Genomic DNA, 57,671 nt, shown 5'->3' on the forward strand with positions numbered 1-57,671 from the left:
GATTGAGATCCGCGACCGGTCCGGTGCGTATGTCATGCCCAATCAGAACGACGACATTTCACTTCTGCAGGCGATCAAAAGTACGCCGGGTCCTTATGAAGTTCTGCAAATGCGCAGGCTTATCGAGGGCGAGGCCTGTTTTCTTGTAGCCTTGAATGCTTCCGAACAAAGTCTGTCGCGTATTGTGGAGGCCAACCAGGCCAACGCTGATGTCCCCCCGGACGATACACCGGAGTTCCATCAGGCAACACGTGCCTTTCACATGAGTATTGCACATGCTTCGGAAAACAGCTTGTTCCCCGAATTGCTCGACTATCTCTGGGAGCAAAAGAGCGGCAAATTGTGGGAAGGGTGGTATCGCGGAACAAGGTCCCACAAGAACCGCCTGAAGGTCGTCGACAACAATCAGGAGATCACCGACGCGCTTACATCGCGGCGGCCGCAGGCGGCGCGCACGGCGATGCAGCATCACATCGACTGGATGATCGCCAGATTCCTGAGCTATTGACCGCGCCCCGGTCAGAGATCGTCTTCGAATTCTGACAGAAGCAGTTTCAAACGGGCGAGTTTGCTGTCTCTTCGTCTGAACAGCTCCTGCGCGTCCGTATCGCCATAGTCATAAAAACCGCTGCCGGCCATGACACCGCTGCTTCCGCGCGCCAGTCTTTCATCCAGAACCGGTGTCCCTGTCGGTTTGCGCGGCGGTGTATATAGCCCCGTTGCGTGAATGTCGCGAACAACCTGCAGTCCGGTGTAGTCAATCTTTTTGAACTGTCCCATGAGACTGAGGCGCTGCGACAGGCCAAAGCGCAAGGCATCATCAATATCGCTGATTTCGGCGACACCTTCATCCAGCAGCCGGAACACTTCGCTTTCAATCGCCATCTGGATGTTGTTGGCAATATAGCCTGGAACGAATTTCTTGAGTAACACCGGTTTTTTCCCGATGTCACGCAAGAATCCAACCATCTTGTTCGCGACCTCCTGACCGGCCTCGGGCGAAGGCACAACGTCAACAAGATCGATCAGGTAGGGCGGCGTGTACCAATGCACGATGAGGGAACGAGGGCGCAGGGAACGGGGCACAAGCGGGAAGACATCCAGGAACGACGTATTGCTGGCGAGCACGGCGCCCTCGTGAAGCATGGGTTCTAGATCTGAGTAGAGGCGCTGCTTGGCTTCCGCATCTTCAATGATTGCTTCGACCACGAGATCCGCATCCGCAACTGCTTCGCGAAGGTCTGCGTTCGTGCCGATGCGGGAAAGCGCGGCCTCTGCCGTTTCGGTTTCAACCAGGCCGTATGCGACAAGGTCGTCCAGCAGGGCAGGCAAGCGATTTTTCGCCCATGCCAGGCGCTCCTCTGAGATGTCCTGCAATACGACGTTGCATCCGCCGAGAGCGTGCACAAGCCCGAGTGCGTGACCAAGAAGGCCTGCGCCGACGATCGTTACCTTGTCATAAGCTGTCATGTCATACCTTCCAGGCCGGTTCCGGATTGCTGTCGGGGTCCGTGACAACATCGATGATTGCCGGGCGACGATTTGCCAGGGCGGCTTTGACACTTTCGGCAATGTCTTCCGCCTTCTCAACGCGATATCCGTCAATGCCGAAAACCTTTGCGAGGTCGGCAAAATTGGTTGGATGGAATTCAACCAGATCCCCCATCGAGCCATCCAGGTTCTCGTAGAGCTTCTTCACACTTCGCAGGCCTTGTCCGAGTGCCGAGTTGTTGTTGATGACCGTGACAAGCGGAAGGTTCCAGCGTTTCAGGGTCTCCAACTCGCCCATGTGATAGTAGAATGCACCATCGCCCGAAAAACACACAACCGGGCGGTCCAGCGCGCCGCATTGTGCGCCAATCGCAGCCGGAAACGCCCACCCCAAGGATCCTGCGGCGCGCAGATAGGTCTGGCCCGGGTGTGCAAATTCGGTTAGCTGCGCCGTCCATGTAGCTGAAAACCCGGTGTCGGCAACCAGAATGCCATTGTCCGGAAGCGCCCTGCCAACTTCGTGGGCGAGGCGTTCAGCAGGGATAAGTCCGGTCAGCTCCTTGCTGCGGATGATCGCGTTTTCCAGCCAGGTGCGTGCCGCATCTGTACAGGTCTTCAGCCAGATCTTGCGGTCATGGGTGATCCTGCTTTCCTTGGCCAGGGCAAGACAGTTGAGGGTAAGGTCACCGGCCAATCCGCAGGTGTTTGGATGTCCGCGTCCAAGCTCGACCGGATCGGCATCGATCTGAATAACCTGCGTCTCAGGACCGGGGATGGTCCAGTCGGAACTGATCTGGTCACCGCCGTGACAGCCGAGATAAATGACAAGATCCGCTTCGTTCAGCAGACGATTGGCGTATGGCGCCGAATATGTACCGACGACGCCGAAATGGTTCGGATGGCTCGTTTCAATCACCGAGCGGCCGCCGACGGATGTGGCGACCGGCATCGAGTGCTTTTCGGCCAAGACCTTGATCGCATCGCCAGCACGCTCGTAGAGACTGGTAACCCCGCAGACCAGCATGGGCCTTTTCGCTGCTTCCAGCAACGACGCCGCTCTGGTCACATCTTCCGGATGAGCCGCATTGTTCAAAGTGGCACCGGAGCTGGAAAAGGCGACATCCCCCGGGCGGCCGTCATAGGGTGCTTCTTCAACCCGGTCGCCCTTTAGACCATCAAGGTCGAGATGAACAGGCCGCCTGGTTCCGGTCTTGGTAGCACGTAGCGTATGGCCGAGAAGTCGAGGAAGCTGATCAACGGTGCGCACCTCACCGGAGAACTTGGTCACCGACCGGTAGAGCGGTGCGTGCGCCACTTCCTGATACGCATTTCGGTGCTGATGCGTATCCGCCTTGCGCCCAGTCATGGCGACAACCGGTACCCGGTCGAGATAGGCGTCCTGCAAGCCGGCGGCAAGGTTGGCGGCACCGACGGCCTGTGCCAAGCAAAATCCCGTTTTCCCGCTGGCTCGCGCGTAGCCATCTGCCATATAGGCTGCTGCTTTTTCACTGTGCGCCAGGATACGTTTCACACCGCGTCTTTCGAGTTCGATCAACGTGTGCCGAAGGACCGCATCGACAAAGAAAACGTGATCCACACCCTCCTGAACGTCAATTACGTCCGCAATGATATCTGCGCCTGTCCTTTGCATTGTTCGTTCCGATCCGTTGAGTGATTGTCACCATAGCGGTGAAATTGGTCGGTCCATTATACATACTTCATAAAATTGGTCTAACCAAATTATCATTTCTGATTATCTGGTCCTGATGGGAACGATCGATCGGTATCGTTAGCCAGGAGCCCCTGCCGCTTCATGTGCCAGACACACATCTCAAGTCGGTCCTGTCCAAAAAACGTCTCTCCGGCAACGTGGATCAATGGTGTCCCCCAGTGTCCGAGCGATTTTTGAAGCTCGGCATTTCGGTTGAGATCCAGATCCAACTCATCTGGAGCACGTTGCACCAGTTGCTCCAGCATTGAATGGTCAAGCCCAGCCCGGGAGACCGCCTCAGCCAGATGGTTGCCCGTGTGCCATCCGGCAAAGCCGGAAAAAAGCAAGGACGACAGGCTGCGATAGAGGTTAAAGCCAGCTCCGCTTCTGCAGGCGGCCGCGCATAAGCGCGTCAACTGAAAGATATGCGGCTGGTGCCGCGCGATCTCGCCGGTTTCCAGGTCCTGCACTATGGGATCGGGGTCGGGCCATGCGAACGGGATTTCATTCATGGCCGCTACTCTTTCCGCGTCGCGACGCAGAAAGCGAAGTAATCCAGGGTTCCCTTTGCTGAAAAACTCCGGAGCCCGGACCGCAAGCGGGTAGACGGGACGAAAATCGAGGACGATGCTGCTTTTTTCAACGATCCTGGCGAGCCGCTCGGTCGCAAGATAGGAATAGGGCGATCTGAGCGTCGCGAAGAAGGTCAGTGTTTGGGGCACTTTCGATTGTCCCCTACGCCGGTGCCACCCGCTCAGGACCTGCCGGAATGGTGCCCATCATGCGATCAAGGTGTCGGGCGAGCAAATCCGACTTCAGGGCCGCGAAGGCCGGATCTTTCCATCTGCAGATAAATTCGTGCGGATCTTCATGAAGGTCGAAAAGCTCACCGAGGCCCGGGTGTGAGTGGTAAACCGCCAGCTTGTAACGACCGTCGCAAGTCATGCTTGCCTGCGTATAGTGTGTGACAGCACTATTTCCGAGCGAGTCGTTGAAATCGGTTGCCACGCATTCCTTGTGAGCGTCCGAAGTGGATTTGCCTGTCAAAATCGGGCTGAGCGTCTTGCCCTGAACAGCCGGCGGGATGTCCACTCCCGCCAGTTCGAGTAACGTTGGCGCGATGTCGATCGTTTCGACCATCGCCTTGGATCGGTGCCCCTTGCGCACCCCCTTGCCGGCGATGATGAGAGGAACGCGAACGAGACCTTCGAAGAAACGGCACCCTTTATAAATGAGCCCGTGGTCACCGAGCATTTCGCCATGATCGCTCGTGAAGATGATGACCGTATTGTCAATTGCCCCGGTCTTTTCCAGGTGCTCCAGAATGCGCCCGAATGCGGCATCCAGGTTTTCAATCATGGCGTAGTAGGCAGCTTTCACTCTCTTGCCGTCAAATCGTTCGGGTGGCTTGGATCCGCGAATGTCGCCTTCCTCGATGTCCAATGATCTCTTTTCCTCGGCGGTGAGGATCGGGTTCACGGCAACGCGCTTTTGTGTTCTGACATCGAAAAAGCGCGCCTGATGTTCAATGTCTGATTGGCGGAAGAGCGGGGGTGAAAGACGTTCTCCGTCGCCGTAGCGGTCAAGGTACTTTTGCGGCGGATCGAACGGCGGATGGGGGTCGAACGGGTTCAGGCTCAAAAGCCAGGGGCAGCTCCGTTCTTCGTCAATGAATGAGATTGCCCGTTCTGCCATCCAGCTTGCCTGATGCAGCTCCGGCCTAGGCCCGGCGCGCAGGTATTGCCTGGCATCGGCGAACAGCCTGGCGGGATCGACCCCCTTGTTTCTCAGCCAGTTCCAGTATGCGTTGCTTTGAGGCACGCGTTCCCAGCTAGGATTCTGGCACCATTCGAAATGCCTGTAGCCGTCATCAGGTCTCACTTCCAGATGGGCGGCTGTCGACAGATGCAGTTTACCGACAAGTCCGCAATCGTAACCTTCTTCAGCAAAGGTCCTGGTGATCAGCTTTTCACTTGCGGGAAAATGTTTGTTGCCGTTTCGGTAGACCTGATGGGCTGCCGGATAGCGGCCTGTCAGAAAACTTGCCCGGCTGGGGGTGCAGATCTGGTTCTGGACATAGCAGTTTTCGAAGGCGGTTCCGCTTGCCACAAGCCTGTCGATGTTCGGCGTGCTGATTTCGCGGTTCCCGAGCGATGCGATCGTATCGTATCGCATCTGATCGGCACAGAACCAGAGTATGTTGGGTTTTGTCGCCATGTCACGCGGCCCGCTTTTCCTATTCAACGTCGATACCGGTTATGCCGAGGCAACTTTGCGGCGCTTGAGCCAGGCCTGAATCAGTGGCCAGCATAGCGAAAGAACCGAAATGGCAAGAAACGCAGCCGCAAACGGTCGCGTGAACAGGGGCTCGATACTGCCTCCCGTTGACATCAGGCCGGACCGCAACTGCTCTTCGGCGATAGGTGCGAGCACGAAGCCAATCACGAAGGGACCAAGCGGCATTTTTGCACGCTCCATTACGAAGCCGACAACGCCTAGGGCCAGCATGATCCACACATCGAAGAAGCTGTTGGCGACGGCAAATATGCCAATCACGCAGAACAGGAGTATCGACGCCAGCAGATAAGACCTGGGCACGTATAGCATCTTGGCAATGTGCACGACCGCGAACATCATGATGGCGAACATGATCAGGTTTCCAACCAGGTAGGCGGTTATCACCCCGTAGGCGATTTCGGGGTTTGAAATGAACAGGAGCGGACCAGGTTCCAGATTGTGCATGATCAGAGCGCCGATCAGAATGGCGTCTACCACAGATCCCGGGATGCCAAGCGTGATGAGCGGGATCAATGCGCCGCCCACGGATGCGTTGTTTGCGGTTTCCGCGGCAATCACACCGGGTTCGTGTCCCGTGCCGAATTTTTCGGGCTCTTTGGACGCGCTCCGCGCCATGGAATAAGACAGCATCGACGCAATGTTTGCGCCGATGCCGGGGAGGATCCCCACCCAAGTGCCTACAAGGCTTGAGCGGAGAAAATTCGGTGCGAAACGAGTCCAGTCACCGAATGAGAGCAACATGCCCTGGCGGCCGAGCTTGGCGCGCGGCGGACGCATGTCGATGTTTATGATGTCCTTGAAAATCTGACTGACCGCGAACGCTCCGATCAGAACGGGCAACAGACTGAGACCGCTTTCAAGCGATTCAAAACCAAAAGTTAGCCGGGTAATTCCAGCAGACGGATCGATGCCCGGCATGTGAATGAGCATCCCGAAACAAGCGGCGATCAGTCCTTTCAGCAGGGACCCCTGGCTCAGGCTGGACAGCATCACCAATGCCATGAGCACCATGGTGAAGTACTCCCAGGGACCGAAGGTCACTGCGAGCCGAGAAAAGGGAGGCGCAAGCACAGCCAGGAACAGAAACGAGACTATGCCGCCGACAAAGGACGCGGTAATGCCGAGACCTAGCGCGCGTTCGGCACGCCCCTTCAGCGTCAGCGGATAGCCATCGAAGGTTGTCATGATCGATGATGGCGTTCCCGGCATGCGCAGCAGAGTCGCGGAAATCTGACTTCCCGAAATGCCGCCGACATACATGCCGATCAGCAAAATGATGGCATTCACACTGTCCATGAAGAAGGTCAGAGGCAGCGTGAGCGTGATAAGCATCGTTGTCGTCAGTCCGGGAATTGCGCCGACGACGATACCCAACGCAACTCCCAGGAACACAAGTGCAAACGGCAGTGGCTGCACCAGATACAACAGGGAATCCAAAAAGGGCTGCATACCTGCGTTCCTCTCTCTTACGGCAAGTCGATAAAGAAGAACCGGGTGAAGACCCAGTAACTGGAGAGAACCAGCACGGCGGAAAACGCAACGAAAACGGGAATGCGCTTCACGTTCATGTCGTTCATCAAGAAAAGGATGAACGACATGTAGGCAACGCCCGCAGGTGCGAACGACAGCAGTTTCAGATCCATGACGGCGACAAAACACACTGTCGAGAGGAAGACCGCCGCCGACAGGTATGGTCTTTGCGGCGGTAAACCGCGCTCCTCGGTGTCGTTTGCGGGAAGGCCACCAATCGGCGTGACCGGCTCGCGGAGCGAGCGCACACCACGCAACATCATGATGAGGCAAAGTGCGGCCATGATGACCGCCAAAATCCGGGGCAGGGCAGCGGAACCGAGCGGCTCAAAGTTTGGCGGTGGAAGATTGCCCGCAGCGGAAAAGATTGCAGTGCCGAATAGTATGAGGGCGCCGCCCACGAAGATTTCCATCTTCGCCGTTTGTCTGGCCGACATAGCTTTGTTCCTCCGCAAGACCCGCCCGCGGCTCCAAAAGGCGCCACGGGCAAAGACCTGTGCCTATTTCTTGATGTTGTTGTCTTCTGCGACCTTTTTCAGGGTCGTCAGAACGGCGAGGGACTGATCCGTCGCTTCGGCTCCGCCGGTCCAGTAGGGGTCAAGGGAGTTTTCCGAGAACCACGCCTTCATCTCGTCGCTTTCGATGGCGGTCCTGATCGCGGCGGAGAGTTTTTCAGCCGCTTGCGGGTCCATGTCCTTTGGACCGAGCCACCAGGCCGGGTTCGCCCAGACAACGTCATAGCCGAGTTCCTTTGCGGTAGGCACATCCGGCAGGTTGTCGAGACGCTCAGCACCGAAAAAGACAACTGCATTGACGCCGTTAGGCTGGAACTTTTTGTATTCCTGTGCGGAAAACAGGGCGATGTCCGCATTGCCCCCAATCAGTCTGGCCAACCTGTCAGCACCACCAGGGGCTCCAATCAGGCGCGTTTTGAACCCGGCAGCATCGGCAAGCCATGCACCGATCAGATGCGGTACGGTGCCAATTCCCACAGCTTCAACCAGGCTCTCCGGTTCTTCCTTGAGTGTTGCGACCAAATCGTTGAGTGACTTGATGTCAGAATCGCTCCTGACGGCCCAAACAGGACTGCCGCCACCAGAAAACCCGAGGGATGTGAAATCTTCCGGATGTATCTCGTTGACGCCCAGTGCATTTGAAATCAGCATGCCATGGGACCAGTGCATGATGGTGTGACCATCCTTGTCGGCCCCCAGGACCTCCCGCGCAGCGTTTGCTGACGCAGCGCCCGGCTTGTTGACGATCACCATGGGCTGAGCAAGCAGCTCATTGTCATTGATATACTGCGATATCTTGCGGGCGATGGTGTCGGTGCGGCCGCCGGGTTTGAAACCGACATATACCTTGATCGGCTTTTCAGGAAATTCGGCCGCCGCTTCCGAAGTTGCGAAAGCGAGCCAGCCGGGAGTTGCCGCCGTGGCAACAGCCAAGCCCAGAAGTACCCTGCGCGTTATATTCAAAAGTGACATCTTCTCCTCCCAAAGTTTAGTCCAGTTAGCTTTCTGTTGCGTGTGACTGACTTCCTCCCGCTTCGCTATCGGGCTGCCACGAACCTGTCGCGTGTCCTGTGATTGCTCGCGATCAACCAGTTCAAAATGTCCTCTTTCATTTTGGTTCTGATTTCAGCGTGAGCGTCGCAATCCCAGAGATTGACCATTTCATCCGGGTCTGCCTGAAGGTCGAAAAGCTGGCCCTCTTGTGAACCCATGAGGTGCACCAGCTTGTAACGGTCGTCCCGTACCATGGTGATGAAGTCAGCGCCCGTAAGGGCAATATCGCCGGCCTGTTCGCAATAAACGCGTTCTCGCGGTGTCCAGCCGTCACCTTTCAGCGCCGGCAACAGACTTTGAGCCTCATAGTCTTCGGGGACGGGAAGTCCGGCCAGTTCAAGAATGGTTGGACCAAAATCAAATAGCTGGCAGAGCCCGTCCAATGTGCGCGCGCCTTCGAAGCGTCCGGGTGCCCAGACGATCGCAGGAACTTTGGTGACAACGTCATACATGGACCATTTCTGGGAAACGCCATGGTCTCCCAGGCAATCTCCATGGTCGGAAACGAATATGATCACCGTGTTGTCGATGTAGCCATTTTCCTCCAGCGACTGCATCAACTTGCCGATGCTCTCGTCGATCATCGTGACGTTGGCGTAGTAATACGCACGCATCCGGCGAACGTCCTCATCCGAGCGGGCAGGGTTCCAAAGGATTGAATCGTGATCCACTTCCGCGTCGTGCGTACGTTTGTGTTCCAGATAGGATGGCTGCCCGGCAAGGTCCGCGTCGCTTATCTTGGCGGCCGGAATGTTGTTCTTGCCCATGTACTTTTCGGCAAATTCGGGCGTGGGATCGTAAGGCGGATGCGGTCCTGGAAACCCGATCTGCATGAACAAAGGCTCTGCCTTCGGTTTCGTGTCCAGCCACCATCTCGCAAAGTTGCCGACAAAAACATCGGAATGCAGCTCTTCAGGCAGTTCCCACTCAAAAGCGCCTAGCGCCTGTCCGTAGTCCTCGCGTTCGCGGTATTTCTCGCGCTGCTGCTTCACCAGGCCATGCGCCGCAAGCGCTTTGTCCCACTCGTCCAGAAACCAGCGTCCCTGCAGGTATCGATCCTTGTTTTCGACTATGTAGCGTTCACTGAAACCGGCATCCGCATTGAACGGATTGGTGTGCATCTTGCCGACATTGACACATGTATAGCCGGCGTCCCGCAGTTTCTCGACCCAGGTATGTTGCCAGAGTTGCTCGTTCTCCAGGACCCCGTTCACATGCGGGTAATACCCGGTGAACAGGCTCGCCCGGCACGGAACGCAGCTGGCGGCGGTTATGTGGCAGTTGGAAAACGAAACGCCTTCTTCGGCAAGGCGATCGAGGTTCGGTGTTTCCATATGTTCATGGCCATGGGCCGCAATCGTATCAAATCGCTGTTGATCAGTAATTATAAAGACAATGTTCGGCCGAATTTCTTCAGGCGCGCTCTCTTTATCTTTTTGGTTGCTGGTTGGGCCAAGACTCATGCCTGCCAAATCTCCTCCATTGGCCTGATGAACATAAAATATTCATTTTGTTGCATTCAAGGTTGAATTGGTTGGTCCAAAATGTCAAATTATTTTTTTTGGTTTGTTTGAGGAGTTTGCGCGATGGGCTCGAGGGAGATCAGCTTGGAAGTCAAATCGAGAGAAGACCGGTCTTGCTGTGCAAAACGCCAGAGCGATGAGCCGCCCGGTGAGACCCAGGCCTGGGATGTTCCCGTGAACGCTGAAGATCGCGGCAAACGAAGCGTTGCACGGCTTCGGGCTTCAAAGGCTATGATCGGAACGAATTTTCCGATCGTTGCATCTGATTGCGAGGGACCGTTGCGGGTCGCCAATGTCAAATCATTTGCGGTAGACACAATTGCCGTCACTACGGGACGATTTGCGCGATTTGTTGAGGCCACCGGCTACCGTACCGACGCAGAGCGCATCGGCTGGTCTTTTGTCTTTCATCATCAGTTGCCGGATGATTTTCCACCCACCCAAGCTGTCGCCAATACGCCCTGGTGGCGCGTTGTGGAGGGGGCTAGCTGGCAGCGTATTTTTGGCACGGCGGATACAAGAAGCACCCTGGCAGACCATCCTGTCGTACATGTTTCGAAAAACGATGCACTTGCCTTTGCGCGTTGGGCCGGAGGGCGCTTGCCAACGGAGCTTGAGTGGGAGCACGCGGCGCGCGGTGGTCTGGGCGACGTGCGCTATCCGTGGGGCAACAGGGATCCGGACGACAGCTTTTTGCCATGCAATATCTGGCAAGGTGAATTTCCGAACTTCAATTCCGCCAAAGACGGGCATGAAGCAACGGCACCGTCCGACAGTTTTGATGCCAATGGCTTCGGCCTGAAGAACATGGTTGGCAACGTGTGGGAGTGGGTATCGGAACCTTTCGTCAATGCGCCTATGCGGCACACGCACACAAATAACACGCTTTCGGCGCTGAAGGGCATGGCGCTTCTCAAGGGCGGTTCGTTTCTTTGCCACCAAAGCTATTGTTTCCGGTATCGCATTGCCGCGCGCACTGCCAACACACCGGATTCAACTTCCACCCACATGGGCTTCCGGCTGGTCTACGACGAGAACCGGAGCTGTTGATGCCGACCACGAAGCCTTGGGCCCGTATCGTTGTAATGGAGGTTGCCAGGTGAGTGAGGCAACAGAGAACGCTGTCTATGTGGACTGGGGAACAAGCAGCTTCCGGGCCTACCTTGTGGATGCCGCCGGCACCTGCCTGGCGCGCAAGGCGTCGGATCAGGGCGTCAAGAAGATCGCGCCAGGAACTTGCAAGTCGGTCTTGCAGGAAAACATCGGAGAGTGGGTTGAGGAAGCAGGCGTCACAAGGGTCCTGATGGCCGGCATGGTGGGAAGTGATCTGGGCTGGTGCGCCGTACCTCTGCTGAATGCCCCATGTGATGCGGCCGCAATCTCCGACAATCTCTTTCAGGCCCGGCTGACCGGCGCCACAAGTGTTCAAATCGTTCCGGGACTGGCCTCATTTGATGGTTCGGGACGCGTCGCATCGATCATGCGCGGTGAAGAGGTTCAGATATTGGGCAGCATTGCCTTGCAAAACAAAAGCGATGCGTTGATTTGCCTGCCCGGCTCTCACAGCAAATGGGTTGGCATTAACGCTGGCAGCATCACGGCAATCCGCACATTCATGACCGGAGAACTCTTCGACCTTGTGTGCACTCGAAGCGTTCTCAAAGATTGTATTCAAGGCGCAGATGCGGAACTGGACGTTGCGGCATTTCTTTCCGGCGTGGATCGCGTGCGGTCCAGGGACGTCCTGTTGGAAGCGCTCTTTGGCGTTCGGGCAGAATTTGTCGCCGATCCGCACAGAACAGCCGCGGAGCGAAAATCATTCGTATCCGGCGTCATGATCGGTTCGGAAATAGATGCCGCGTTGGCAAACGCACCGGTATCGCAATCCGGGGACCTGATCGTCGCCGGATCAAAAAAGCTGCTCGAGGCCTACCGTTTGGCTTTTGCCCGACACGATTGCCGCGCGACGTGCGTCGACGGCGAGGAGGCATTTATCGCGGGCTGCCATTTGTTGCTCGCCTGACTGCCGCTTGCAGGCAATTTTCCAGACATCAGTTGGTTCGCGGACTTTCCTTCGGATCAGCAATAAAAACAATCAGATAAAGCCTTTGTTGTTGCGCCCTTTATTGAGCGGCAGCGCCCACACCTTGGCACAGCCTGGTGCCACTCGAAGCGCGGGCAACAAACACGCAGGCGTTCCATTAGGACAACGTGTTGCCGAAGCACTCAAGAACGCGTCTTTCATTCGGGAATTCGCGGATTTTTTGAGACTGTGCGGTTGCTCCCACAAACGAACGGGCGTTTCGGCTGTCCGATGTTGAGCGGAGCGTCTGTTTCCCCTCTTTGCCGGGCATATTGAATAAACTCCACCATAGTAAAAGTGGGATATTTATGTAAAAAATTTCAAATAAACGAACAATTAAAGTTTTAAGTAAATATATTTTTGAATGAATGGTGCCTATTAGGAAGGATTTTCATCATGATTTCTGTATTTAGAAATATTAATTCTGAAAAAGTGTCACATAATTTTACAATTCGAAGTAAAAATTACAATTCAGAAGAAAAAATGTCACAAAATTTTACAGAATTGTGGAATCTTTTGAGCCGGCACAGCGGTGTAGGGCTTTGGGATGCGGTGTTGATCAATGGCGATCCAATGGCGCCTGACAGCAGGTGGCGGTGGTCACACGAATTCAGGCGCTTGCTTGGGTTCGACCCTGAAGACATAACCGGGTTCCCGGATGTTGTCGGGTCCTGGGCGGATCGTCTTCATGAAGAGGACGTTGACAAGACCTTTGAGGCATTCAGCGCCTGCCTGAATGATCGTACCGGAAAGATCGGCTATGACGTCGAGTATCGACTGCAAATGAAAGACGGAGCTTTCCGCTGGTTTCGCGCCATTGGAGGTGTCGCACGCGGTTCGAACGGCGTTGCCGAGCGCGCGTGCGGGGCATTGATTGACGTCGATGCCGAGAAGAACGCAGCAGAGCGGGCCAAACTCCTTGATATTTATTCAGGGGTGGGCTTGTGGGACGCGGTGCTGGCCGAGGGTGACCCGATGTCGGCGGAAAGCGTCTGGCAATGGTCACCCGAATTTCGGCACCTTTTGGGTTTTGCCCCTGACGACAAGGCCGGATTTCCGGATCAAGTCACCTCTTGGTCCGATCGGCTGCATCCGGACGATGCTGAGCACACGTTTAACGCCTTTGGTGCCTGCCTTACGGATCGTACCGGTAACACGGGATACGATGTAGCCTATCGGTTGAAGATGAAAGACGGATCGTTCCGCTGGTTTCGCGCCATTGGTGGCGTGGCTCGCGGCCCATCGGGCGTTGCCGAAAGAGCTTGTGGTTCATTGATTGACATTCATGAGCAAAAAACGACGGCTATGGAGACCGAACGCCAGATGAAACTGCATGAAAATGTCGGTGAACTGTCAAGGTCGTTGTCGGAGGAAGTCGGGATATCGGCAGCAAATGCCGCGCAGGACGTCCAGACGATCGCGTCCTCAACGGAGGAACTTGCAACATCGATTGCCGATATCAGCGAACGGGTGAAACAATCGGCAGAGGCTTCGGCCCAGGCGTCGAAAAACGCAAGCGTTACTGCAGAAATCGTGGAAGCGTTGGGCACCTCAGTCGAGCGAATTGGTGAAGTATTGAAGTTGATTGACGGCATTGCCGATCAAACGAACCTTCTCGCCTTGAACGCAACGATCGAGGCCGCGAGGGCCGGTGAGGCGGGCAAGGGTTTTGCGGTCGTTGCAAGCGAAGTCAAGCAGCTTGCCAGTCAATCCGCTCAGGCGACGAAAGAGATTTCAGGTCAGATCAACGAAATTCAAGGCGAGGCGGGCCGCGCCGTCGAAGCTATCCGCAACATCACCGAAGTGACTGACCTGGCACAAGAGCTTGCTGCCAATATTGCTGATGCGATCAGCCAGCAAAATAAAGCGACGCAGGAGATAGCCCAAAGCGCACAGGCAGTCTCAGAGCAGACGAATTCGGTTGCTGGCGTCATTCAGAGAACCACGACTGACATCCAGGAAAACCTCAATCAGCTGGAAAGCTCGGCCATTTGATTTTTTGTGGATTGGCGCAGCCGGTGTTGCTGGAGTCCCCGGGCTTCAGCTTGCTGGCGATCTTTCCTGCCTCCCTGGCGAAACTGGATGCGCTGTCGAACTCTGAACTGTTGCCGGTCATTTCATTGTTTCTGGAGCCAATAACGGCTCGCGTGTTGCGCCAACAATGACCGGCCGTGCGTCAGGCCGCAGATCTCTGTTTTGTTTCGCATCGAATGGTGCAGACGCGACCGGATAAGGAGCTGGGGACAGTCGAGTTTGGTTTCTGAAATCGGCCGCCGCGTCCCCCTGGGACAAAAAATGTAATGTTTTGTTACAAGGAGAAGGAAGTATTGTAAATAAAAATTACGGTATTTATTTTGTTATATTTATTTTATCATATTTTTTGCTTTTAGAGACTGCGTATTATACTTTTTAATTCTGTAAAAGTTAAGAAGTCGACTCCGGCAAGGTTGGTGCGTCCGGAAGAGGATCAGGCCGCGGATACAGAAGGATGGGTGGAGCGATACAAATCACTCCCCTCAAGACATAACCATGAAAGTGAAAATCAGTCCCCGGCGACGCCCAATTGCGCAACATCGGACGAGCGACTTGACCCTAGTTGGGCTGGTCGTCCGACGCATTTGGAAGATGCGACCAGATTGCGGAAATATCTTCTCGCATATGCTTGTGAACCGCGCTCATGAGCGCATCGCAGGTCTCCTCCGGAAGGGCGGAGATTGCGTTCTGAATTTCCTCGACAGTACAAGCGTCGGGAGCAGGACCGGCAGAGTTTATCCTGGACAGCAACGCGTGATCGTCTCCCAGGATCTCGCTGCCGACACTGGCAAGTGCAGTTATGAACTGTTTGGTCGCCGTGTATTGCATCTTTCTCGCCTCCCGAGCCGATTTCTTACGCAACTCAGGATGTAGGAGACGCAGATGCCGGGTCAATTGCAGGAAATTACTGATCTCCTCCGACAGCGTCTGTCTGTCGTTCAGCAACTGGCAGCTGCTAACGCCGAACACCATCGGCTTTTGCAGTTTTCCGGTGGCGCGGACTTTCTGACCCTGCACGCATCGGACGAGCGGGACGAGGACAAACCGCAAAATCCGGCAGCTCCGGCTCTGGATGCCAATGCTGCCTTGTTGGATGACCTCAACGCGAAGCTCGAGCAAATCGACAAGCTAATCGAAAAAGCAAATACGAAGGGGAAGCGTCATGAATGAGCAAACCTCCAAGGGGCTCTCGGCTTTTGATCTGTTGTCCATGTCCTGGTCGCTGAAGGATAAACCAGTTCATTCGATTTTTTGTCGTGACGGCAACTTCGCCGCATTCCTGTTGGCGTCCGGCAAGCTTGCAATTGTGCGGACCTCGGACGCGGAATCGCCCGGCAAAAGGACGTCTATTGACGAGGCAACCGGCAGAACCACGATCCGTCCGCGAAACGTGGATCCAATTCCGCCGACCGTGTTGGACACGGCTGCACTCGCAGATCTTCCCATCGCACGCTTTGGTTCACAGGGTTTTGCGGTTGCCTGCAAAGATGGAACCGTGCGCCAGGCAACGCCGCGCGGGCTTGTCATCGAACGGGTACCGTCGGGTAGCGGTCCGATCACCGCGTTCAACGGAGACAAGACCGGCAGCCGCGTTGTGTTCGCGCGCGGGAACGAGGTTTTCGTGACGGGAACCGAAGGTGACGCGCCGTTGGCATCTGTGAAACTGGATCACCTTGTGTCTTGTCTTTCCGGTTTTGCCGGCAACGGAAAACTCGCGGCCTGGGGCAATGGCACGATCTCGATATTGGAGTTTTCGAACGATCTGCAAAATCTGTGGAGCCTGGAATGTGCCGGTGAAGTCGTGTCGATGAACTGGAATTCGAACTCGACGCAATTGGCTTGCGGGTGCGCGGACAAAGCCGTGCTGACGATCGACTGTCTTGCGAAATCGACGCACCGTATCGAAAATTTCCCTTCAGAAGTCCGGACAGCCGAATTCAACGAAGCGGGTGCAGCGCTTGTCGCCTCGGGAGCCTTCCGTCTTGTGGGCTGGAAAGAAAACGATCTGCCCAAAAGCGGAAGTCCGGGAACGCCCTTGTCTTCGGGCAAAGCCGGTTTCGTGTTGCTTGAATCCATCGCATCGCATCCAGCGAAGGGCATGGTTGCCGCCGGTTTTGAAAACGGCGTTATCGCGCTCACCGGCATAGGTGAACCGGAAGAACTCCTTCTGAAAAATGCATCAAACACCGCAATCATCACAATGAGCTGGTCGCCGGATGGCGAAAATCTGGCCGTTGGCAACGCAGCAGGCGAATGCAGCATTGTCAATTTCCCGGAGCAAATGTTCAAATAAAATCAAGGAGGAAGAAATGCAGGACGTAAAAAAAGAGCTGACACCCGAAGAAGAAAGCAAGGACGAATTCTTCAAACGGGTCTCGGAGATATCCGAGGAAATGATCGAAGCGCACGGCAAGGACTTTGCCATGGGGACTTTGGTGATGGCGGCACAATGGATCGCCCGTGGCGAGACCAAAGGCAGTGCGGAAAGCCGGCACTAGAGCGGTTCCAGCTAAGGTTGAACCACTCTAGCCATCCTTGGCGAGGGAAAGGTCGAAGGGCTCTTTTGTGACCGTTCGTCGCCAGTGCTCGACCGTAATATCGCCGATGGCAGCGGCTGAAGAAGCCAGTGAATGATTTCGATGCGACTGCGGCTGTTGTCGGCTGAGCCCCTTCAGATCCTTAGACAGCCGCTCCTGCAAAACGCTTGAATAAGCGCACATCTCCTGAATGCGCAGGGTTACGAATTCGAGGCAGTCGAGCGTATCGCGGAACAGGCCGTAGCCGTTTTCGGGGTCTTCCGCTCTCGAATGCCTGACAAACGAGGTATGCGTCGCGGTTCCCAATATAGCCAGGGTGTTGCGGCGCCAATCGGAATAATCGCCCTGCTGCCCGAAATCCAGACCCACGTCATATAGACGGTCCGCGACGAGCCGGAAGGCGCGCCCCCCAGAAATATGGCGTCGCCAGAACTCGTTGGCTTCCTCTGTCGTTCGGCAGGTCGTGAAGCGCTGAGCCAGCCGGCGTCGGACCAGGAACGCCAACGCCATATCGGCATCTTCGGAAATTGACCGCGCGATCTGCATGGAGGGGATCAGGAGATCCGCCAGAAACAGCATTCGAATGGCGTCAAGTTGCTCCATAAGCCGAAAGGTGACGGCTTGCAGACTGGACCACTGCGCCCGATCAAGCCGGGGTTCGGGTAACGATGCCGCACAATTTGCCGCGGCGTTCAGCGTTGCGACCCAGATTACAGATTGATCAAAAAGAAGAAACGCATCCATCGGTGCGCTGCTTTCATCTTCTTCCGGAAAATCTGCAACGTGAAACCCTCTCAGTGAGCCGATGGTCTGAAGCCATATGCGTTCAAGATCCAACCCCCTGGCGGACCACATTTGCTGTGTGCGGGCAATCAGTTGAGGCGACGCTCCCGGATAACAGCTCACAAATGAAATTTTCTCGGGTCTCATGGCGTTCAGATCTGGCGCCGATGCATTTGAAAGTCTGTGCACGGCGAACCGGTCAACTCACTTTATCGAATTGGAGGTCAACTATTTCTACGTTGTTCTGCCGGGAAGACAATCAATATTCAGTTGTCTGGCTGAAGTTTTTTCGATCGAAAAAAGTAGAGTGTCAGTTGGCGCGGACAAACATGTAAAGGAGCGTAAAGTTATTAAACACTTTTACGCATTTGAATTTTGAGTTCCAAAAAATTTCGAAGAAGTTTTTTGTGAAAACATGTTTTTTTGCGAAATAATTTATTCCTGTAAATCAAACCTTTACCCGAAAATACCTTCGAGTTCTTTCAAGAAAATCTCCTCCTTCTCCTAAACTGGAATCATCCTTGCAATTCCTAACGCACAAAACAGCGCTCCTGTTCAACAGGGCGCACAAAGAACGAAGGAATAGGGAGGTTAAGCGCCAAAGGGCCAGCAGCCGGCACTTTTGGCGTGTTTCCATGGGGACGCGCGGTTCCGCGTGAATCTACTCAACCTTTGCCGTCATCAGTCTGATCCCATGCGGTCGGGGCGCGTTATCCCCGGCGTTTGCATGTTTCGGATCGGGCAGTCAGGCAGCTGTCTGCTGCCATCCACGGACCGGTTTTCCGGTAAGAGCTTAGGAGGCTCCAGGAATGGCAATTACGTTGAACAAGATTACGTCTCAGCGGGGAATCTCGGTGGGCGAAGCCACCAAAAAGATTTCTGACCTTGGTTGGAATCCCACTTATGTGCAGGAAGCTGCAACGTTTCCGACTGACTACAAGATCACCAAGGCGCCGCGCGATCCGATGAAGCAAGTGCTTCGGTCCTATTTTCCCATGGAAGAGGAAAAGGACAATCGTGTTTACGGCGCTCTGGATGCCGCACTTCGCGGTGACATGTTCCGCAATGTGGAGCCGCGCTGGATCGAGTGGATGAAGCTTTTCCTTGCGATCATTCCCTTCCCGGAAATTTCGGCAGCACGGTCCATGGCCATGGTGGCACGCCTTGCGCCCGGTGAGGACCTGCGCACCGGCTTCACCATGCAGATGGTCGATGAGTTCCGTCACTCCACGATCCAGATGAACCTGAAAAAGTGGTACATGGAAAACTATATCGATCCGGCCGGGTTCGATATTACCGAAGAAGCCTTCGGCAAGTGTTACGCAACAACGATCGGACGCCAGTTCGGTGAAGGCTTCATCACAGGCGACACCATGACCGCCGCCTGCATGTATCTGACGGTTGTCGCTGAAACTGCGTTCACAAACACCCTGTTTGTGGCCATGCCGTCCGAGGCTGCCAGAAACGGTGACTACGCTCTGCCGACGGTCTTCTTGTCCGTGCAGTCAGACGAGAGCCGTCACATCGGAAACGGCCACTCTCTGTTGATGGCAGCTCTCAAGGAGCCGGAAAATCACCTGCTTCTGGAGCGCGACCTGCGGTATGCGTTCTGGCAGAACCATGCCATCGTCGACGCGGCAATCGGAACATTCATCGAATACGGCACAACCAACCGCGACAAGGAAAAGGAATCCTACGCGGAAATGTGGCACCGCTGGATTTTCGAGGACTACTACCGGACCTACATGCTGCCGCTTGAGAAGTACGGCGTGAAGATCCACCATGATGATGTTCAGGAAGCCTGGAAACGGATCACCGACAAGAAATATGTCCACAAGGTCGCACAGTTCTTCGCTGTCGGCTGGCCGGTCAATTTCTGGCGGATCGAAGCCCAGACGGAAAAGGACTTCGAGTGGTTCGAGCACAAGTATCCTGGCTGGTATGCTGAATTCGGTGACTTCTGGAAATGGTACGACAAGCTCAGCAAGCCGGGTGAAAAGGTCATCACCTTCAACGAAGAGACCGGATATGTCTATCCGCATCGTTGCTGGTCCTGCCTCGTGCCTTGCCTCATCCGTGAAGACATGGTGATCGATCAGATCGACGGCAAATGGCACACGTTCGCACACGAACTGGACCGCTGGACCGCTGTCGAAGCCTTCTCTGACGAGTACCAGGGCCGTCCGACACCGGCGATGGGCAAATTCTCCGGCAAGCGCGAATGGGAAACCGTTTACGACGGATGGGATCTGGCAGACGCCATCAAGGACCTCAACTTCGTTCGCGAAGACGGCGAAACACTGGTGCCGCAGCCGCACCTGCGTTTCGACGACAAGGAGCAGTGGAAGCTTGAGCACGTCCGTGGTCATCAGCTTGCTTCGCCGCTGAATGCATTGCGCGCAATGTCGGATGTCGAGCGTGACGCACACGTGGCCGAGTACCGCAAGGGCTTCACCATCAATCCCTGCAACTAAGACAACTGCGGAGGCCAGAAATGGCCTTCGCTCTCCTTCGCGCGCGAGCAACTCGCGGCATTCAGGAATATGGAGACTGAACTGATGTCAGAAACCTACAATGTCCGACTGGAACCGGTAGGTGTGGAATTCGAAGTCGAAGAGAGTGAGACCATTCTCGATGCTGCGTTTCGTCAGGGAATAGCGCTGCCGCATGGTTGCAAGGAAGGTCAGTGCTCTGCCTGCAAATGCGTGCAGCTCGACGGCGAAAGCGAGATGCTCAAGTACTCGACTTTTGCGCTGAATGACATGGAGCGTGACAGCGGACATGTATTGATGTGCCGCACGTTGGCCTACAGCGACATTGAGATTGAACTGCTGAACTACGACGAAGAAGTTCTGTCAAAGTCGATACCCGTCAAAGAGTATTCAGGCGAAATCGTCGATTTCCAAAAACTGACGCATGATATCCGCGGCGTCCAGATCAAACTGCATGCGCCGCTCAAGTTCTGGGCCGGGCAGTATGTCGACATCACGGTCACCACGGAAGCGGGGGAGACGATTACACGCTCGTTCTCCATGGCAAATCCGCCGAGCGAAACCGAAAACCTCTCGTTCATCATCAAAAAATATCCAGACGGAAAGTTCTCCAACGAACTGGACGAAGGCAGAATCAAAGCCGGAGCCAGAGTCAAGATCACAGGACCCTACGGGATGTGTTTCCGCAGAGAAGGACGAGACGGACCGCTTGTCCTAGTCGGAGCCGGATCCGGCATGTCCCCGGTCTGGTCGATCCTCAACGATCATCTGGCCAGCGGCGAAGATCGTCCGGTTTATTTCTTCTATGGGGCGCGTACCAGGAACGATCTCTTCAAGCTCGAGGATATCTCGAAAATCACGGATGCAAATCCTTCGGTCAGCTTCATTCCGGTTCTCAGTCATGCCGATGACGACGCTACCTGGACTGGCGAACGGGGTTTCGTTCACGAGTGTGTTGACCGTCATCTGAAGGAGCTGGGTATCGACGGTGAAGGCGACGTCTATGCCTGTGGCCCGCCGCCAATGATCGATGCGCTGACCCCAGTTCTCTTCATGCTCGACTTCGAAACCGATCGAATTTTCTTCGACAAGTTCACTCCAACTTCCGGTTCATCGGCCCACTGATCTTCAGGGCCGGTCGTTAGTTGAAGGACCAATCAAGGGAGGAATACTTCGATGGTTGCAATATCAAGTTCAGTCGGATCCGGAGCCGCAGGCGCGGCGACATTCGTGGGTTCCAACAGCAGAAAGTACAACTATTTCGAGCCGCGCGGCAAACGGGCCACACATTATGAAGACGTCACGGTCGATGTGCAGCCCGATCCGGAGCGGTACCTGATCCAGGACTGGATCATCGAGTTTGAAGGGGGCAAGGGCGGCGGTGCCTACCAGAAGGACAACACCGCAGCGCTCAGTTCCAACTGGCATGCATTCAGGGCGCCTGACCAGGAATGGGAACGCACTCACTATCAGCGCCAGTCCAAGATCGTGACGATGGTTCAAAACGTCATTTCGAACGCGCGCAAAGCAGGGGCGCCTGCAGCGTTCGACCAGACCTGGATCCGTGTCCTGCAAGCGCACCTTGGTGCCTGGAAACACGCTGAATTCGGCCTCGGCACGTCCCTGATGCAGGCGCAGCGTTATGGCTACACCCAGATGATCAACAACGCGACGCTGACCAACTCGAGCTACAAGCTGCGCCTCGCTCAGGACATCACCTTGTATCTTGCCGAGATCGGCATGGATATCGACGGTTGGGACGACGAGCTCGGCAAAAAATCCTGGCTTGAAGATCCGATCTGGCAGCCGACCCGTGAAGCGATCGAAGCCATTATGGGATGCGAGGACTACCTGGAGCAGTACTTCGCGATCAACATCATCTTTGAACCTCTTGTCGGTGAACTTGTCCGCTCCGGCTTTTTCATGCAGGTGGCGGCCGCCAACAACGATTTCATCACACCTCCGGTCATTTCTGCGGCAGAAGCGGACTACGAGCGCAATCTCGCGAACGCGATCGACCTGATGTTCCTGCTCGCCAATGACGAGAAACATGCCGGACACAACAGGAAACTGTTCCAGTCCTGGACCGCCAAACACGGCGCTCTTGCCGACAAGGCCGTGCAGAACCTGCAGCCGATCTGGTCGCAACCCCACTCAAAACCGGTCGCGTTTGAAGACGTGAGAGCCGTTTCGCACGAGCGCATCGATCAGATCCTCGGTGAACTCGGTCTCAGCCGCTAATCAAAGGAGTTTTCACTATGTCGAATATTGCCCGTGACGCGTCCAAGCAGAACATTTTCAAGTCGATGGACGAAATCAAGTTCGAGCAGACGATTTCGCATCAGTGCGGCGTCACGATGAACGATAGCGTGGAAGCACGTGCCATTGCCGAATTCATGGGCGAAGACCCCAAGGTCACCGTGACTTACAACCCGGCAACGATCCGCATCGACGGTGAAGGCAAGCTGATCTTCAAGATGGATGAAATCGGCGAATTTCTCGGCCGTGAAATGACCGCCGAGATCTTCGAGGTCAACACCTCTACCCACTACGGCCGCATGGTCCGGGTCGACGACAACACGGTGGTCCTGTTCGGGAACATGGACGAGGTCTTCGAATACATCGAGTGACGCAGCTGCCGTGCGCTGTGGTTCAGCACCGCTGCGCGCGGCCCCCATTGTGTCTTGAAACAAAGCAAATTGACGGAGGAGCATGATGTATAAGACCAAAGACGGGAAAGAGATTTTCATTCTCGACGGCCACACCCACTTTTGGGACGGAAGTCCTGAAAACCAGGCCAATGTTCACGGCAAGCAATTCATCGATTGCTTCTATGCCTATCACACGAACCTGAGCCCCGCCGAAGAACTCTGGGAGAAGGGCAAGTTCGAAAAATATTCGGCTGACGATGTCTACCGCGATCTCTTCATAGAGGGGCCGGACGACATGGCGATCATCCAGTCGACTTACCTGAGCGATTTTTACAAGAACGGGTTTTCCAGCATTGAGCGCAGTTCCGAGATGGCGTCCCGCCACCCGGAGCGGTTTATCGTCAATGGTACCTTCGACCCGCGCGATGGTGAAAAGGCGCTGGAATACATCCACTACATGAAGGAGAACTTCGATATTCAGGGTGTGAAAATGTACACCGCTGAATGGAACGGAGACAGCAAGGGCTGGGCACTGAATGATCCGGCTGCTTACAAGTGCTTCGAACTTTGCGACAAGCTCGGGATCCGCAACATCCACGTTCACAAGGGACCGACAATCATTCCGCTGAACAAGGATGCATTTGACGTTCACGATGTCGACTACGCTGCGACCGATTTCCAGAATCTGAACTGGATCATCGAGCATTGCGGGCTGCCGAGGCTGGATGATTTCTGCTGGATCGCGACCCAGGAAACGAATGTCTATGCGGGTCTCGCAGTGGCGTTGCCGTTCATCCATTCCCGCCCGCGATACTTCGGCGAGGTCATGGCCGAGCTGCTGTGGTGGGTCGGTGAAGACAAGCTCCTGTTCGGGTCCGACTATGCCATCTGGACGCCAGCCTGGCTCGTTGACCAGTTCTGGAATTACCAGATCCCGGAAGACATTTCAGCAGAGCGCGGCGGCGTCCAGCTTACGGACGACGTCAAGGAGAAGATCCTTGGTTTGAATGCTGCGAAGCTCTACGGCATCGACGTTGCAGCCAAACTCCAGCAACTGAGTGCCTCGCCGATCCAAGTAGCGGCGGAGTGAAGCAATGCTGAACGAAATCCAACAATCCGAATTGGCGACGGCGGTCTGGGAACAGCTTGAAAACGTCTCCGATCCGGAACTCGATGAACCCATTACGGATATGGGCTTCGTCGAGCGCGTTGAGGTCTTCGCTTCGGAAAAGGTGGAAGTCGACTTTCGGCTTCCTACCTACTGGTGCTCTCCGAATTTCGCCTTCCTGATGGCATTCGGTATTCGTCAGGAAGTTGAAAAACTGAGCTGGGTACGTGAGGTCACGGTCACGCTCATGGATCACTGTTTCGACGCGCAAGTGAATGCAGGTGTCAACGGAAGCTGTAGTTTCGACGAGGTCTTTTCGGCGTACTCCAGTGGTGAGGAGCTTGAAAACGTCAAGCTAAAGTTCCTTGAAAAGGCTTTCATTCGCAGGCAGGAAACCGTTTTGCTTGCCTTGCAGCAGGCCGGATATTCCGCCGAGAAGATTGTCACGATGAAGCTTGGGGAATTCGATCGCATCGACTTCAAGGGCGAGGAAGAATCCAGGCAGAAACCGCGATACCGAACCTTGCTGATTTCTCGGAATCTGGCATCCGTTTCGGAAGACCTTGCGTTTGTGACCTGGGCCGGCGAACCGATCGAACCACGCAATTTGCGCCAGCACCTAAGCGAACTGCGATCCGTCCGGATCAACATGGAGTTCAACGGTGCGCTTTGCCGCGGTCTGAGCAACACCCGATACAAGGAAGTCGAGATCGGTGCCGACGGGCCAACCCTCGTCGATTTCATCCAAGGACGAGTTCCCCCCAGAAATGTTGAGTCTGTCTGAAACCAGGCGAAGCGGAACGCGCCGCTTGCGGCGTCAATAAATCGAGGAGAGAGATGATGGCAAAGCTACTCATCCACAATGGAAGTGCGCGCGCTGCTTTGGCAAAAGGCGTGGCGAAACTGGCCGCTGCAGTTGAACCAACGCTTGGTCCCAAGGGATTAAACGCGATGATTGACCGTCCGGTCGGAACGCCAATCGTGTCCAGGGACGGTGTGACGATCGCGTCTGAAATCGAGCTGACCGACAGGTTCGAAAACATGGGCGCCCAGGTGGTTCGCGAAGTGTCCATGCAAACGAACGAAGTCGCCGGCGACGGTACGACGACCGCAATCGTGCTGGCGAACGCGTTGATCCAGAAAGGCGTTGAAATCACCTCCAACGGTGTCAAGCCTGTCGACCTTTGCAAGGGAATTGAACGCGCCGTTTCCAAGATCATCGACGGGCTCGACGAATCGTCCAGATCCTGTGACGAGAACCCGGAATACCTGAAGGCCGTTGCGCGGGTCTCGGCATCCGATCCCGAGCTGGGAGCCCTGGTTGCGGAGGCATTTGAGCGCGTTGGAAACAACGGCATCATCACGGCCGATTTCGGCGTGACCATTGATACCACGCTGGAGATAATCGAAGGGATATCCTTCGATCGTGGCTACATTTCGCATCATATGGTGACTGATCAGGAACAGATGGAAGCTGTTCTGGAGAACCCGTTGATATTGATGACGGATCACAAGATCCCGACGCCGGATGTGTTGTTTGAGGTGCGGGAAATTGCCAAGACGGAGGGGCGGCCGCTTCTCATCATCGCAGAGGAGATCGCACCGGAAGTCGTTATCAGCCTGCTGGATGACGGCGGCCCGGGGGCATACCTGATCGTGCACCCGCCGGAATACGGCCACTGGCGCACGGCGATGATGGACGATCTTGCCATCCTTACCGGCGGGGAAGTGATTTCAAAGGGTCTCGGCAAAAAGATTGAGGACACATCGCTCAAGCAGCTTGGTGGAGCGAAGAAAGTGAAAGTGTCCGCGTCACTCACCAGCATCATCCAGGGTGAGGGAGACCCGGATCTTGTCACTGCTCGCAGGACACAGGTTCAAAGGCAGATCGACGTCGCACCGCCCAATATCGAGCAGGACAAGCTGCGTGAACGCCTGTCCAAACTGACCGGCGGAACGGCGGTGATCTACGCAGGCGGCTTCACGCCGGTTGAGCAAAAGCGGAAAATACAGCTGATTGATGATGCCTTGTCTGCGGTGAGAGCAGCTTCGGAAGACGGTGTCGTTGCCGGTGGCGGCACAGCACTGGCTCAAATCGACTGGGTTTTGAAAGACCTGGCTTCGGAAAACGAAGCCGATATCCGGGCCGGCGTGGAACTTGTCCGCTCCGTGTTGACGCGGCCCGCTGCAAGGATTGCCAGCAACGCCGGTGCGGATCCCGATTCTGTCGTGGCATCTGTTACCTCGGCAGCTCCCGGGCATGGGTTCAATGCGGCGGTCGGAGAGTTCCAGGACATGTTCGACGCAGGAGTCATTGATCCTGTGCGCGTAACGGCAAGTGCTCTCGTGAACGCGACCTCGGTCGCAACCCTGATCCTGACCACCGAAACCCTGATCGGCGACCTGAACGAAGGTGAAGCCGATCCCACCGCCGGCCCGGCCTTGGGCGGCGGAGCAGAACATCTCGGACGCGCCTAGCAGATATCGAGCGCAGTTCCAGTCTGCGCTTGCCGACCTCCTGCCTGAGAAAGGAACCCGTCATGAAAGCTGCCAGGCTTTATGATTACGACCCGGCGATGAATGTCGAACTCAAGATTGAAGACGTTGCACCACCAACCATAAATGCACCGGATGAGGTTGTTGTGAAAGTGGGAGCCGCTGGCCTTTGCCGTACGGATCTCCACATTATCGAGGGTGTCTGGAAAGACATCATGGATGTCGAGGGAAATCTCCTGCCATACATCATGGGCCACGAGAATGCCGGCTGGGTGGAGGACGTCGGCAGCAATGTAAAGTCCGTCAAACCTGGGGACGCGGTGATTGTTCACCCCCACAGGAGTTGCGGCATTTGTCTGAATTGCCGGTATGGCCATGACATGTATTGTGATCACGGACAGTTCCCCGGACTGGGGCTGGATGGGGGGTTCGCCGAGTATTTCCTCACTAATGAAAGTTCTCTGATCAAACTGAATACAAATGTCACGCCCCTGGATGTTGCTCCGATGGCAGACGCCGGTATCACTGCGTACAGGGCAGCGAAGCGTGCTGCCGGATTGGTGTATCCCGGAGCTTACGTCACCGTTCTGGGTGTCGGTGGCCTCGGACATATCGCAATTCAGTGCCTGAAGCATCTTTGCGGCGCTCGCGTCATAGCGGTGGATCGTGAGCCAGGCGCGCAGGCGCTTGCCCGGGATCTGGGTGCTGACTTCGTACTTGACGGAGGCCCCGATCTGATTGAGCAAATCAAGGACATTACCGGTGGCGGCAGTCAGGTTGTGATCGATTTTGTCGGCGAACTGGGTGTAGAGAACATTTGCTGGAAACTACTGCGCCAGGGCGGCGAACTGATCGTTGTCGGGTATGGGGGGCAGATCGAAGTCCCGACAGTCGAACTTGTAGTCAACGAGATCAAGATCGGCGGCAGCCTTGTCGGTGACTATACCGAGCTGGTTGAATTGATGGAATTGAACGCCGATGGTCTGGTGAAAATGCACTACACCGAGTATTCGCTGGACAATATCAACACAGCCATTGACGATTTCAAAAATCGAAAATTTACAGGGCGCGGTGTGATCGTTCCATAAGGAAAAACCAAATTGAAAGGCGGAGCGATGATTTAATCGCGCCGCCTTTTTTCTTTATTCATTTTCATATTGCGAGAGTTTTATCCGAAAGCGTCTGTTACTTTCCCCGATCAAGGCCATAAAGCTTTATTTTTCGGTACAGCGTTGGCCGGGAAATACCCAGCGAGGCAGCAACCTTGGAAAGATTTCCGTTTTCGAGTTCGATCGCCCGTTGAATTGCGATGGATTCAATGTCGTCGAGATTAAGTTGGTCTGCGGGAACCGCTGCCCTGCCGCCGGGCAGGATCAGATCATCGTCCGGCGATGTAATGTCCGAGGGAAGGTCCCACATTGAAATCCGTTCGCTTGTCGACAAAAGACAAAGCCGCTCGATGGTGTTTCGAAGTTCACGAACGTTTCCCGGCCAGCGATAAGTGCTCAGGGCAGTTCTTGCACTGTCGTCGAAAACAAGCGGGGAGCGTCCGAACTTTCGGGACAAAGTCCTGTTGAACTGGTCGATGAGCAGGAAAATGTCATCCCCCCTTTCGCGAAGAGGTGGAACCTCGATGACAATTGCACTTATCCTGTAAAACAGGTCCCGGCGGAAGTTTCCTTCTTCTATGTCATGGCGCAGGTTCCGATTGGTCATCGCGACCAGCTGGACATCAATCGCTCTGCGGGTGTTGCAGCCGATGCGATAGACCGCGCGCTGTTCCAGCGTTCGCAGAAGATAAGATTGCAGCTCAAGCGGCATGTCACCAATCTCATCAAGGCAAATCACGCCGCCATTGGCCAGCTCGAACTTGCCGACTTTACCTTCACGCAGGGCACCGGTGAAAGCGCCGGCCACATGTCCAAACAGTTCGCCGCCAATCAAATCATTTGAAATAGCCGCGCAATTCACCGCGACATAAGGGGCATTTTTCTTTTTGTGATGACTGTGAATCAGGCGTGCGAACAGCTCCTTGCCGACACCGGTTTCACCCTGGACGAGAACCGTCACATTGGCTTCAGCCGCGCGGCGTGCAAAGTCGATCGCTTCAAGCATCTTCGGGCAGTTGCCGACAATCTCGATTTCATCTTCTTCGACGCCCGTCCTCGGGGCAATCTTGATGCTCCGGTGCTTTGTCAAAGGTTCACGGGAGGCTGACTGACCCGGCAGAATGACAACAGCTCCGCGGGTTTCACCCCCTGACTTCAGGAGCTCGACCCCCTTGATCGTCAATTCTCTGGGTATTGCCTGGGCAAGCTGGCCACCGGTCATTTCAGGGTTCATGGCCAACAGTTTCCGGCCAATCATAAATTCCTGCTTCCGCCTTGAAGGTATCCGATCCGTGTTCCGATTGTAGACAATCCGTCCGGCCCGATTGAGAAGCACGATCCCGTCAGTGCTGCTGTGGGTTGCTGACGAGTCAATGAGCGCTTCGAGCAGGATTGTTCTTTCTTCACGCAATCCTTCGGCCAGCGCAATTTCGATCTCTCGCGCGGCCGCCACGACAAGAGCGAGATTGTGAGGCCGGAAAATCGCCGGTGGCCCCGACAGATCCAGAACCCCCGCGATGCTTTTGTCGAGGGGGTCGAATATGGGGGCTGCGGCACAGGTCCATGCCTTGATACCCAGGCAGAAATGTTCCGACGCATGAACATAAGCCGGCGTGCCCGTGCTGAGGGCCGTGCCGATCCCATTCGTGCCGATGACGCCTTCCGCCCATACGCCCCCGATTTCCAGTTTGATGTCGCGGCCTGCATCGATCGTCTGAGGATCTCCGATCGCTTCTATGATCGTGCCGTTTTTGTCTGTGAGAATGAGAATGGCGCCGGATTCCGCCAGATGAGGTGAAAGGCGCGCAAATGCGGACTTGGCTGCCGTCACAAGTGTCTGGTTCTTCTGCGTCAACGAGTTGATGTTTTCGGCAGTGAGTTTTTTTGGAGAACCTTGGGACAGAGCACTGATACCCAGTCCCTTGCTGCGGTCCCAGGATTTCAGAATCTCCGGCCTAACCCCTGCGAGGCCGCGTTCGATATCGTTGGTATCCAGTCTGCCTTCAACATATTGCTCCCAGGAGCGCATGGTCTGGCGTTCAGCGCCGATTGAACTAATCCGGCGTTTTCTGAAACTGGCCTGGTTCTGAGTTGTGAAATAGCTCGTTGGCATGTTGTCTCGCGTCCCTGACAAGTAGCAATTCTGAGCGTGATTTTTAGTTGTTACATCTCAGACTGTGCGTTAGGGAACCTGAAGCCTGTCGCGGATCACCCCGAGAATTTTGTCTTCGATCTCCGGGGTTGCGATGACGATCCCGTCGAGCTCGGCCAACATGTCTTCGACGGCTTCGTCGACGGGAGAGATGAACCCGTTTTGCTTGGTCGCAAGGGCGAAATAGCGAACTGAGCCACGTTCTCTGATCTCTCCCAGAAACAGCATTTGTTTTCCGGTTTTTGTATCCATGACAAAAACCCGGCCGTTGGGGCTTCTGCGCAACCGAGGTTCAGGCTCTACCTGCGTTGGGGAGTTGTCCATGAAATGGAAAACGAGACCATCCGGCTTCGGCGCTTCTCGCGATTGGTTCAACAGTTTGCGTGAACGGCTAAAGCCGCCGTTGCTGATTTGATCGGCAAGCCGGTGTATGGTTGTTCTGTTTTCGTTGATCAGGCGTTTCGCTGCGACATCCTCGCGCCTGGGCCCTTCTTTCTTGGAGATTATCTCAACCAACTTATTCTCTCCCTAGTTATCCTTAGTGCCGGATTTGCAGGCCGATGTTCGCTACTAAGGACGTTGCTGCCGCAAGGCAGCTTTTTGTTCCGGTCTGACACCAAATTTCAGCGCGGAAACGCAAATGAGAATTCGGTGAGACGGATAATTTTTCGGATAGGTTATGTGAGATGGTTCCGCAATGCGGTGTCAAATTGACGTATCGCTCTCCCTGTTCAACGACCGCTGACCGGCAACTGCCGCGAGTATTAAACATACTTTGCTGCAGACATCATCTTGATTGCTCTCCATTTTACTTTTAAAATATGTACGTGTCCATTATTTGTTCCAAAAAGCACTTAATTTTTTTTATTTTTTTTATTTTGGAACAAAAAGAAATATACTACTTGTGGGTTTCAGTGAAAGTATATTCATAGTCCGAGTATTATTGCCAAATTTTCTTTAGTATATTGTTTTTGAAGGATAATTTCAAAAATTGCGTTGGAGGGCAGAGCAATTCGTGTTCTGGAGCGTGCAAGTAGTGATTGAAGAAGTGTCACAAAATTTTACAGTTTTTCCGGAATCTGTTGAAATTGTTCTGAGCAGCGGCCTGCTTCGTCTAAGGCCGCCGCGCCTCCAAGATGGTGAGGCGATCTCCAAAGTGCTTTCAGACGAACGGGTATCTCGGTACCTCGCCGCATTGCCTTGTCCGCTGGATGACCGGTCGTTGCGGGATTACCTGGATTTTCTGACTGGCCCCGATCAGGTTTCAAAGGTGTTGGAATTTGATGGCAAATTCGCCGGACTGGTCTCGCTGTCCACCCAGCTGACATTCTGGGTAGCCCACAAATATTGGCGAATGGGGCTGGCAAGTAGCGCGGTGAGGTGGGTTGTCGAGCACCATCTCGGTAGCTGCGCAAGCCGACCTCTCATCGCCGAAGTTCATTCTGCAAATCAAAGCTCAATCAGTCTGCTGGAAAAGCTGGGCTTTGAAAAGACCGGCCAAATGAAACGTAGATTTTCGTTTATATCTGAGACAACGGAAGACTTCGTAATCTACGAGCTCAAGAATACTTCTGCTTGAATGGCTATTTGACGTTGACTCTGGACTTCGGACTCAAATCCGGCAACAGACTATTGCGGCAAGTCAGGGTGCTGACTGGCAGCTTTTGGCAGTAAAGTCGTAGCTTGGGCAACCTGCAGGTCTCCCTGAACATACAGAAAATCCACGTCTGATCCAAACACTCCAGCCTGTCTCAGGAGCGTGAGGGGTAGCACCTCAATCAACCGAAGGACGCCGCGCTAAACCGGATGAGGAACGAGTCGCAGGTCATGGCCCTGAACCATGCCTCAGAGGATGCTGTTTGTGACCAGCATCATTTCTACGGTTTCAACCTTGTTTGTCGTCATCACCATTCAAGACCTTCCGTCTTTCTAATCACGGCGGCGTACCTCTCAGGCGAGCCGGAGTTTGCTCATGGGAAACATTGTCTGACATAATGTTTACATTGTCAGACAAAGTGATATGGTTCGATCAGACAACGGAAAGGTCGACACCAGTCCATGGCTGAAAAAGCTTCGACAAAGAAACCCGCTCCTGAAGAACGCGATGCTGAAGGGCCTCGAGATGTGCCGCATGCACTCATCAAGCTGATCGAAGACGAGGGGCTTCAGGTCGGGGACCGGTTGCCGCCGGAACTGGAGTTGGTGCGGCGCCTCGGGTTCGGCAGGTCAACCATCCGCGAGACCCTGAAAACCTGGGAAAGCATGGGTGTTGTAAGCCGAAACAAGGGCGCGGGTACCAGGCTGATTGGCGAAATGTCCCGGAATACCCTGCGGGTCGCGCTGACGATCAAGCATGAGGCTGAAAGCCTGATCAGGATGCAGCAGGTCCGCCGGCCGCTTGAGATTGAGGCCGTTCGTCTGGCAACGCGGCTTGCGACGCCAGACCAGCGCCGCGTCATCAATGCACGTGCGGCTGAACTCATTGCTGTTTACGAGGCGGGCGAGGACTGGCGCCCCGCCGACCATCGCTTTCACAAGGCGATCCATGCGGCCACCGGAAACCCGCTCTTTGAACAAATCATCGATCAGATCCTGAAGTGCTTTCACGGCATCTACGAAACGCCCTTCGGAAAACCGCACCTGGGTCAGGATTCAATCCCGCTGCACAGGCCGCTGGCAGATGCGGTCGTTGCCGGGGACGAGGGCAGGGCGGTCGAGTTCACTGAGCGCATCATCGACATGGTCTGCGCCGAAACGCTTCAGATCGCCGAGAATTGCAATGACTGAGCGACACCCCGACGATTTTTCGATCGAGACCTTGCTCGCCTCTGTCGCTGAAGGTGCAGGTGGAGCGGTGGTTCCGCCGATCGTGCAATCGTCCCTGTTCGCGTTCGACAATTACAAGGCGTTCGAAGATCGGATGGCGGGGCGTTCGGACGATCCACTTTACAGCCGTGTTCAGAACCCGACTGTTGCCGCATTTGAGACCCTGGTTGCCAAAGCCGAGGAAGGTGAGGCGGCTGTCGGTTTTGCCTCCGGCATGGCGGCCATTTCATCCACCATTTTCGCATTTGTGAGACCGGGCGACCGAATTGCCTGCGTCGAGCATGTCTATCCGGACGCCTACAGGTTTTTCGAGCGCTTGCTGAGACCCTTGGGGATAGAGATTTCGTATCATTCGCTCGCCGAATTCGAGAATAATCCGGATCTGCTTGCAGGGGTGAAGCTCGCCTATCTTGAGAGCCCGAACACGGTCGTGTTTCAGGCGATGGATTTGCCGAGAGTGGCTGCCCACGCCAAGCGTCACGGCACACTCACGGTTATCGACAATTCCTGGGCCACACCAGTCTTTCAGCGTCCGCTCACTCTTGGGATCGACATCGTTCTTCACTCGGCCTCGAAGTATCTGTCGGGGCATTCCGATACGGTCGCCGGAGTTGTTGTTTCCACCGGGGATCTGATTTACCGGATCCGCGATCTGTCACTTTCATTGCTCGGCGGCAAGCTTGCACCGTTCGAAGCATTTTTGTTGACCCGTGGCCTGCGGACACTCGGTGCACGCATGCGGCAGCATCACGCGACAGCAGACCGCTTCGTGGACAACCTTTCCAGGCACCCGCTTGTCACGAAAGTACTGTCTCCCGGGCCCAATACGGTTCCTGGGCTGACCGGGCGGTCCGGGCTGCTCTCCGTCGAATTGGATGAGAGTGTCAGCATCCCGGACTTCGCAGATGGATTGAAGCTGTTCCGGCTCGGGGTGAGTTGGGGTGGTTTCGAGAGCCTCCTTCTGCCGACGCAAATCGCACTCAACCAGTCCGGCGAAGAGAACTCGCTGCAGCGGTTCGGCGTTTCGGGCCGGATCGTCCGGTTGAGCCTCGGATTGGAAGATCCCATCGACCTTTGGGCTGACTTTGATGCGGCTCTCAATCTAAGCGCCAAACGAAAATAAGGCGTGCCAAACAACTGAACTCAAAAGAGGTGGAGATATGAAAAGACTGTTCGGCGCACTCAGTGCGTTAGCTGTTCTGGCGGCAACGTCCGCTCATGCTGAAACATTGAAGCTGGTGGAAGTGATCACCAGTCCGGAACGTACGGAAGTCCTGCAGGGACTGGTTGATGAATTCGAAGCGGCGAACCCCGGTACGGAAGTGGAAATCGTCTCTTTGCCCTGGGGGCAGGCGTTCGAAAAATTCGCGACCATGGTTGCCGGTGGTGACATTCCCGACATTGTTGAAATGCCTGATCGCTGGGCAGGCATCTACAAGGACAGGTTGGTCGATCTGAACGACAAGATTGCCGGTTGGGAGCACGGCAACACGCTGACCCAGAAGACCATCGATATGGGCCGGCAGACCGACGGCAAGACCGTGCGGATGATCCCGTACGGCTTCTATCTGCGCGCCCTGTTCTACAACAAGAAGCTGCTTGAGGAAGCCGGTGTCGAAGGACCGCCCAAGACCATGGAAGAATTCATGGCGGCGTCCAAGGCGGTCTCCGAACTCGACGGCAAATACGGCTATTGCCTGCGAGGCGGTCCGGGCGGTCTTAACGGCTGGATCATGATGGCGGCGACGATGAATGGCGACAACACCTTCTTCGACGAGAACGGCAAGAGCACACTTAACCAACCGGGTTCGGTCGAGGGCATCCAGTTCCTGATCGACCTCTACCAGAACGGTTACGCGCCGAAGGACGCGGTGAGCTGGGGCTTCAACGAGATCGTTGCCGGTTTCTATTCCGGTACCTGTGCGTTCCTTGATCAGGATCCGGATGCGCTGATCGCCGTGGCCGAACGCATGGATGCAGAGGATTTCGCGGTCGTTCCGATGCCTGTCGGTCCAGGTGGCAAGGCGTTTCCGACCATCGGCTTTGCCGGATGGGCGATGTTCGACACCACGAAGGACGAAGACCTTTCCTGGAAACTGATCGCGCATCTTTCCGCTCCGGAAGCCAACAAGACCTGGGCGAAGCGTGTCGGTGTCATTCCGATCCACGAAGGGGCGGAACAGGACCCGCACTTCAAGACGGAGCAGTTCGCCGGCTGGTTCGAAACGCTGAATGGCGAGCAGTATATTCCAACTGTCATGCCGACTTATCTGGAACAATTCGGCTATTTCGCAGATTCCATCGCACTGGAAACCAGCCAGGAAGCCCTGCTTGGTCAGCTCAGTGCACAGGAAGTTGCCGACCAGTGGGCTGAATTCCTGACTGAGGAATACGGCCGTTGGAAAGAAGCTCAATGACAGCTGAGGCTGACAACGCGCCCGGATCTCACCGGGCGCGCGGTTCCTATTACTTCCGCTATATGGTGGAGCCCTATCTCTACCTGTCGCCGGCAGTGATCGTGATCGCGCTTGTGATGCTGGTTCCGCTGGCCATAGGCATTTCCTATGCCTTTCAGGCGGTCAATCTGCTCCGGCCGTTCGAGACCGGATGGGTCGGGTTCGAGAATTTCCACGCATTGTGGAGCGACAGAAAGTTCTGGCTGGCCCTGACCAACACATTCTGGTGGACGCTTGGCTCCATCGTCTTCCAGTTTTTTCTGGGTCTTGGGTTGGCACTCTTGCTGAACACCCGTTTCTACGGCAAGCGGCTTGTCCAGGCGCTGGTGTTCCTGCCCTGGGCAGTCCCGACATTTTTGTCTGCTCTTACCTGGGCGTGGCTGTTCAATCCGACAATCGGTCCGTTGCCGCATTGGCTGGCAGCGCTCGGCATTCTGTCTGAGCCGTTCAACATTCTCGGTGATCCCAATCTGGCCATGTGGGGTCCGATTACTGCGAATGTCTGGTTCGGTATCCCGTTTTTTGCCATCACACTTCTGGCAGCCCTGCAATCGATACCCGGCGAACTTTATGAAGCCGCTGAAATAGACGGCGCGTCCACCTGGCAGAAATTCACCAAGATTACCCTGCCGTTTCTCGCGCCGATGATTGCCATTACCGTAATGCTGCGCACGATCTGGATCGCAAACTTCGCGGACTTGATCTTCGTGATGACGGGCGGCGGACCGGCAAATTCAACGCAGATCCTGTCCACATACATCTTCACGACCGCGTTCAGAAAGCTTGATTTCGGCTACGCTTCCGCCATCGCAGTTGCATTGCTTGGTCTGTTGCTGATCTACGCAGCCGTCCTGCTCGTTCTCCGCCGCAAGCTCGTCAAGATCTGAGGTTCACCATGAATGCTCTGCGTCAGACATCGCCATGGGTGGTAACCGGAAAATACCTTGCTCTGGCATTTTACATCGCTTTTGCGCTCTTTCCGCTCTATTGGCTCACCAAGATTGCGGTCACGCCCGACAAGCTTATTTTCAGCGAAGGTACGGCGCTTGTGCCGAGCAGGTTCACACTTGAAAACTTTCAGACGGTTCTGTTGCAGACGGATTTCCTTGCCTATTTCCGCAACAGCCTGATCGTTTCGCTGGGGACCGCCGCGATCACGACGATGATAGCCGCGGCGGCAGGCTATGCTTTTTCCAGATTCGATTTTCGCGGGAAGCGTCTGATCATCGCACTTATGCTGATCACACAGATGTTTCCGCTGCTGATGATCATTGCACCGATCTACAAGATCGTCGCAACGCTCGGGCTGCTCAACTCCCTGACGAGCCTCATCATCGTTTACACGGCCTTCAATATCCCGTTCGCAACCTTCCTGATGCAATCTTTCTTTGACGGCATTCCGAAGGAACTGGAGGATGCGGGAATGATCGATGGCTGCACGCGGTTCGAAGCCTTGCGAAAGATCGTCCTGCCGCTGACGCTTCCTGGGCTCGGCGCGACACTCGGCTTCATCTTTACCGCGGCCTGGAGTGAACTCCTGTTCGCCCTGATGCTGATCAACTCTAACGACGCAATGACATTCCCCGTGGGGCTGTTGACCTTTGTGTCCAAGTTCTCCGTGGATTGGGGGCAGATGATGGCCGCGGGTGTGCTCGCTCTTGTGCCGTCGTGTCTCTTCTTCATCTTTATCCAACGATACCTGGTTCAGGGCCTGACATCAGGAGCTGTGAAGGGCTGAGCCCCAGGGAGGACGATGTGGCACGTATCGAACTGAATAATGTCGCCAAATCCTATGGTTCCGTCGAGGTTCTCAGGGACATTAATCTGTCAGTCGAGGACGGAGAGTTCATCGTTCTGGTCGGACCGTCCGGCTGCGGGAAGTCGACACTCTTGCGTATGATTGCCGGGCTTGAACCGATCTCCGGGGGAGAGTTTCTGGTCGACGGCGGACGTATGAACGAAGTGCCGCCGCGCGACCGGGATATGGCGATGGTGTTCCAGTCCTACGCGCTTTATCCGCATATGGACGTTTCGCGCAACATGGGCTTCTCGCTTGAAATCCGGAAAGCGCAAAAAGAAGAACGCAGCCGGAAGGTCGCCGATGCCGCAAAGACACTCGGCCTCACGTCTCTGACCGAACGCCTTCCCAGAGCACTTTCAGGCGGCCAGCGCCAGAGGGTCGCTATGGGGCGGGCGATCGTCCGGGATCCTAGCGCGTTCCTGTTCGATGAGCCTTTGTCCAATCTTGATGCGGCGCTGCGGGTCGAAATGCGCCTGGAAATCGCGCGTCTCCACCAGCGGCTGAGCGCGACTATGATCTACGTGACACATGACCAGGTCGAAGCCCTGACGCTGGCAGATCGGATCGTTGTTCTGAATGCCGGAGATATTCAGCAGGTGGGAACACCTCTTGAACTTTACGAGCGACCTTCCAACAAGTTCGTGGCTCAATTCATCGGTTCGCCAACCATGAATATTCTCGGTGTCGATCGGGCGGAAAACGGTGTGAAGCTTAAGGACGGAACCACTCTGCAGATCGGATCTGACTCAGCGCATTGGCAGGCGCATGAGCTTGGCGTACGTCCGGAACACCTTGATATCGTCACAGAAGAGGCCGCACATATGAAAGGCGTTGCCGAACTTGTCGAGCATTTGGGATCGGACACAAATATCCACGCTAATGTGCCCGGCGTCGGCCCGGTTCTCGTGCGTCAGCACGGACATTTTCCGCTCAAGACCGGGGATGCTGTCAATATCGCTGTCGACCTCGAAAAGTCGCATCTGTTCGGGTTTGAAGGTAGACGACTGGAAATTTGAGTATCGGAAAGTTGCCTGGCAGAAGCCGGCCCGTCCCTTATTTTGAACCGCCGCCAATCATTCAAAAAACCGCAGTTATGGAGTGGTCAGCCCTCTTTGCACGCTGATATACGTTGTTCGCAGCCACTAAGTCTTCCATGGCGATCCCCATCGCTTTGTAGATCGTAATTTCGGTGTCGCTGAGCCTTAGTCGATCTGCTTTTAGCAATTCCTTGCCTATTACAAGTCCGCTCGCAGGGGCGATGCCGACCAATTCTGCACAACCAACGGGCGGCGGTTCAAAAGCACAAAGGTCCTCGACAAAAAGCCGGCCACGAGCAATCAGTTCAACAGATAGCTCTCCATTCGGCGGTGCGTAGCCAACCGACGAAACATGAGTTCCGTCTTGCACCCAGCTGGATTCGATTACCGGTTGATAGGAATGGGTTGCCAGACACACAACATCCGACTGCCTTATCGCCGCTTCCAAATCGTCTGTCGCTTCGGCGATCGAGCACATGTCGGCCAGCCGAACGGCATCCTCGTGGACTAGCGACGACACGTATATCTTTTCGAAGTCTTTGACCAACGGAAGAAGTCGCAGGTGTTCCCGTCCCTGCACGCCGGCGCCGACGACAGTGGCGACCTTTGCTTGAGCGCGAGCCAAAACCTTAACTGATACGACAGCGCTTGCAGCGGTTCGTATGCCGGTAACGTATGTACCGTCCATTACACACAAGGTATTGCCCGTGTCTTGATCGAAGAGAACAATGGTTGCGAGGTGATTTGGTAGATCAATCAGGTTGTTACCCTCGAAAACATTCACCATCTTCACCATGATGGGCCCGCCGGGAAGCCACGCTGGCATGGAAAGCATGAAACCCTTTCCCGGTATGTTGATCTCTGGTCGCGGCGGTATTTGCATTTCTCCTCTGGCGACTTGTCTGAAACCCTCGAGCAAACCACCAATCAGCTCTTTTGGTTCGGTAAATCGCTCAACGTCCGCTTCGCTGAGGATCATTACAGGCCGTTCGCCCTTACGAATTTCGGCAGCACTTTTTTGTCCTCTCATCGACTTCCCGGCTCCTGAACTGGCTATCGCAATGTCTTTTCAGCCTTCACATCATGGCGCCGTTCGGCAAATATAATTCCCACTGTCATTCATGACTGGAGATCATATGTCTCGATTTTCGATGAGTGTGCTCAGGGCGTTTGACGCCGTTGGCCGAAATAGCAGCTTCTCAAAGGCGGCGGTTGAACTGGGCATTAGTCAGTCGGCTATCAGCCGACATGTTGCATCGCTTGAGCTGGATCTGAATTGCCGTCTTCTGGAGCGAACAACGCGGCAGTGTTCACTTACGTCCGAAGGACGCACGTTGTTCCTGGAGCTTTCGGAAGGACTCCGGCAGATCGACAGTGCGATCGCAAATGCGCGGCGCCGCACGGTTGACGATGTGTTGAATGTCTCGGTTTCACCATTTCTTTCAGTAGCTTGGTTCACGCCAAGACTATTGAACTTTATTAAAGACAACCCGGACCTGGACATAAGGTTAACTCATTCGTACGAGCCGCCAATGTTTGACGAGGGAAAGATCGATGTTGGAGTGAACTGGAGCCTTGAGCCGAACCATAGTCGAACTCTCGCAGAACTTATAATATCTGGCGCCTTGGTTCCGGTCTGCAGTCCGCGATATGCGCGTGAACATCTTCCAACCTCCGATGTTCATAACCTTCTTCGTTGCAATCTGTTTCACGAATTCAAGATCAAGGATTGGTGGGATTGGTTTGCAGCCTACGGGGTGTCTAAGGAGCGCATCAAAAGCCAACAAATCAGCGACACGAGCGCTCTTCGTCAAACCGCGCTTTCCGATGGAGGTGTGTGTCTTCTCTTTGAAGCTTTGATCCAGGATGACATCTCGAGTGGCCGCTTGGTCTCACCGTTCGCCTCAACCGTTCATAGCGGTGAGGACTACTGGCTCACTTATCCGGTTGAGCACGCAAGCCGTCCCGCATTAAAACGTTTCGTCCGGTGGCTACGTGGACAGTCAACGAAAACTGCCAATATCGTCCAGCATCGCATTGAAAACAATTGATTTTGTACAGCTCGGCGGCGTGGGTTCTGGCAAGCGATATGCCGGGTTACAGCCTTATGTCGAACGCAGCAATTGAGAAACCAGAAGTCTTGCCGACGGCATCAAACGCCCTGAATACACTCATTGAAAATCGAAATATATGATCCTTAGTCATAAATGATGCGCGAATTGATATTTGTCGAATGTTGCCAGAGCGTGGAGTCTTTGAAGGTAATGCGCCGCCTAATTCAGGAGTTCTAGGTTCGATGACCCGAAGCAAGAGCCTTGCCGAAATTTGCAAGGACAAAGAACCCACCAGGATCCCGAGGGAAGTGGACGTTTAGTCGGCTTAGTGAACCAGAAGAGCTGATTAGCGGTTTGCTCGAGGGTTTCAGGCAAGTCGCAGAGGGGAACAGCAAATGGCCCCGCGACCAGAGGTCATGATACCAAAAGCATCCGATTTGCACCAGAGGGCACAATAAAATGTTCAATCAATCAGTATCTTACGGGTTTTCAGTTTGGTGATTTGATGAAGCTGAACTGGGACGACATCCGTATTTTGCTTGCGCTTGTGCGCTCTGGGTCGTTCACCCGTGCTTCGCTGGTGCTGGAAATGGACCAAAGCACCGTCGGACGGCGACTTTCATCACTTGAACGCTCTCTTGGCGCCATTCTTTTCGTTCGATCAAAATCCGGACTAATTCCTACGGATGCGGGTGAGCGTATTATCGCAGATGCTATGGAAATCGAGCGACGTACAGAGAGGATTCAACAAGCAGCGGCAGCGCGTGACAATGAACCGATTGGAGAATTATGTTTGATGGGAGATCATTGGGTTCTTCAGCATCTCGCGACACATTTTCTGCCCTCCCTGATCACTTCATACCCCAAATTGTCCGTCCGCCTGGTTTCCAAAACTGATGATGTTGCCTCCCGCACGGCGGCAACTGTGTCATTGCGATTCGAGGATCCTCCTCAATTGGGCGAGTTTGCTATCAAACTCGTAGACGTCGCATTCGCGCTTTATGCAGACAAGCGTAGCAATGAGGCTCCTGACCGATGGGTATCAATTCGAGACAGTTTTGCGTCCCGCCGTGCACCCGTCGCACTAACCGACAAGCTGCGAAAGAGGAATGAACCAGTGCTCGTTCTTGCAGATGATCCCGGACTTTTACAGGTACCCATTGAATGCGGGATCGGGAAGGGCTTGCTACCGGTTTGCATAGCTCAAGGAAACGCCGCACTACAGCGAATCGGGGACGAGAAAACAGAGCTCTTGCGAAGATTACATCTGCATGCCCATCCCGACACAGTCCAATCGCATCGGGTTCAGACTGTCATTCGACGTCTGCGCGAGGATGCCGAGGAGCTTTTCGCGGGGCAATTGGCACCTGCTTGAAGTCTTTCCTGCTTTATTGCCGGCACTCTTTCAGGTCGATCAGCCCGTACGCCTGGTCTTGATGCCGCTTCTGAGTGTGAGGAAGAGGTATTCAGGAAAAGACTGCCGTATGAGCTTACCGCAACGATTTTTCTGGTTAGAAAGGTGAAGAGTCGATAGCTGCATTTGGCAAAAATTTGCCGGAGATCTTACCGCGATTCCGGACAATCAACACGCAGATGACCAACACTGTTGCCGAGTTCAGTTTCAAGTGCGAAGCACAGCCATACTATCGCTATCCCATCCAATCCAGACCGGCTCAGAGCCGACCGAGCGACCGACATCGGCGTCTACGAAGGCTCGAAGTCTTGCGCCCTGTGCGTCTTCGACCATCAGATCGACAGACATACGGCTACCCAGAAAAGTCTTGCCGACAACGGTTCCCCTTACTGCATTTGAGTGCTCCGGGCGTTCTGTATGGAAGGCGAGTTTTTCCAGCCGGACCGATGCGGTGATGGTGTCGCCGACCTGTGGAACGTGTCCATGGGACTGGCCATTGAGTGTCTGGCCAAACCAGTCCAGCACGATCGCATCACCATCCTGGCCGCGCATTTTGCAAGTCAGAAGGTTTGTCTCCCCAATGAATTCGGCGACGAACCTGGTTGCGGGATGGAAGTAAAGCTCTTCGGGCGTGCCGTCCTGTTCGACGCGACCATGGTTCATAACCACGATCCGGTCTGACATCGTCAGGGCTTCTTCCTGATCGTGAGTCACGAAAAAGAAGGTCTTGTGAGTGCGGCGCTGAATCGCCTTGAGCTCCTGCTGAACCTGGCCGCGGAGTTTCGCATCGAGCGCTGCAAGCGGCTCGTCGAGCAACAGGAGGGCCGGATCGGGGGCAAGCGCGCGCGCCAACGCCACCCGTTGACGCTGTCCGCCCGACAGTTGACCTGGATACCGGGCTCCATAGTTTTCCAGCTCCAGAAACGACATGATTTCGTCCTGTCGGTTGCGAATGTCGGCCTTGTTCATGCCCTTCAGCTCCAGACCGAAAGAAATGTTCTGGCGCACGGTCATATGAGGAAACAGGGCATAGTCCTGGAACACCATATTCACATGACGTTTTTCCGGTGGCTGGCGTGTGACGTCCACTTCATCCAGGATGACGCGGCCCGACGTCGGGCGCTCAAAACCCCCGAGAATTCTGAGCGTCGTGGACTTGCCGCAACCGGACGGTCCCAGGAAGGTAACGAATTCACCCCGGGCGATATCAAGCGTGAGATTGTCCAAGGCGACCGTTTCACCGAATTTCTTGGTCACGCCCTCGATGCGAACAAGGGGATTTGTATCAGTCATTCCGGGACTCCTTGTTCATCCGGCGGGTGAAACGTTCGGCCCATATGCCGATTGCTGCCGTCAGGATCAGGGCGACCGTCGCAATGGCATTGATTTCTGGTGACATGCCGGATCTGAGTTTGGCAAAAATCAGAACGGGCAATGTCGGCTCGTAACCTCCCAGGAAGAACGAACGGACGAAATCGTCGAAGCTGAGCAGCAGGCAGAAGATACTTGCACCCAGGATTGCGGGAACAAGGTAGGGCAGTGTGATCCGTAAAAAGGCGATGATCGGGTCGGCGCCAAGGTCACGCGCTGCTTCAATCTGGCTCTTCGGCAAAGTAGACAACCGGGCCATGACCACCAGGGCTACAAAGGGCACGTTGTGAACTGCGTGCGCCCAGACAATAGCGCCCATTCCCGGTTCGATACCCAGCCATCTGGCATAGATCCGGAAGGCGATGGCGGAAATGATTCCTGGAACAAGTGCGGGCAGCACGGTCAGGCCGAACATCGCGGTCCGGCCCAAAAACTTCCTGCCTTCCAGGAGGACGGCAATCCATGTTCCGACGATTACGGAGATGACTGTTGCAAGGACTGCAATCACCACCGAATAGATAAAGGCTGATGGCACGGCCGCGTCGTCGAAAACACCGGTATACCAGTCGAGTGTCCACGAGCGGATCGGAAAGCCGATAAACTTGCTGTCCTTGAAGCCCATCAGGATCATCAGGACCAGCGGAACAAAGACGTAAAGAACAAAGGCCCAGTAGACGCAAGAGAGCAGGATGCGGTTACCCCGGTTCAATTCCTGTCTCCTTTTCGCAAGGAATTCATCAGCTTCTGGAAGGCACCGGTCAGGACGATCGCGGCAAGAAACATGATCGTCGCAAAGGCTGCGCCGGTCGGCCATTCATCCCCGGCAACATGGAAGAAGCCGGCAATCGTTTCGGCAAAAACGGTCGTGGAAGGACCGCCAAGCAGAACCGGGGTTGCATAAAAGCCGGTTGATATCAGGAACACCAATGTGCATCCCGACGAGATACCTTCCAGCGTGAGTGGAAGGGTGACCCGGCGAAAGCGTGTCCAGGCAGAAGCGCCAAGGTCGGCGGCTGCCTCGTTGTAGCTTTTGGGAAGTTTCTCCAGGGCGGAATAAAGCGGCAAAAGCATGTAGAGCGCCGTCAGGTAGACGATCCCGACACCCATGGAAAAGCTGGTGTACATGAACGGGATCGGCCGGTCGATCAGGCTCAGCGACTTGAGCAACTGGTTCACCGCTCCGGTGTTTCCAAGAAGGATCATGATTGCATAAGTGCGAACGATTTCGCCGACCCAGAAGGGGATCAGCAACAAGAGAAGCATCAGCATCTGGTTCTTGCGGCTGACGTGACGCGCCAAGAAATAGGCGACAGGATAGGTCAGGATCAACGTGCAGAAGGTGAAGACACCGGCGAAGGTGAGTGTCCGGAAAAACGGCTGCCAGAAAATGTAATCACCGAAAAAGCGGGCATAGTTGTCCAGGGTGAAATGCTGTTCGACCCCCGGTGCCACCGGATAGGCGTCAGTAAAACTCACCCGCAGCATCTGCAGCATGGGTCCAAGGTGCTGGGTGAGCACCCATAACAGCGGAAATGCCGCGAGAATAAGAAACTGGCGGCGTGGTGATGCAGTCGCAAGCCCGACCACCACGCGATAAGGCGTCCAGCTTGATAATGCACCCCAGAACGTCAGACGTTTTCTGTCTGCGGTGTCAGGGCCTCGGCCAGTGCGTGGAGCGACCTCATCGCTCATGCCAGTTTCCCCCAATTTGACTTGAATGCCTTGCCCGCCTCATGTGCGGGCAAGGTCTTTTCTGCTTGTCAGGGCGACGGATCAGGCTGCCTTGATGGCTTCAACGGCCGGATCGACAAGTCCGTATTTCATCTCGTTCGCCTCGGCGCGGAAGAACTGCAGGTTTTCAAGTTCGTCATCCGAGAACGAAGTCGATTTCTTTTCAAGATCCGTCAGGTAGTTCGACGCATCCTTGTAAGTGGAGATGAAGCCGGATGCCTTGGTCATCGACGCACCGATTTCCGGGGAGGCCAGGATGGCATCCAGGAACGTGTAGGCGTTGTCCGCATTAGGGGCGTTGTTGGCAATATTGTAAGTGTAGACAAAGCCGTAGGACCCTTCCTGCGGAATGGTCATGGCCAGCGGGAAGCCATCGTTGATCAGCGCCGCCGCCGGACCGTTCCAGCTGTGGCCGAGGGCGATATCCTGGTTGATGAACATCTGCTGTACTTCGGCACCGCTGTCATAGTATTTCCTCACAAGCGGTTTCTTCTCGATCAGGAACGCCTTGGCTTCCTCGACAATCGCAGCTGCTTTTTCCGGATCATCGAGATAGGCGACCATATTGCCGTCGTAACCCATCTTGAGCATGACGATCGACATCATGTCCTGGATGATATAGGCGGTCTGGCCTTTGTACTTTTCCGAAAACAGGACGTCCCAGCTTCTGGCTTCCTCGGGGGTGACGAGCTCGGTGTTGTAGGAAAGAACTTCCATGCCGGACAGGATCGGCGCACCCCACTTGTGCCCGTTGATGGTTGACCAGTCGCTTTCGGAGAACGTGGGATTGATGTTCCCCCAATTGCTGAGCCGTCCGGTGTCGAGCGGAGCAAGCAACTCGCTGTCGATGAACTGAAGGAAACGGTGACCTGCCACGGTCATGATGTCCACCGTGGGATTGGGTGCTTCGGCAGCGAGCAGGTTGAACTGCTTGCCCTGATCGTCAACCAGGCGAATATTCACCTTGATCCCGGTATCCGCCTCGAACTGTTTCTTGAAGGCCTCGGGAACAAAGTCGTTGTATGTCCAGATGTTCACTTCACCGCCTGATGCGCTCGCACGGCGAAGATAGGCTGGGCTGGCCAGAGTTGCTGCACCCACGGCAGCGGATCCAAGGAAGCGTCGGCGGTTAATGGTAAGTTTGGTCATCTTAGCGTCTCCTAGTCGGTTAAGTTTGGTCCATCCTTTTTGGTTAAGTTTGTGGCGTGGATGGTCTATGCAGCACCCCGGTACGGGACGCATGCTGCAAGTCGCAAAGGCTGAAGCTTTCCAGCTCCAACGCATGAAGAAATTCGTTCTCGAGCGCGAACTCCCGGTCATACATTGCTGAAAACAAGCTGATGCCGGATTCATGTAACGTAGCCGGCCTGTCTACCAGCTTGCCCAGAACAACGGTGACCTGAAGCCCGTAGGGAACATCCTCGGTCACGTATCGGCTGTCTGCACTCGCAGGCCCAAGGCCGCCATAACCATGCGTGTGCATCTGCTGGTTCATCTCGGAAATCGTTCCGATTGGCACGTGGAAACTCTGATGGAAGTGTTCGAAGATCGTTTTCACCTTCAGGTCCAGCGCTCTGGCGATTTCCAGTCGCTCAAGGTCGAGCTTTTCCAGCAATCGCCCCACCTTCGGAGTGACATTCAGGCCCTGGCTCCAGTCCTCTCCGTGCTCCATCCGGGTAATGTTGCAAAGGGCAATGCCAAGATGGTTTTGCGGATTGAGATTCGACAGTGTGATGGCCAAAAGGCCATCGCGCGGCATGAAGCGGTCACCGAACAAACTCTGGCACAAGGCAAGCCCGTCATCCGATGCGGCCTCGGGCACAGTGCACAGATCAACCCGATTGCGAATGGTGTTGACGCGTACCTTGGTTTCTTCCTGACGGCGGCCGGAGACAATTGTCGTGCCCCACGCCGTGACAGGTACGCTCACGCCGCGAGCCGCTAAAGCCTGCGTCAGGTAGACCGCACCGAAGGATGCGTGAGACGAGATGATGACGTGCTGACCCTCGCGAATATGGGGTGCCAGCGCATCCATGACGTTCTTGTGTCCGGTTGCCGGCAGGGCGATGATCAGCGCATCGCTTGTTTCGACCAGTTCCTGTGCCGAATGGGCAATGGCAGGTTCAAACTCTTCTTCAATTACCCCGTGAGCCTGCAAAGGTTTGGTTTCGAATGCGGTCGTGCTCTTTCCCGATGGCGACCAGAGTGTTGGGAGGTGCTTGTTCCTGTGCAAAAGCGCTGCCGTACCGCATGCGATTGAGCCAGCCCCTGCTATGCCTATGCGCATCGGGTTTCTCATGCTGTCTCCCTACGGCTGACCGGGTCACCCAGGACATGCATCAGGCGATTGGCCCATCCGAACAGAGCAGATGACAGGATCAGATCGAAGATCTCTTCGTCCGATAGGCCCGCCTCAGAGAGTTTGTCGATATCTTCCGGTCCCGCGGAAGGAGGTGCTTCAGCGGCTTTCCGCGCAAAATCGAATATCGCCCGGTTTCTCGGGCTGAGATCCGCATTTTCCCCGTTTGCGAACAGCTCATCGGTCACGGATTCGTCTTTCGCCAGTTTCGCGTGACGGTCCGCATGAACGGCTGCGCAATAAATGCAGCGATTGACCATGGATGCCGCCAGCGCACCGAGTTCGCGCTCCTCGCGCGACATGCCGCCGCGATCGTACATGATCGCATTGAACAGCGGTGAGCGGACCGACAGGCTCTCGACATCATGGGCAAGGGTCAGGACGTAGTCCGACACCTTGGTGTTGGAAGGGGTCACCTTGAGCGCATCGAGCTGCTCTGCCGTGGCTTCTTCCAGTTTTACTGGCACCAGACGCGGTCGCCATTCCGGAATCTTGCGGGTGAACTTGTGGATGATGTGGGTCATGCGCTTTTCCCATTCATCAGTCGCAATCCCGAGATCACACGTATCTGAAATGCAAGGAAAGCTACCAGTTCACAGAGCCGGACGATGTCGGCGTCGGCAACGCCTGCCAGCCGTAAACCCGAAATATCTTCCGCTGCGGCATCCCGTGTCTGGTTCGCAACCTTGTCGACAAAGGACAATACTGCGGCCAGTTCTTGATGCTGGCTGCCCGGTTCGCCAGGCACTGAAAGTTCCGCATAGTGTCCGGCATCAGCCAAATAGTAAGCTGCCAGCGGTTCATCTCCGGCGAGACGTGCGACGCGTGTGGCGATCGCGGCGCGAAGGCCGTGAGGAAAAGCTCCTGTTTCCTTCGGGCGCAAAACGGCTTCTTCGGCGGCCTGTGTCATACCGATGATGTTGTCGCGCATCGACACAACACTGGACAAAGCGCTGTCCGGTGTCACACCGGCCTGATTCAAGATCGTCAGGGCAGACATGTTCATACCGCCTCGCTTTCCCTCAGCCGTGCCTCGACCGGCAGCTCGGTCGGTTGCCATTCGTCACCGAGAAGTTCCGGCGTGTCGTAATCCTGCATTCCCTGCCAATGGGCTTCGATGTCTTCGCCGTAAAGCGAGGCGGCAACCGCACGAGACAGCCAGGCAGCGCCATCACTGATACCGGGAATGTCGCCGCTCACTTTTCCGAGGCTGGCTGATGCACCGTAGTTGAAACAGTAGACGTTTTTCAGCCACGGGGCCTTGCCCGGGCTCTTTTCCCTGAAGGTGAAATCGGAATTCAAATAGGGAAACCGTCCCAGATCGGCAGACTCTTCACCTGTCGGCGGTGTGTAGACGTCATGCCAGAGAAGGATTTCTCCGGCCGTTTCGCCAAATTCCGTCCGTGCCATGGGGTCGATGACAAACCCGGTCCCAAGGATGACGAAGTCCGCCTGGTAGGACGTGCCGTCGGCGAAATGGATGAGTGCGCCATCGCCAGAAGGGTCAATCTGCGTCGTGGCCTTGTCGAAATGAAAATAGGCGTTCGGGTGACGGCTGACGCGTAAGGTGGATCCGCGCGGGGAGGGGGTCTGCGTTTGAAAGCTGTATTGCATGAAACGCCAGCGCCATTCGTCTGACAAGGCAGCATAACCGGCGGTAAACCCGAAGCTGCCGATGCCCATCATCTTGTTTATTGTCGGCATTTCCTTGCGCCGAACCAGATGACGCACTTCCGATGCACCGTGCTCCAGTGCCTCTGCCGAATTGTCGACTGCGGATGCACCCACACCGATAACGGCAACGCGCTTGTCCTTCAGCGCGGCAAAGTCGATCTCGTCCGCGCTATGTGCCCAAAGATGCTTAGGCAATCCCTTAATGAACCCGGGAATGTTCGGGCCACCCGTTCCATCGCGTCCCGTTGCAAAGATCAGTTTGCGGGTCCGAATGGTTCCGGTTTCCGCACCCGAGACCGTCAGCTTCAACAGGTCGCCATCTGGCTCCACATGATCGACGGAAACACCGTTTTCGATCGGTATTTCGAGGACCTTGCGATACCAGCAAAGGTAGTCCATCCACATCGTGCGCGGAATCTTGTCCAGTTTGTCCCAGTCTTTCGTTCCGAACTGGGCACGGAACCATGCCTGGAACGTCAATGAACCGTGTCCGAAGGCAGGGCCGGTAAGAAACTTCGGCGATCGCAGGGTCTCCATGCGGGCATAGCCCAGCCAGGGGCCTTCGTAGCCCTTGGTGGCTCTGTCCAGCACGCGAATGTTGTGAATTCCACCCGTTCTCAGGGCCAGCCAGGCGACCATCCCGCACATGCCACCACCGATGATGACGACGTCAGTCACATCCTCTCTTCGGGGTATCCAGTCCTTGGAGGGATAGCAGAGAAGGTCCAGGTCATCCTTGAGGCGCGCTTCGAGCGCCGCCAGGCCTTGCGAGTCTATAGAGGACAATATTTTGGTCATCTTACACGCCATCCGGGAAATTCTTAGAACCAACGATCAGTGGCCGGTTGGTACCTCGCCGTGGGTCGGAAGTGGGTCGTTTGCTCGGCAGGCAAGAAGTAGCTCGACAGGTTGCGCTGTGGCATCCGGAATGGCGCAGGTCTTCGCAGCAGAGACACTCCTGCGGACCTCATTCCGTCCAAGCCCGAAAGCCTCCGAGTAAACCGTATTCACAAATCCAAGTGTCATTGCGCCGGTCCCCTTACCGATCGCATAGTAGCTTGCTATGCTAATTTTGCATACTGATGCGTCAATGATAGCTTACCGTAATGATAGGTTCTCTAGTATGTCAACAATGAATAATGGGCGGCCTGACATTCGCTCAATGGAAGCTTTCGCTGCCGTGGTCCGCTACGGGTCCATGACAGCTGCCGCTCAGAGACTGTCGGTAAGCCAGCCGGCCGTCACGAGAATGGTAAGAGATTTAGAGGCGCGCGTAGGCTTTGCGTTGTTCGAGCGGAATGGGCCCAAAATCTCCCCGACCGCCAAGGGGATCAAATTTTTTGAAGAGTCTCAGCGCGTTATGGCAAACCTGTCGCAATTGACTGAACGGGCGCATGCGATCAGGGACGAGAGGCTCGCCGCTATCGACATCGTTGCGACACCGACGATGTCCGCAGGACTGGTCGGACCGGTATTGTCACGCGTTGCTGACGTACTGCCTGACTTTGTCCATGTCGAAACGACCACTTCGGAACGGGTTCTGCACGCGCTTCGCGAACGCACCGCCGATATCGGTTTCTCGGCTTACCCGAGTGAGCACGACCGGTTGAAATGCCTTGCGCGGTTCGAGTCTCTGGTTGTCGCCGTGGTCAGGAAGGGGAGCCCCTACGACAATGTTGAGCCGATTCCACTCTCGGTGTTTGCGAACGAAAGGATGGCAACCATCTGCAACGGCTACGGCATTCGCGACGCCATCAATCGTGCGCTCCGAGAAGAAGGCATCAAGCCTTCCTCCGAAATTGCCACCAATTCGTCCCTGAGTGCGGCAATGGCCGCACGCGCCGGGTTGGGCGTGGCCCTGTGTGATCCGGTGACTGCGCTTGGCGTGCCGATTGATGGTGTGTCAATCCGGCCATTGTCGGCTAAGATAAGCTATGCATGGGGTTTGTTCGCCAATGATGAGAACCCGCTGAAAGATCGTCTCGACTTGGTGGTCGAGGCCTGCGTTTCCGAAAGCGAGCGAATTGTTGAAAGCGTTGTCGAACTGGCATCGGTTGATTGAAAAGGGTCCGGAAAAGTAGAGGCGAAGTTTGACATGAATCCAATCCGAATTCATTTCAGTTGACCTGAGCCCCCAAAACTCTCCCAGTTTTTTGTAGAGCCCGTCGCATTCAGAAGACGGACGGAATGAAGCGTTCACGGTTCACAGAAGAACAGATCATCGGCATATTGCGGGAGCAGGAAAGCGAGCATAAGACGGCTGATGTTTGCAGACGTCACGGGATCTCGGAAGCGACTTTCTACAAGTAAAAGGCCAAGTTTGGTGGCATGGACGTGTCTGATGCTCGCAAGCTGAAGGTTCTGGAGGACGAGAACGCGAAGCTCAAGACGCTTTTGGCTGAAGCTATGCTCGACAACGCCATGGTGAAGGATGTTGCAAAAACAATTGGTGACGTCCCCCTCTCAGCGATGCTTCGCATAGCCTGCCGGGCAACGGGTGCAAGGCGGGAAGCTTCGACGCACCTGTACACAGCACGTCCGTATATGGGGCAAGCCGGGTGTCTGGCCTCAGAGGTATCGAAGTGTCTGGGTGTCGGCGCACGTTTGCTCAACGCCTGGAAGGAGTAGTTCACCAAGTTAGCCGACCCGGGGGAAGGCGATCAAGTAACGGTACTATCAATTGTACCGAATTGGATTGCGTTAGCTCGTGTTGGATTTGGTAGCGGAGGACCGCTACCGCCATTACCCCCGCCAAAGCGAAATGTGCTTCTTGTTGGATTTGTCTTCGCGTAAGCGATTGATTTAAATTAGATGTGGGTAGTGCTTGTCGTCTGCGGTCAACAAAACTTCCCCAAAGCACCCTGCCAGCTTGAATTGGTTGGTTCGACTTTTTCACACCCTCGTTATCTTGGAAACGATCCAGTCCGCTGCTCGGCGGCGTTCAGTCTTGAAATCCCTTCACGTTTCGCAAGCCGCGCCATCTTTCGTGAAGCTACAAACCGGAATTGACAGGTGCGGAGATGCTGCGGCAAACCAGTCGCTTCCCGAAGGATGACGCGCGTTTCAATTTGCGCTACCGTGCCTTTGGAGGACGAGATCATGGGCGAGCTTACGCATAGGCAACCCTTTGACGAAACGATCAAGGCATCCTGGGAGAGATGTGAGCGGCAACACGGACTTGTAAGGGCAACCGCAAATCCGGTGTTGCGGCTGCAGGCGTCCGAGATCGCACCACGACTTGACGAATTGATCGATCGCAGCGGCGGAAGGCTCGGGGTCTTCAGCGAGTTGTCCAGGTTGGGCATGGACGCTGGTCATTGCCTGGTGGTTACCGATTCTGATGGCATTGTCGTAAGGTTTGAAAGCCCTTCCGCTACCCGTGAAGCATTCGAGACCAACGGCATTGGTCTGGGGTCATGTTGGGATGAGCGGATTGCCGGGACCAATGGTGTTAGTGTGGCGTTAGGCGCTGGAGATGCAGTGACCGTGCGCGGCACGCAGCATTATCACACCAGCCTGACGGCTTTTGCCTGCACTGCCGTGCCTATGCTTGACGCGGACAACAAAACCATCGGGGCGGTGAGTCTTTCGGCGTTCGATCGCAGCAGTCCAACGGATTATTTGATTGCAAAGGAACTGTTGCTATCCGCCGTGGGCAGGATCCAGAGTAAACTGTTTGAAGCGAAATACGCAGACTACACAATTGTGAACGTCACCTCAGCAGGGCCTGCTGATCTTTTGCGGCGCGAAGGTCTTGTTGCGGTTGACGACCAAGGCATTATCCTCAGCAGTACGATCTGGGCGAATGAGCTCGCAGGACTTTCCAAGGATACCATCCTGTGCGGGCAGCAATTCGACGGTGTCTTTGGCACTGCATCTGACACGTTCAAATCTGTTCCAACCCGCGTGGCAAGCGTCGGCGGGAATCAGCGGCCGGGGCTGAGCTATTCGGTCCGTAGGCCAGGTGCCGATGCCAAATACACACCCGGCTGGCAAAGCGCCTTCCCGGCTGACAATCGCCGTGTGACCGGTCATTTGTTGTCGGATTTGATTTGCGGCAGCCATAGCATGGCGAAGGCTTGCGCCCGGGTGGAGGCGTATATCAAGCGCGCCACGCCAGTGTTGATAGAGGGCGAGTCGGGAACCGGAAAGTCTGCTCTTGTTGGTATAATCAGCAGAGGGCTTGGGCTCGGACGACAGCAGATCGTAACTGTGGACTGTGCCTCCATCTGGGACTCGCAGGCCGACCGGGACTATGTGCAGAACATCTATAGCCAGGCCCGCGTTGTTGATACATTCGGCCCGGAAGGGCAGGGCATCACAGTGCTGGTGTTGGATAATGTCGGCGAACTGCCTGCATTTGCTCAATCGGGTCTACGTAAGCTTGTGGAAGAGTTCGAACGCGATGCTTCACCCTTGGATATGCAACGCACGAAGCCTGGACTAAGGATCGTGGCTGTCAGCCGCGAGAGCCTTTTTGAAGCGGTTCAGGAGGGACGTTTTCGAGAAGATCTCTATTACTTGCTGGCCGGGGCCGTTGTTGAACTCCCACCCTTGCGTGAGAGGGAAGGCCTGAGGGAATTGGCGCAGCGGGTGGGATCACAAATTGCCGGCGCTGATGTTCAGATCGCGGAAGAGGCGCATGAGATGCTTGCAGCGTATGACTGGCCGGGCAATGTTCGGGAGCTGCGCAATGCATTGCATCAAGCGTTGTTGGAGGGGAACGGGACGCGCATATCCTTGCTAGACCTGCAGCCGTCGTTCAGGAGGAATTCCCGGTCAACCGAAGGTCGTCAACAGACACCCGGCTCTACCCAAGCGCTGAAGTTACCGATCTATGATGAAAGACAGATGCTGTTGGATGCTTTAACCGGCACAAATTGGAACGTATCGAAAGCTGCCCGGATTCTGGGTATTGGGCGGGCCACGATCAACCGGAAGATCAAGCAGCACGGGCTCTTGCGTCCGAGCTGACGAGGCCTCCACCCATTTCCTGGATGGCGCAGAGCTATTGATCAGATGTGGATGACGCGTCCATAGGCGTCGAGCACGCTCTCATGCATCATTTCGCTCAATGTCGGATGTGGGAAGACGGATTCCATCAGGTCTTGTCCTGTCGTTTCCAGTTTCTGACCAACCACATAGCCCTGGATGAGTTCCGTTACCTCTGCACCTATCATATGTGCCCCCAGCAGCTCATCGGTTTTGGCGTCAAAAACTGTCTTGATCATGCCCTGCGTCTCGCCGAGAGCAATGGCCTTGCCGTTGCCCTGGAACGGAAAACGGCCGACCCTGACGTCGTATCCGGCCTCTCTTGCCTGGTCCTCGGTCAGACCAACGCTGGCGATCTGCGGATTGCAATAGGTGCAGCCCGCAATAGTCTCAGGTTTGACCGGATGTCCGGCCAGACCCGCTATCACCTCAGACACCATGACGCCTTCATGACTGGCTTTGTGCGCCAGCCAGGGACCGGCCACAACATCCCCAATCGCATAGAGGCCGTCGACGCCAGTACGGCAGTAAGGATCCGTGACGATATGCCCGCGGTCCACCTTGACCCCCGCTTCTTCAAGACCCAGCCCTTCAACATTTCCTGTGATGCCGACAGCGGATATTATGGTGTCGAACTCCTCTTCGACGATACCGTCCGGCGTCTCGATACGGGCCACAACTCCCTCGTCGTGGCGGTCAAGATTGGTGACCTTGCTGCCCTCAAGAATTCTCATGCTGTTTTTCACAAAGGCCTTCCTGGCCAAAGCAGCTATCTCGGCATCTTCAACGGGCAGGACGCGCTCCAACACCTCGACAACAGTCACCTGCGCGCCAATCCCATTATAGAAGCTAGCGAACTCAATCCCGATTGCACCTGATCCGATAACAAGCAGTTTCTTTGGCTCGTGGGGCGGCTGCAAGGCGTGCTTGTAGGTCCAGACTCTCTTGCCGTCAGCTTCCAGCCCGGGCAACTGCCGCGCCCGCGCACCGGTGGCCACAACGATGTTGTCCGAGTGGAGGGTCTGTACCCCGTCATCATTGGTAACGGCAACCTGCCCTTTCGCAGCAAGACGAGCCTCGCCCATGATGCTTGTCACCTTGTTTTTGCGAAAAAGGTAACCCACACCGTTCGACAGTCTTTTCGCAACCGATCGAGAGCGTTTGACGATGGCTTCAAGATCATGGGTCGCGGTGTCGATGTTCAGTCCAAATTCCTTGGCGCGCTGCGCCAGATGCAAGACGTCTGCAGAGCGCAGCATCGCTTTGGTTGGAATGCAGCCCCAGTTGAGGCAGATGCCGCCAAGATGTTCACGTTCGATGCAGGCGACGCTCATGCTAAGCTGCGTCCCCCGGATCGCTGCGACGTAACCGCCGGGTCCCGCACCGATCACAATCATATCAAAAGCCTGGTCAGACATGAGCTGCCTCCTTGTTGCGTTACGCGACGGAAAAGCCGGTAACCTCCATGAGTTGTTGAATGACCGAAACGCCGGCAGCTGCAGCCAGCACCAGAGCCACGGGCATGCGCCAGCGCAACTCATTGGATTTGAGCGTCTGGTCCAGCACGTAGATGATCGGCAGGAGCGCTACGTAGACAGCCAATTGGCAAAGCTCCAAACCAAGTGCGAAGGCCAAAAGGCCAAGAACGTCCACGTCACCGGCAAACAGGGCTACGGAGGCAGCGGCTGCAAAGCCATAGCCATGGATCAGGCCGATGATGAACAGCGTTGGCCAGTTCATCACATGAGGCAGTTTCAAGGCGATGGCCGCACCGCTGGCGACAATGGACAAGACGATCAACAACTCCACGGATGGAATGAACCAAGCCGCGTGCGGCGCGTAGCCATAAAGACCTGCTGCAAGTGTTACCACGTGGCCCACTGTGAAGGCTGAGGCCCATAACAGCGCCTGCCGCCAACTCTTTGCGGCGATTGCGATCAACAGGATCATCGCAAGATGGTCAAAGCCCAAATAAATGTGCTCCGCCCCAATCCACGCGATGCTTGTGAACCGTTGAAAGGGGGAGACAAGGCCATCAAACCGGGCGTCCAGAATTCCAAGCATGGCGCGGGTTTCAGTGCCGGTATCGCGATGGAGTTTTACGACGGTGCCGAATTTGTCCATCACCTGGAACGTCGCTCCAAGGTCAGATGTGATGCGAATGGGTGCGTCCAAGTCGCCTTGCGGTAGCAGGAACTCGATATCCAGCGTGGCATCAAAATAGGGAAGCGGTTCCTGTGATGCCTGCCTGTCCAATGTCTTTGAGGCCGATTTCATTGTTCCGAAGGTTGGCCGGTCTGCATCGGGCCATAGCCTCGTTCTCCCGACGGTGAAGCTTTGTTGCAAACCGTTGATCCAGATTGTCATTCCCCCGGACAGGCGTCGATGAAACGCTTGTTCTTCATCGCGCAAGGTCTGCGGGTTGAGCAGGATTTCGTCTGCGGTGCGTGTGCCGAAAGGGGGGATGCGGGTCTCTTCCACGCCTTGCCAATCTGCCGGCAAAAGCGCAAGTGGTGCAGGCATCCGAATAAAAACTGCGATCTGGCCGGCCTCGTTCTCGGCAATGTGAACAACGCGGGGATCGGAGTAGCTGAAATGCGCTTCAGCCGGGAGTGGTAGCAACATGAAGCACAGCGCCCATGCCGCTAGAATATTTGTCCAAAAAGGACTGCAACGTGCCATCTGCCTGTTCCCACATAAAGATGCCCGGCCAATGCCTGGCCGGGCAAAGGGTCGGTCTTCAGGAATCCGATTTCGGGCTCCAGAAGGCTCTGTTGTTCTGTTCTTCGTCGAGGATGCCGTTCGGGGCGCTAACGATTTCCATCTGCATGCCCCAGGGCGACAGGAAATAGACCCATTCCATGCCCTCAAGTCCGGTGCCGGTCAGTGGATGCGGCTCTTCCAAGACGCGAACACCGTTGTCTTTCAGGTACTGCGTCGCGGCATGGATGTCGTCGACATAAAAAGCGATATGATAGCCGCCGATATCGCTGTTCTTGGGTGGGCTGGGATCCTGATCCGGTGATGAATACTGAAAGACCTCCAGGGCAGGTCCATTCCCGCATTTCACCATGGTGATGACGTTGATGACCGCGCGCGGGTTGACGTTGAGGTTTTTCGTCATCCAGTCATCGTCAAACGGGCCGAACGGTCCGAAGGAGAAGAAGGATTCACAGCCCATCACATCGACCAGGAATTCAACCGCTTCATCCACATTCGGAACCGTAATTCCAATATGCTGGGTACCACGCATGCCGGGCATTTCAGCGGTTGCCGCGAATGGCGTGCTCATCGCTAGCGCAGCGGCTAATATCAGTGCTTTCGGTTTCATGGGTCTGCTTCCTCCTGGTTTGGTTTTGGAAAGAGCCGCGCCTTTTCCGGCGGCCTGCTTGCTCAAGGCGATTCAACGAGGATCTTGATTTGGGATTTGTCTGAGACGAGTGTCTCGAACCCTTCAGACACGATGTCTTTCAGGGCAATGCGTTTGGTCACAAGCCGGTCCGCTGCGAAGTGCCCTTGTTCCATCAGGGCCATGACCGCCGGGTAAACGTTGCGATAAGCGATCGTTCCCTTGATATCGCGTTCCCTGATGACAACGGTGTTGGGATGAAAACTCGCTTCTGTTTCCCAGATCGAAACAACGAGTGTCTGGCCGGCATATTTTGTCGAGTCGATCGCTTGCGGCAGAACGGCGGGGACGCCTGTCACTTCAAAAGCAACGTCAACGCCGCCGCCGGTCCGTGCAACAATTTCTGCGGCCGGATCCACAGAGTCCGGATCAAATCCCTCTTTCGCGCCGAGGTCCAAAGCCTTTTGCCGCCGTGCTTCAGAAGGCTCCACGACATAGATTTCAGACGCACCCGCAATGCGGAGAGCCTCTACCACCAACAGCCCGATGGGACCCGTGCCAAACACCGCGGCCTTGTCGCCGGCCTGAATTGAACTTTGGCGCACGGCGTGCAATGCCACAGCGGCAGGTTCAACCAGAGCGCCTTGTTCCACAGACAGGCTGTCAGGCATCTTGTGAGCCATGCGCTCGGGAACAATGGAAAAGGACGAGAACCCGGCGATGCCACCGGACAGGCCCATAAATCCGAGTTTTTCGCAGAGATTGTATTTGCCATCCAGGCAGGCAGCGCATTTGCCGCAAGCATAGATCGGCTCGATGGCCACCCGGTCACCTACGGAAACGCCTTCAACGCCCTCACCAAGTGAAACGACTTCACCGCAATATTCATGGCCCATCACCACCGGAGCCTTGTCGTGGCTGAGCGGGTGTTCTGCATCGACCGGCACAAAGATTGGTCCTGCGAGATACTCGTGAAGATCGCTACCGCAAATGCCGGCCCAAGCCACTTTCACCTTGACCTCTCCCTGTCCGGGCTCAGGT

Annotated in this window: 51 protein-coding genes and 1 pseudogene (2 of these 52 only partly in view); 27 read left to right on the forward strand and 25 right to left on the reverse strand. The window is 55.4% G+C overall.

Annotation, left to right across the window (positions count from 1 at the left end; genetic code table 11):
• Positions 1–508 carry the 3' portion of a GntR family transcriptional regulator gene (locus Q0915_RS01475; RefSeq protein WP_299472625.1) on the forward strand. The gene continues 170 nt to the left of window position 1, outside the view, so 508 of the gene's 678 nt are visible here — the last part of the coding sequence; the start codon falls outside the window, past its left edge; its stop codon occupies positions 506–508.
• Between the two features lie 11 nt (positions 509–519).
• Here Q0915_RS01475 and Q0915_RS01480 read toward each other — a convergent pair whose 3' ends face one another.
• The 8 genes from Q0915_RS01480 to Q0915_RS01515 form a co-directional block, all read right to left on the reverse strand.
• Positions 520–1,470, reverse strand: a complete 951-nt coding sequence (locus Q0915_RS01480; protein ID WP_299472626.1) for a 3-hydroxyacyl-CoA dehydrogenase family protein — start codon at positions 1,468–1,470, stop codon at positions 520–522.
• Position 1,471: 1 nt separating this feature from the next.
• Positions 1,472–3,142, reverse strand: coding sequence for a thiamine pyrophosphate-binding protein (locus tag Q0915_RS01485; RefSeq protein ID WP_299472627.1), 1,671 nt, complete (start codon positions 3,140–3,142; stop codon positions 1,472–1,474).
• A gap of 92 nt (positions 3,143–3,234) precedes the next feature.
• Entirely contained in the window at positions 3,235–3,924 is a 690-nt protein-coding gene (locus tag Q0915_RS01490) for a DsbA family protein (protein WP_299472628.1), read from the reverse strand.
• A 13-nt stretch (positions 3,925–3,937) separates the two neighbouring features.
• Positions 3,938–5,419 carry a sulfatase-like hydrolase/transferase gene (locus Q0915_RS01495; protein ID WP_299472629.1) on the reverse strand — a complete coding sequence of 494 codons (1,482 nt, stop codon included), beginning with the start codon at positions 5,417–5,419 and terminating at the stop codon, positions 3,938–3,940.
• Positions 5,420–5,458: 39 nt separating this feature from the next.
• A complete protein-coding gene (locus Q0915_RS01500) occupies positions 5,459–6,949 on the reverse strand; it encodes a tripartite tricarboxylate transporter permease (RefSeq protein WP_299472630.1) in 1,491 nt (496 codons plus the stop codon).
• Positions 6,950–6,966: 17 nt separating this feature from the next.
• Positions 6,967–7,467, reverse strand: coding sequence for a tripartite tricarboxylate transporter TctB family protein (locus Q0915_RS01505; RefSeq protein WP_299472631.1), 501 nt, complete (start codon positions 7,465–7,467; stop codon positions 6,967–6,969).
• Positions 7,468–7,530: 63 nt separating this feature from the next.
• Positions 7,531–8,517: a tripartite tricarboxylate transporter substrate binding protein gene (locus Q0915_RS01510; RefSeq protein ID WP_299472632.1), complete on the reverse strand. Its 987-nt coding sequence runs from the start codon at positions 8,515–8,517 to the stop codon at positions 7,531–7,533.
• Between the two features lie 65 nt (positions 8,518–8,582).
• Positions 8,583–10,061, reverse strand: a complete 1,479-nt coding sequence (locus Q0915_RS01515; RefSeq protein WP_299472633.1) for a sulfatase-like hydrolase/transferase — start codon at positions 10,059–10,061, stop codon at positions 8,583–8,585.
• 144 nt (positions 10,062–10,205) lie between these two features.
• On the opposite strand from Q0915_RS01515, the gene Q0915_RS01520 reads away from it, so the two are divergent.
• From Q0915_RS01520 to Q0915_RS01530, 3 genes are all read left to right on the forward strand, one after another.
• Positions 10,206–11,171, forward strand: a complete 966-nt coding sequence (locus Q0915_RS01520) for a formylglycine-generating enzyme family protein (RefSeq protein ID WP_299472634.1) — start codon at positions 10,206–10,208, stop codon at positions 11,169–11,171.
• Between the two features lie 49 nt (positions 11,172–11,220).
• Positions 11,221–12,144: a 2-dehydro-3-deoxygalactonokinase gene (locus tag Q0915_RS01525; RefSeq protein ID WP_299472635.1), complete on the forward strand. Its 924-nt coding sequence runs from the start codon at positions 11,221–11,223 to the stop codon at positions 12,142–12,144.
• 543 nt (positions 12,145–12,687) lie between these two features.
• Complete coding sequence (locus tag Q0915_RS01530; protein WP_299472636.1) at positions 12,688–14,199, forward strand: PAS domain-containing protein; 1,512 nt, start codon at positions 12,688–12,690, stop codon at positions 14,197–14,199.
• A 597-nt stretch (positions 14,200–14,796) separates the two neighbouring features.
• On the opposite strand, the gene Q0915_RS01535 is transcribed toward Q0915_RS01530, so the two are convergent.
• Positions 14,797–15,066, reverse strand: a complete 270-nt coding sequence (locus Q0915_RS01535) for a hypothetical protein (protein WP_299472637.1) — start codon at positions 15,064–15,066, stop codon at positions 14,797–14,799.
• 54 nt (positions 15,067–15,120) lie between these two features.
• On the opposite strand from Q0915_RS01535, the gene Q0915_RS01540 reads away from it, so the two are divergent.
• Genes Q0915_RS01540 through Q0915_RS01550 form a run of 3 tightly spaced genes read left to right on the forward strand, consistent with a single transcriptional unit; the run spans position 15,121 to position 16,736 of the window.
• On the forward strand, positions 15,121–15,408 hold the full coding sequence (locus Q0915_RS01540) for a hypothetical protein (protein ID WP_299472638.1): 288 nt from the start codon (positions 15,121–15,123) through the stop codon (positions 15,406–15,408).
• On the forward strand, positions 15,401–16,531 hold the full coding sequence (locus tag Q0915_RS01545) for a WD40 repeat domain-containing protein (protein ID WP_299472639.1): 1,131 nt from the start codon (positions 15,401–15,403) through the stop codon (positions 16,529–16,531). Before Q0915_RS01540 ends, Q0915_RS01545 begins: the two co-directional genes overlap by 8 nt.
• A gap of 16 nt (positions 16,532–16,547) precedes the next feature.
• Positions 16,548–16,736 carry a hypothetical protein gene (locus Q0915_RS01550; RefSeq protein WP_299472640.1) on the forward strand — a complete coding sequence of 63 codons (189 nt, stop codon included), beginning with the start codon at positions 16,548–16,550 and terminating at the stop codon, positions 16,734–16,736.
• Positions 16,737–16,763: 27 nt separating this feature from the next.
• On the opposite strand, the gene Q0915_RS01555 is transcribed toward Q0915_RS01550, so the two are convergent.
• Entirely contained in the window at positions 16,764–17,681 is a 918-nt protein-coding gene (locus Q0915_RS01555; protein WP_299472641.1) for a hypothetical protein, read from the reverse strand.
• A 686-nt stretch (positions 17,682–18,367) separates the two neighbouring features.
• Here Q0915_RS01555 and Q0915_RS01560 point away from each other — a divergent pair.
• The 8 genes from Q0915_RS01560 (at position 18,368) to Q0915_RS01595 (ending at position 27,393) form a co-directional block, all read left to right on the forward strand.
• Complete coding sequence (locus Q0915_RS01560) at positions 18,368–20,032, forward strand: aromatic/alkene/methane monooxygenase hydroxylase/oxygenase subunit alpha (protein ID WP_299472642.1); 1,665 nt, start codon at positions 18,368–18,370, stop codon at positions 20,030–20,032.
• An 84-nt stretch (positions 20,033–20,116) separates the two neighbouring features.
• Positions 20,117–21,175, forward strand: a complete 1,059-nt coding sequence (locus tag Q0915_RS01565; protein ID WP_299472643.1) for a 2Fe-2S iron-sulfur cluster binding domain-containing protein — start codon at positions 20,117–20,119, stop codon at positions 21,173–21,175.
• Positions 21,176–21,226: 51 nt separating this feature from the next.
• The gene (locus Q0915_RS01570; protein ID WP_299472644.1) at positions 21,227–22,291 is read left to right on the forward strand and encodes an aromatic/alkene monooxygenase hydroxylase subunit beta; all 1,065 of its coding nucleotides are present in this window, start codon (positions 21,227–21,229) and stop codon (positions 22,289–22,291) included.
• 17 nt (positions 22,292–22,308) lie between these two features.
• Positions 22,309–22,680 carry an MmoB/DmpM family protein gene (locus tag Q0915_RS01575; RefSeq protein WP_299472645.1) on the forward strand — a complete coding sequence of 124 codons (372 nt, stop codon included), beginning with the start codon at positions 22,309–22,311 and terminating at the stop codon, positions 22,678–22,680.
• Positions 22,681–22,765: 85 nt separating this feature from the next.
• Complete coding sequence (locus Q0915_RS01580) at positions 22,766–23,791, forward strand: amidohydrolase family protein (protein ID WP_299472646.1); 1,026 nt, start codon at positions 22,766–22,768, stop codon at positions 23,789–23,791.
• Between the two features lie 4 nt (positions 23,792–23,795).
• Positions 23,796–24,593 carry an iron-sulfur cluster assembly protein gene (locus Q0915_RS01585; RefSeq protein WP_299472647.1) on the forward strand — a complete coding sequence of 266 codons (798 nt, stop codon included), beginning with the start codon at positions 23,796–23,798 and terminating at the stop codon, positions 24,591–24,593.
• Positions 24,594–24,649: 56 nt separating this feature from the next.
• On the forward strand, positions 24,650–26,287 hold the full coding sequence (locus Q0915_RS01590; protein ID WP_299472648.1) for a molecular chaperone GroEL: 1,638 nt from the start codon (positions 24,650–24,652) through the stop codon (positions 26,285–26,287).
• Positions 26,288–26,349: 62 nt separating this feature from the next.
• The gene (locus tag Q0915_RS01595; RefSeq protein ID WP_299472649.1) at positions 26,350–27,393 is read left to right on the forward strand and encodes an NAD(P)-dependent alcohol dehydrogenase; all 1,044 of its coding nucleotides are present in this window, start codon (positions 26,350–26,352) and stop codon (positions 27,391–27,393) included.
• Between the two features lie 97 nt (positions 27,394–27,490).
• Here the strand turns inward: Q0915_RS01595 and Q0915_RS01600 are convergent, their stop codons facing one another.
• Together Q0915_RS01600 and Q0915_RS01605 are read right to left on the reverse strand one after the other, a co-directional pair.
• Entirely contained in the window at positions 27,491–29,527 is a 2,037-nt protein-coding gene (locus Q0915_RS01600; protein ID WP_299472650.1) for a sigma-54-dependent Fis family transcriptional regulator, read from the reverse strand.
• Between the two features lie 69 nt (positions 29,528–29,596).
• The gene (locus tag Q0915_RS01605; RefSeq protein WP_299472651.1) at positions 29,597–30,082 is read right to left on the reverse strand and encodes a hypothetical protein; all 486 of its coding nucleotides are present in this window, start codon (positions 30,080–30,082) and stop codon (positions 29,597–29,599) included.
• Positions 30,083–30,602: 520 nt separating this feature from the next.
• Here Q0915_RS01605 and Q0915_RS01610 point away from each other — a divergent pair.
• The 7 genes from Q0915_RS01610 to ugpC all read left to right on the forward strand — a co-directional run bounded on the left by Q0915_RS01610 (position 30,603) and on the right by ugpC (position 37,665).
• Complete coding sequence (locus tag Q0915_RS01610; protein ID WP_299472652.1) at positions 30,603–31,145, forward strand: GNAT family N-acetyltransferase; 543 nt, start codon at positions 30,603–30,605, stop codon at positions 31,143–31,145.
• Positions 31,146–31,624: 479 nt separating this feature from the next.
• Positions 31,625–32,353 carry an FCD domain-containing protein gene (locus Q0915_RS01615; protein ID WP_299472653.1) on the forward strand — a complete coding sequence of 243 codons (729 nt, stop codon included), beginning with the start codon at positions 31,625–31,627 and terminating at the stop codon, positions 32,351–32,353.
• Entirely contained in the window at positions 32,346–33,515 is a 1,170-nt protein-coding gene (locus Q0915_RS01620; protein ID WP_299472654.1) for a PLP-dependent transferase, read from the forward strand. Before Q0915_RS01615 ends, Q0915_RS01620 begins: the two co-directional genes overlap by 8 nt.
• A 37-nt stretch (positions 33,516–33,552) precedes the next feature.
• Positions 33,553–34,809 carry a sugar ABC transporter substrate-binding protein gene (locus tag Q0915_RS01625; RefSeq protein WP_299472655.1) on the forward strand — a complete coding sequence of 419 codons (1,257 nt, stop codon included), beginning with the start codon at positions 33,553–33,555 and terminating at the stop codon, positions 34,807–34,809.
• A 62-nt stretch (positions 34,810–34,871) separates the two neighbouring features.
• Complete coding sequence (locus Q0915_RS01630; protein WP_299474638.1) at positions 34,872–35,735, forward strand: sugar ABC transporter permease; 864 nt, start codon at positions 34,872–34,874, stop codon at positions 35,733–35,735.
• 8 nt (positions 35,736–35,743) lie between these two features.
• On the forward strand, positions 35,744–36,586 hold the full coding sequence (locus tag Q0915_RS01635; protein ID WP_299472656.1) for a carbohydrate ABC transporter permease: 843 nt from the start codon (positions 35,744–35,746) through the stop codon (positions 36,584–36,586).
• 17 nt (positions 36,587–36,603) lie between these two features.
• Positions 36,604–37,665, forward strand: a complete 1,062-nt coding sequence (gene ugpC, locus Q0915_RS01640; protein ID WP_299472657.1) for a sn-glycerol-3-phosphate ABC transporter ATP-binding protein UgpC — start codon at positions 36,604–36,606, stop codon at positions 37,663–37,665.
• Positions 37,666–37,726: 61 nt separating this feature from the next.
• On the opposite strand, the gene Q0915_RS01645 is transcribed toward ugpC, so the two are convergent.
• Positions 37,727–38,716: an ornithine cyclodeaminase family protein gene (locus Q0915_RS01645; protein WP_299472658.1), complete on the reverse strand. Its 990-nt coding sequence runs from the start codon at positions 38,714–38,716 to the stop codon at positions 37,727–37,729.
• Positions 38,717–38,822: 106 nt separating this feature from the next.
• Here Q0915_RS01645 and Q0915_RS01650 point away from each other — a divergent pair, with 106 nt between their 5' ends.
• Positions 38,823–39,737, forward strand: coding sequence for a LysR substrate-binding domain-containing protein (locus Q0915_RS01650; protein WP_299472659.1), 915 nt, complete (start codon positions 38,823–38,825; stop codon positions 39,735–39,737).
• Positions 39,738–40,245: 508 nt separating this feature from the next.
• Positions 40,246–41,115, forward strand: a complete 870-nt coding sequence (locus tag Q0915_RS01655; protein WP_299472660.1) for a LysR family transcriptional regulator — start codon at positions 40,246–40,248, stop codon at positions 41,113–41,115.
• A 246-nt stretch (positions 41,116–41,361) separates the two neighbouring features.
• Here Q0915_RS01655 and Q0915_RS01660 read toward each other — a convergent pair whose 3' ends face one another.
• From Q0915_RS01660 to Q0915_RS01695, 8 genes are all read right to left on the reverse strand, one after another.
• Positions 41,362–42,447: an ABC transporter ATP-binding protein gene (locus tag Q0915_RS01660; protein WP_299472661.1), complete on the reverse strand. Its 1,086-nt coding sequence runs from the start codon at positions 42,445–42,447 to the stop codon at positions 41,362–41,364.
• Positions 42,440–43,234: an ABC transporter permease gene (locus Q0915_RS01665; protein WP_299472662.1), complete on the reverse strand. Its 795-nt coding sequence runs from the start codon at positions 43,232–43,234 to the stop codon at positions 42,440–42,442. Before Q0915_RS01665 ends, Q0915_RS01660 begins: the two co-directional genes overlap by 8 nt.
• Positions 43,231–44,217 (reverse strand): ABC transporter permease, encoded by a 987-nt coding sequence (locus tag Q0915_RS01670; RefSeq protein ID WP_299472663.1) that lies wholly within the window; start codon positions 44,215–44,217, stop codon positions 43,231–43,233. Before Q0915_RS01670 ends, Q0915_RS01665 begins: the two co-directional genes overlap by 4 nt.
• 81 nt (positions 44,218–44,298) lie before the next feature.
• Complete coding sequence (locus tag Q0915_RS01675) at positions 44,299–45,405, reverse strand: extracellular solute-binding protein (protein ID WP_299472664.1); 1,107 nt, start codon at positions 45,403–45,405, stop codon at positions 44,299–44,301.
• A 43-nt stretch (positions 45,406–45,448) separates the two neighbouring features.
• Positions 45,449–46,543, reverse strand: a complete 1,095-nt coding sequence (locus Q0915_RS01680) for an NAD/NADP octopine/nopaline dehydrogenase family protein (RefSeq protein WP_299474641.1) — start codon at positions 46,541–46,543, stop codon at positions 45,449–45,451.
• Between the two features lie 8 nt (positions 46,544–46,551).
• Positions 46,552–47,139: a peroxidase-related enzyme gene (locus Q0915_RS01685; protein ID WP_299472665.1), complete on the reverse strand. Its 588-nt coding sequence runs from the start codon at positions 47,137–47,139 to the stop codon at positions 46,552–46,554.
• Complete coding sequence (locus Q0915_RS01690) at positions 47,136–47,621, reverse strand: hypothetical protein (protein ID WP_299472666.1); 486 nt, start codon at positions 47,619–47,621, stop codon at positions 47,136–47,138. Before Q0915_RS01690 ends, Q0915_RS01685 begins: the two co-directional genes overlap by 4 nt.
• Complete coding sequence (locus Q0915_RS01695; RefSeq protein ID WP_299472667.1) at positions 47,618–49,087, reverse strand: NAD(P)/FAD-dependent oxidoreductase; 1,470 nt, start codon at positions 49,085–49,087, stop codon at positions 47,618–47,620. The genes Q0915_RS01690 and Q0915_RS01695 overlap by 4 nt, the downstream gene beginning before the upstream one ends.
• Positions 49,088–49,412: 325 nt before the next feature.
• On the opposite strand from Q0915_RS01695, the gene Q0915_RS01700 reads away from it, so the two are divergent.
• The 3 genes and pseudogenes from Q0915_RS01700 to Q0915_RS01710 all read left to right on the forward strand — a co-directional run bounded on the left by Q0915_RS01700 (position 49,413) and on the right by Q0915_RS01710 (position 53,263).
• Complete coding sequence (locus Q0915_RS01700; RefSeq protein WP_299472668.1) at positions 49,413–50,351, forward strand: LysR family transcriptional regulator; 939 nt, start codon at positions 49,413–49,415, stop codon at positions 50,349–50,351.
• Positions 50,352–50,476: 125 nt separating this feature from the next.
• Positions 50,477–50,722 (forward strand): annotated as a pseudogene (locus tag Q0915_RS01705) (transposase); the annotation flags it as partial.
• 666 nt (positions 50,723–51,388) lie between these two features.
• On the forward strand, positions 51,389–53,263 hold the full coding sequence (locus Q0915_RS01710) for a sigma 54-interacting transcriptional regulator (RefSeq protein ID WP_299472669.1): 1,875 nt from the start codon (positions 51,389–51,391) through the stop codon (positions 53,261–53,263).
• A gap of 41 nt (positions 53,264–53,304) precedes the next feature.
• Here the strand turns inward: Q0915_RS01710 and lpdA are convergent, their stop codons facing one another.
• The 4 genes from lpdA to Q0915_RS01730 form a co-directional block, all read right to left on the reverse strand.
• Entirely contained in the window at positions 53,305–54,699 is a 1,395-nt protein-coding gene (gene lpdA / locus Q0915_RS01715; RefSeq protein ID WP_299472670.1) for a dihydrolipoyl dehydrogenase, read from the reverse strand.
• Positions 54,700–54,718: 19 nt separating this feature from the next.
• Positions 54,719–55,906, reverse strand: coding sequence for a HupE/UreJ family protein (locus Q0915_RS01720; RefSeq protein WP_299472671.1), 1,188 nt, complete (start codon positions 55,904–55,906; stop codon positions 54,719–54,721).
• Positions 55,907–56,021: 115 nt separating this feature from the next.
• Positions 56,022–56,612, reverse strand: a complete 591-nt coding sequence (locus Q0915_RS01725; RefSeq protein ID WP_299472672.1) for a VOC family protein — start codon at positions 56,610–56,612, stop codon at positions 56,022–56,024.
• A gap of 62 nt (positions 56,613–56,674) precedes the next feature.
• Positions 56,675–57,671, reverse strand: partial view of a 2,3-butanediol dehydrogenase gene (locus Q0915_RS01730; RefSeq protein ID WP_299472673.1) — the 3' portion only. Its footprint extends 56 nt past the window's final position; the window shows 997 of its 1,053 coding nt (coding positions 57–1,053); its start codon lies off the right edge, out of view; the stop codon is at positions 56,675–56,677.

It is taken from the genome of uncultured Roseibium sp. (genome assembly GCF_947494555.1).
In the GTDB taxonomy this organism is placed as follows: Bacteria; Pseudomonadota; Alphaproteobacteria; order Rhizobiales; family Stappiaceae; genus Roseibium.

What these genes read in the sequence shown, in the direction of transcription:
- Q0915_RS01480 (WP_299472626.1), bottom strand. Translation starts at nt 1,470, where the DNA reads ATGACAGCTTATGACAAGGTAACGATCGTCGGCGCAGGCCTTCTTGGT.
- Q0915_RS01485 (WP_299472627.1), bottom strand. Translation starts at nt 3,142, where the DNA reads ATGCAAAGGACAGGCGCAGATATCATTGCGGACGTAATTGACGTTCAG.
- Q0915_RS01495 (WP_299472629.1), bottom strand. Translation starts at nt 5,419, where the DNA reads ATGGCGACAAAACCCAACATACTCTGGTTCTGTGCCGATCAGATGCGA.
- Q0915_RS01500 (WP_299472630.1), bottom strand. Translation starts at nt 6,949, where the DNA reads ATGCAGCCCTTTTTGGATTCCCTGTTGTATCTGGTGCAGCCACTGCCG.
- Q0915_RS01505 (WP_299472631.1), bottom strand. Translation starts at nt 7,467, where the DNA reads ATGTCGGCCAGACAAACGGCGAAGATGGAAATCTTCGTGGGCGGCGCC.
- Q0915_RS01510 (WP_299472632.1), bottom strand. Translation starts at nt 8,517, where the DNA reads ATGTCACTTTTGAATATAACGCGCAGGGTACTTCTGGGCTTGGCTGTT.
- Q0915_RS01515 (WP_299472633.1), bottom strand. Translation starts at nt 10,061, where the DNA reads ATGAGTCTTGGCCCAACCAGCAACCAAAAAGATAAAGAGAGCGCGCCT.
- Q0915_RS01530 (WP_299472636.1), top strand. Translation starts at nt 12,688, where the DNA reads ATGTCACAAAATTTTACAGAATTGTGGAATCTTTTGAGCCGGCACAGC.
- Q0915_RS01535 (WP_299472637.1), bottom strand. Translation starts at nt 15,066, where the DNA reads ATGCAATACACGGCGACCAAACAGTTCATAACTGCACTTGCCAGTGTC.
- Q0915_RS01540 (WP_299472638.1), top strand. Translation starts at nt 15,121, where the DNA reads ATGCCGGGTCAATTGCAGGAAATTACTGATCTCCTCCGACAGCGTCTG.
- Q0915_RS01545 (WP_299472639.1), top strand. Translation starts at nt 15,401, where the DNA reads ATGAATGAGCAAACCTCCAAGGGGCTCTCGGCTTTTGATCTGTTGTCC.
- Q0915_RS01550 (WP_299472640.1), top strand. Translation starts at nt 16,548, where the DNA reads ATGCAGGACGTAAAAAAAGAGCTGACACCCGAAGAAGAAAGCAAGGAC.
- Q0915_RS01560 (WP_299472642.1), top strand. Translation starts at nt 18,368, where the DNA reads ATGGCAATTACGTTGAACAAGATTACGTCTCAGCGGGGAATCTCGGTG.
- Q0915_RS01565 (WP_299472643.1), top strand. Translation starts at nt 20,117, where the DNA reads ATGTCAGAAACCTACAATGTCCGACTGGAACCGGTAGGTGTGGAATTC.
- Q0915_RS01570 (WP_299472644.1), top strand. Translation starts at nt 21,227, where the DNA reads ATGGTTGCAATATCAAGTTCAGTCGGATCCGGAGCCGCAGGCGCGGCG.
- Q0915_RS01575 (WP_299472645.1), top strand. Translation starts at nt 22,309, where the DNA reads ATGTCGAATATTGCCCGTGACGCGTCCAAGCAGAACATTTTCAAGTCG.
- Q0915_RS01580 (WP_299472646.1), top strand. Translation starts at nt 22,766, where the DNA reads ATGTATAAGACCAAAGACGGGAAAGAGATTTTCATTCTCGACGGCCAC.
- Q0915_RS01585 (WP_299472647.1), top strand. Translation starts at nt 23,796, where the DNA reads ATGCTGAACGAAATCCAACAATCCGAATTGGCGACGGCGGTCTGGGAA.
- Q0915_RS01590 (WP_299472648.1), top strand. Translation starts at nt 24,650, where the DNA reads ATGGCAAAGCTACTCATCCACAATGGAAGTGCGCGCGCTGCTTTGGCA.
- Q0915_RS01595 (WP_299472649.1), top strand. Translation starts at nt 26,350, where the DNA reads ATGAAAGCTGCCAGGCTTTATGATTACGACCCGGCGATGAATGTCGAA.
- Q0915_RS01600 (WP_299472650.1), bottom strand. Translation starts at nt 29,527, where the DNA reads ATGCCAACGAGCTATTTCACAACTCAGAACCAGGCCAGTTTCAGAAAA.
- Q0915_RS01615 (WP_299472653.1), top strand. Translation starts at nt 31,625, where the DNA reads ATGGCTGAAAAAGCTTCGACAAAGAAACCCGCTCCTGAAGAACGCGAT.
- Q0915_RS01620 (WP_299472654.1), top strand. Translation starts at nt 32,346, where the DNA reads ATGACTGAGCGACACCCCGACGATTTTTCGATCGAGACCTTGCTCGCC.
- Q0915_RS01625 (WP_299472655.1), top strand. Translation starts at nt 33,553, where the DNA reads ATGAAAAGACTGTTCGGCGCACTCAGTGCGTTAGCTGTTCTGGCGGCA.
- Q0915_RS01630 (WP_299474638.1), top strand. Translation starts at nt 34,872, where the DNA reads ATGGTGGAGCCCTATCTCTACCTGTCGCCGGCAGTGATCGTGATCGCG.
- Q0915_RS01635 (WP_299472656.1), top strand. Translation starts at nt 35,744, where the DNA reads ATGAATGCTCTGCGTCAGACATCGCCATGGGTGGTAACCGGAAAATAC.
- Q0915_RS01645 (WP_299472658.1), bottom strand. Translation starts at nt 38,716, where the DNA reads ATGAGAGGACAAAAAAGTGCTGCCGAAATTCGTAAGGGCGAACGGCCT.
- Q0915_RS01650 (WP_299472659.1), top strand. Translation starts at nt 38,823, where the DNA reads ATGTCTCGATTTTCGATGAGTGTGCTCAGGGCGTTTGACGCCGTTGGC.
- Q0915_RS01655 (WP_299472660.1), top strand. Translation starts at nt 40,246, where the DNA reads ATGAAGCTGAACTGGGACGACATCCGTATTTTGCTTGCGCTTGTGCGC.
- Q0915_RS01660 (WP_299472661.1), bottom strand. Translation starts at nt 42,447, where the DNA reads ATGACTGATACAAATCCCCTTGTTCGCATCGAGGGCGTGACCAAGAAA.
- Q0915_RS01670 (WP_299472663.1), bottom strand. Translation starts at nt 44,217, where the DNA reads ATGAGCGATGAGGTCGCTCCACGCACTGGCCGAGGCCCTGACACCGCA.
- Q0915_RS01675 (WP_299472664.1), bottom strand. Translation starts at nt 45,405, where the DNA reads ATGACCAAACTTACCATTAACCGCCGACGCTTCCTTGGATCCGCTGCC.
- Q0915_RS01680 (WP_299474641.1), bottom strand. Translation starts at nt 46,543, where the DNA reads ATGCGCATAGGCATAGCAGGGGCTGGCTCAATCGCATGCGGTACGGCA.
- Q0915_RS01685 (WP_299472665.1), bottom strand. Translation starts at nt 47,139, where the DNA reads ATGACCCACATCATCCACAAGTTCACCCGCAAGATTCCGGAATGGCGA.
- Q0915_RS01690 (WP_299472666.1), bottom strand. Translation starts at nt 47,621, where the DNA reads ATGAACATGTCTGCCCTGACGATCTTGAATCAGGCCGGTGTGACACCG.
- Q0915_RS01695 (WP_299472667.1), bottom strand. Translation starts at nt 49,087, where the DNA reads ATGACCAAAATATTGTCCTCTATAGACTCGCAAGGCCTGGCGGCGCTC.
- Q0915_RS01700 (WP_299472668.1), top strand. Translation starts at nt 49,413, where the DNA reads ATGTCAACAATGAATAATGGGCGGCCTGACATTCGCTCAATGGAAGCT.
- Q0915_RS01710 (WP_299472669.1), top strand. Translation starts at nt 51,389, where the DNA reads ATGGGCGAGCTTACGCATAGGCAACCCTTTGACGAAACGATCAAGGCA.
- lpdA (WP_299472670.1), bottom strand. Translation starts at nt 54,699, where the DNA reads ATGTCTGACCAGGCTTTTGATATGATTGTGATCGGTGCGGGACCCGGC.
- Q0915_RS01720 (WP_299472671.1), bottom strand. Translation starts at nt 55,906, where the DNA reads ATGTTGCTACCACTCCCGGCTGAAGCGCATTTCAGCTACTCCGATCCC.
- Q0915_RS01725 (WP_299472672.1), bottom strand. Translation starts at nt 56,612, where the DNA reads ATGAAACCGAAAGCACTGATATTAGCCGCTGCGCTAGCGATGAGCACG.